The sequence below is a fragment of the Allobosea eneae genome (assembly GCF_042657265.1).
GTDB lineage: Bacteria > Pseudomonadota > Alphaproteobacteria > Rhizobiales > Beijerinckiaceae > Allobosea > Allobosea eneae.
This window is the reverse complement of record NZ_JBHSLW010000018.1, coordinates 1-55,387: the sequence shown is the minus strand read 5'-3', so window position 1 is coordinate 55,387 and position 55,387 is coordinate 1. Positions and strand designations below refer to the sequence as shown.

Annotated in this window: 52 protein-coding genes (1 of these 52 cut by a window edge); 23 read left to right on the top strand and 29 right to left on the bottom strand. The window is 66.9% G+C overall.

From position 1 onward, the window contains the following. Positions 1-321, top strand: the end of a protein-coding gene (locus ACFPOB_RS13235; protein WP_377798935.1) for a hypothetical protein. 324 nt of this gene lie to the left of the window's left edge; only the last 321 of its 645 coding nucleotides appear in the window; the start codon falls outside the window, past its left edge; the stop codon is at positions 319-321. Positions 322-337: 16 nt separating this feature from the next. Here the strand turns inward: ACFPOB_RS13235 and uvrB are convergent, their stop codons facing one another. Next, positions 338-3,007, bottom strand: coding sequence for an excinuclease ABC subunit UvrB (gene uvrB / locus ACFPOB_RS13230; protein ID WP_377798934.1), 2,670 nt, complete (start codon positions 3,005-3,007; stop codon positions 338-340). Between the two features lie 141 nt (positions 3,008-3,148). Here uvrB and ACFPOB_RS13225 point away from each other — a divergent pair, with 141 nt between their 5' ends. Continuing rightward, the gene (locus ACFPOB_RS13225; protein WP_377798933.1) at positions 3,149-6,583 is read left to right on the top strand and encodes a class I SAM-dependent DNA methyltransferase; all 3,435 of its coding nucleotides are present in this window, start codon (positions 3,149-3,151) and stop codon (positions 6,581-6,583) included. Between the two features lie 19 nt (positions 6,584-6,602). Here the strand turns inward: ACFPOB_RS13225 and ACFPOB_RS13220 are convergent, their stop codons facing one another. Continuing rightward, positions 6,603-6,725 (bottom strand): hypothetical protein, encoded by a 123-nt coding sequence (locus ACFPOB_RS13220; protein ID WP_377798932.1) that lies wholly within the window; start codon positions 6,723-6,725, stop codon positions 6,603-6,605. Then, positions 6,722-6,943 carry a hypervirulence associated TUDOR domain-containing protein gene (locus tag ACFPOB_RS13215; protein WP_377798931.1) on the bottom strand — a complete coding sequence of 74 codons (222 nt, stop codon included), beginning with the start codon at positions 6,941-6,943 and terminating at the stop codon, positions 6,722-6,724. The genes ACFPOB_RS13220 and ACFPOB_RS13215 overlap by 4 nt, the downstream gene beginning before the upstream one ends. Before the next feature lie 74 nt (positions 6,944-7,017). Between ACFPOB_RS13215 and ACFPOB_RS13210 the strand changes: the two genes are divergently transcribed. Beyond that, a complete protein-coding gene (locus tag ACFPOB_RS13210) occupies positions 7,018-7,464 on the top strand; it encodes a tetratricopeptide repeat protein (protein WP_377798930.1) in 447 nt (148 codons plus the stop codon). Positions 7,465-7,555: 91 nt separating this feature from the next. After that, on the top strand, positions 7,556-8,926 hold the full coding sequence (locus tag ACFPOB_RS13205; protein WP_377798929.1) for an esterase-like activity of phytase family protein: 1,371 nt from the start codon (positions 7,556-7,558) through the stop codon (positions 8,924-8,926). An 82-nt stretch (positions 8,927-9,008) separates the two neighbouring features. Here the strand turns inward: ACFPOB_RS13205 and ACFPOB_RS13200 are convergent, their stop codons facing one another. From ACFPOB_RS13200 to ACFPOB_RS13190, 3 genes are all read right to left on the bottom strand, one after another. Continuing rightward, entirely contained in the window at positions 9,009-12,533 is a 3,525-nt protein-coding gene (locus ACFPOB_RS13200; RefSeq protein WP_377798928.1) for a molybdopterin cofactor-binding domain-containing protein, read from the bottom strand. Then, a complete protein-coding gene (locus tag ACFPOB_RS13195; RefSeq protein ID WP_377798927.1) occupies positions 12,530-13,021 on the bottom strand; it encodes a (2Fe-2S)-binding protein in 492 nt (163 codons plus the stop codon). Before ACFPOB_RS13195 ends, ACFPOB_RS13200 begins: the two co-directional genes overlap by 4 nt. A 240-nt stretch (positions 13,022-13,261) precedes the next feature. After that, on the bottom strand, positions 13,262-14,458 hold the full coding sequence (locus ACFPOB_RS13190) for an amidohydrolase family protein (protein WP_377798926.1): 1,197 nt from the start codon (positions 14,456-14,458) through the stop codon (positions 13,262-13,264). Positions 14,459-14,609: 151 nt separating this feature from the next. Here ACFPOB_RS13190 and fdxA point away from each other — a divergent pair, with 151 nt between their 5' ends. From fdxA to ACFPOB_RS13175, 3 genes are all read left to right on the top strand, one after another. Beyond that, positions 14,610-14,939 (top strand): ferredoxin FdxA, encoded by a 330-nt coding sequence (gene fdxA / locus ACFPOB_RS13185; protein ID WP_091835349.1) that lies wholly within the window; start codon positions 14,610-14,612, stop codon positions 14,937-14,939. A 60-nt stretch (positions 14,940-14,999) separates the two neighbouring features. After that, the gene (locus tag ACFPOB_RS13180; protein WP_377798925.1) at positions 15,000-15,773 is read left to right on the top strand and encodes a ferredoxin--NADP reductase; all 774 of its coding nucleotides are present in this window, start codon (positions 15,000-15,002) and stop codon (positions 15,771-15,773) included. A gap of 176 nt (positions 15,774-15,949) precedes the next feature. Further along, complete coding sequence (locus ACFPOB_RS13175) at positions 15,950-16,192, top strand: DUF3297 family protein (protein ID WP_091836060.1); 243 nt, start codon at positions 15,950-15,952, stop codon at positions 16,190-16,192. Positions 16,193-16,199: 7 nt separating this feature from the next. Here the strand turns inward: ACFPOB_RS13175 and ACFPOB_RS13170 are convergent, their stop codons facing one another. Continuing rightward, positions 16,200-16,733, bottom strand: a complete 534-nt coding sequence (locus ACFPOB_RS13170) for a GNAT family N-acetyltransferase (protein WP_377798924.1) — start codon at positions 16,731-16,733, stop codon at positions 16,200-16,202. 243 nt (positions 16,734-16,976) lie between these two features. Between ACFPOB_RS13170 and ACFPOB_RS13165 the strand changes: the two genes are divergently transcribed. The 3 genes from ACFPOB_RS13165 (at position 16,977) to ACFPOB_RS13155 (ending at position 20,022) form a co-directional block, all read left to right on the top strand. After that, positions 16,977-17,744, top strand: a complete 768-nt coding sequence (locus ACFPOB_RS13165; protein WP_377798923.1) for a YiiX/YebB-like N1pC/P60 family cysteine hydrolase — start codon at positions 16,977-16,979, stop codon at positions 17,742-17,744. Positions 17,745-17,816: 72 nt separating this feature from the next. Next, positions 17,817-19,622, top strand: a complete 1,806-nt coding sequence (lepA, locus tag ACFPOB_RS13160) for a translation elongation factor 4 (protein ID WP_377798922.1) — start codon at positions 17,817-17,819, stop codon at positions 19,620-19,622. A gap of 94 nt (positions 19,623-19,716) precedes the next feature. After that, complete coding sequence (locus ACFPOB_RS13155; protein WP_377798921.1) at positions 19,717-20,022, top strand: hypothetical protein; 306 nt, start codon at positions 19,717-19,719, stop codon at positions 20,020-20,022. Between the two features lie 59 nt (positions 20,023-20,081). Here the strand turns inward: ACFPOB_RS13155 and ACFPOB_RS13150 are convergent, their stop codons facing one another. Further along, positions 20,082-20,693 carry an HAD family hydrolase gene (locus ACFPOB_RS13150; RefSeq protein WP_377798920.1) on the bottom strand — a complete coding sequence of 204 codons (612 nt, stop codon included), beginning with the start codon at positions 20,691-20,693 and terminating at the stop codon, positions 20,082-20,084. Positions 20,694-20,820: 127 nt separating this feature from the next. On the opposite strand from ACFPOB_RS13150, the gene ACFPOB_RS13145 reads away from it, so the two are divergent. Next, positions 20,821-21,708, top strand: coding sequence for a protein-methionine-sulfoxide reductase heme-binding subunit MsrQ (locus ACFPOB_RS13145; protein WP_377798919.1), 888 nt, complete (start codon positions 20,821-20,823; stop codon positions 21,706-21,708). Positions 21,709-21,759: 51 nt separating this feature from the next. On the opposite strand, the gene ACFPOB_RS13140 is transcribed toward ACFPOB_RS13145, so the two are convergent. The 6 genes from ACFPOB_RS13140 to ACFPOB_RS13115 all read right to left on the bottom strand — a co-directional run bounded on the left by ACFPOB_RS13140 (position 21,760) and on the right by ACFPOB_RS13115 (position 29,284). Further along, positions 21,760-22,398 (bottom strand): redoxin domain-containing protein, encoded by a 639-nt coding sequence (locus ACFPOB_RS13140; protein ID WP_377798918.1) that lies wholly within the window; start codon positions 22,396-22,398, stop codon positions 21,760-21,762. Positions 22,399-22,447: 49 nt separating this feature from the next. Further along, entirely contained in the window at positions 22,448-24,604 is a 2,157-nt protein-coding gene (locus ACFPOB_RS13135) for a protein-disulfide reductase DsbD family protein (protein ID WP_377798917.1), read from the bottom strand. 94 nt (positions 24,605-24,698) lie between these two features. Continuing rightward, positions 24,699-25,820: an anhydro-N-acetylmuramic acid kinase gene (locus tag ACFPOB_RS13130; protein ID WP_377798916.1), complete on the bottom strand. Its 1,122-nt coding sequence runs from the start codon at positions 25,818-25,820 to the stop codon at positions 24,699-24,701. Positions 25,821-25,872: 52 nt separating this feature from the next. Beyond that, positions 25,873-26,079 carry a hypothetical protein gene (locus ACFPOB_RS13125; protein ID WP_377798915.1) on the bottom strand — a complete coding sequence of 69 codons (207 nt, stop codon included), beginning with the start codon at positions 26,077-26,079 and terminating at the stop codon, positions 25,873-25,875. 101 nt (positions 26,080-26,180) lie between these two features. Then, positions 26,181-27,764 (bottom strand): ABC transporter substrate-binding protein, encoded by a 1,584-nt coding sequence (locus ACFPOB_RS13120; RefSeq protein ID WP_377798914.1) that lies wholly within the window; start codon positions 27,762-27,764, stop codon positions 26,181-26,183. Further along, complete coding sequence (locus tag ACFPOB_RS13115) at positions 27,761-29,284, bottom strand: serine hydrolase domain-containing protein (RefSeq protein WP_377798913.1); 1,524 nt, start codon at positions 29,282-29,284, stop codon at positions 27,761-27,763. The genes ACFPOB_RS13120 and ACFPOB_RS13115 overlap by 4 nt, the downstream gene beginning before the upstream one ends. Positions 29,285-29,505: 221 nt before the next feature. On the opposite strand from ACFPOB_RS13115, the gene ACFPOB_RS13110 reads away from it, so the two are divergent. Beyond that, positions 29,506-29,829: a hypothetical protein gene (locus ACFPOB_RS13110; RefSeq protein ID WP_377798912.1), complete on the top strand. Its 324-nt coding sequence runs from the start codon at positions 29,506-29,508 to the stop codon at positions 29,827-29,829. A gap of 12 nt (positions 29,830-29,841) precedes the next feature. Here the strand turns inward: ACFPOB_RS13110 and ACFPOB_RS13105 are convergent, their stop codons facing one another. From ACFPOB_RS13105 to ACFPOB_RS13090, 4 genes are all read right to left on the bottom strand, one after another. Continuing rightward, positions 29,842-31,128: a four-carbon acid sugar kinase family protein gene (locus ACFPOB_RS13105; protein WP_377798911.1), complete on the bottom strand. Its 1,287-nt coding sequence runs from the start codon at positions 31,126-31,128 to the stop codon at positions 29,842-29,844. A 2-nt stretch (positions 31,129-31,130) separates the two neighbouring features. Beyond that, a complete protein-coding gene (locus ACFPOB_RS13100; protein ID WP_377798910.1) occupies positions 31,131-32,408 on the bottom strand; it encodes a ribulose-bisphosphate carboxylase large subunit family protein in 1,278 nt (425 codons plus the stop codon). Positions 32,409-32,562: 154 nt separating this feature from the next. Next, positions 32,563-33,102, bottom strand: a complete 540-nt coding sequence (locus tag ACFPOB_RS13095; RefSeq protein WP_377798909.1) for a VOC family protein — start codon at positions 33,100-33,102, stop codon at positions 32,563-32,565. 31 nt (positions 33,103-33,133) lie between these two features. Then, the gene (locus tag ACFPOB_RS13090) at positions 33,134-34,150 is read right to left on the bottom strand and encodes a TRAP transporter substrate-binding protein (protein ID WP_377798908.1); all 1,017 of its coding nucleotides are present in this window, start codon (positions 34,148-34,150) and stop codon (positions 33,134-33,136) included. Positions 34,151-34,264: 114 nt separating this feature from the next. Here ACFPOB_RS13090 and ACFPOB_RS13085 point away from each other — a divergent pair, with 114 nt between their 5' ends. Then, positions 34,265-35,335 (top strand): LacI family DNA-binding transcriptional regulator, encoded by a 1,071-nt coding sequence (locus ACFPOB_RS13085; RefSeq protein ID WP_377798907.1) that lies wholly within the window; start codon positions 34,265-34,267, stop codon positions 35,333-35,335. Between the two features lie 20 nt (positions 35,336-35,355). Here ACFPOB_RS13085 and ACFPOB_RS13080 read toward each other — a convergent pair whose 3' ends face one another. Beyond that, positions 35,356-37,005 (bottom strand): acyl-CoA dehydrogenase family protein, encoded by a 1,650-nt coding sequence (locus ACFPOB_RS13080; RefSeq protein ID WP_377798906.1) that lies wholly within the window; start codon positions 37,003-37,005, stop codon positions 35,356-35,358. Continuing rightward, positions 37,002-38,534, bottom strand: a complete 1,533-nt coding sequence (locus ACFPOB_RS13075) for a 4-hydroxyphenylacetate 3-hydroxylase family protein (protein WP_377798905.1) — start codon at positions 38,532-38,534, stop codon at positions 37,002-37,004. Before ACFPOB_RS13075 ends, ACFPOB_RS13080 begins: the two co-directional genes overlap by 4 nt. Before the next feature lie 81 nt (positions 38,535-38,615). On the opposite strand from ACFPOB_RS13075, the gene ACFPOB_RS13070 reads away from it, so the two are divergent. From ACFPOB_RS13070 to ACFPOB_RS13050, 5 genes are all read left to right on the top strand, one after another. Beyond that, the gene (locus tag ACFPOB_RS13070; protein ID WP_377798904.1) at positions 38,616-39,248 is read left to right on the top strand and encodes a TetR/AcrR family transcriptional regulator; all 633 of its coding nucleotides are present in this window, start codon (positions 38,616-38,618) and stop codon (positions 39,246-39,248) included. 5 nt (positions 39,249-39,253) lie between these two features. After that, positions 39,254-39,784: an isochorismatase family protein gene (locus tag ACFPOB_RS13065; RefSeq protein WP_377798903.1), complete on the top strand. Its 531-nt coding sequence runs from the start codon at positions 39,254-39,256 to the stop codon at positions 39,782-39,784. 8 nt (positions 39,785-39,792) lie between these two features. After that, a complete protein-coding gene (locus tag ACFPOB_RS13060; RefSeq protein ID WP_377798902.1) occupies positions 39,793-40,428 on the top strand; it encodes a 2-hydroxychromene-2-carboxylate isomerase in 636 nt (211 codons plus the stop codon). A gap of 110 nt (positions 40,429-40,538) precedes the next feature. Then, complete coding sequence (locus tag ACFPOB_RS13055; protein ID WP_377798901.1) at positions 40,539-41,546, top strand: Vgb family protein; 1,008 nt, start codon at positions 40,539-40,541, stop codon at positions 41,544-41,546. Then, positions 41,543-41,914, top strand: a complete 372-nt coding sequence (locus ACFPOB_RS13050) for a c-type cytochrome (protein ID WP_377798900.1) — start codon at positions 41,543-41,545, stop codon at positions 41,912-41,914. Before ACFPOB_RS13055 ends, ACFPOB_RS13050 begins: the two co-directional genes overlap by 4 nt. A gap of 7 nt (positions 41,915-41,921) precedes the next feature. On the opposite strand, the gene ACFPOB_RS13045 is transcribed toward ACFPOB_RS13050, so the two are convergent. From ACFPOB_RS13045 to ACFPOB_RS13020, 6 genes are all read right to left on the bottom strand, one after another. Further along, positions 41,922-42,914, bottom strand: coding sequence for a branched-chain amino acid ABC transporter permease (locus tag ACFPOB_RS13045; RefSeq protein WP_377798899.1), 993 nt, complete (start codon positions 42,912-42,914; stop codon positions 41,922-41,924). 9 nt (positions 42,915-42,923) lie between these two features. After that, positions 42,924-43,811, bottom strand: a complete 888-nt coding sequence (locus tag ACFPOB_RS13040; RefSeq protein ID WP_377798898.1) for a branched-chain amino acid ABC transporter permease — start codon at positions 43,809-43,811, stop codon at positions 42,924-42,926. 78 nt (positions 43,812-43,889) lie between these two features. Next, the gene (locus tag ACFPOB_RS13035; RefSeq protein ID WP_377798897.1) at positions 43,890-45,095 is read right to left on the bottom strand and encodes an ABC transporter substrate-binding protein; all 1,206 of its coding nucleotides are present in this window, start codon (positions 45,093-45,095) and stop codon (positions 43,890-43,892) included. Positions 45,096-45,151: 56 nt separating this feature from the next. Next, the gene (locus tag ACFPOB_RS13030; RefSeq protein WP_377798896.1) at positions 45,152-45,910 is read right to left on the bottom strand and encodes an ABC transporter ATP-binding protein; all 759 of its coding nucleotides are present in this window, start codon (positions 45,908-45,910) and stop codon (positions 45,152-45,154) included. Continuing rightward, positions 45,900-46,664, bottom strand: a complete 765-nt coding sequence (locus tag ACFPOB_RS13025) for an ABC transporter ATP-binding protein (protein WP_377798895.1) — start codon at positions 46,662-46,664, stop codon at positions 45,900-45,902. Before ACFPOB_RS13025 ends, ACFPOB_RS13030 begins: the two co-directional genes overlap by 11 nt. 166 nt (positions 46,665-46,830) lie before the next feature. After that, positions 46,831-47,469 carry a TetR/AcrR family transcriptional regulator gene (locus tag ACFPOB_RS13020; RefSeq protein ID WP_377798894.1) on the bottom strand — a complete coding sequence of 213 codons (639 nt, stop codon included), beginning with the start codon at positions 47,467-47,469 and terminating at the stop codon, positions 46,831-46,833. A gap of 194 nt (positions 47,470-47,663) precedes the next feature. Here ACFPOB_RS13020 and ACFPOB_RS13015 point away from each other — a divergent pair, with 194 nt between their 5' ends. Genes ACFPOB_RS13015 through ACFPOB_RS13005 form a run of 3 tightly spaced genes read left to right on the top strand, consistent with a single transcriptional unit; the run spans position 47,664 to position 50,926 of the window. Beyond that, positions 47,664-48,125, top strand: a complete 462-nt coding sequence (locus tag ACFPOB_RS13015; protein WP_377798893.1) for a (2Fe-2S)-binding protein — start codon at positions 47,664-47,666, stop codon at positions 48,123-48,125. A gap of 3 nt (positions 48,126-48,128) precedes the next feature. Then, positions 48,129-50,306, top strand: a complete 2,178-nt coding sequence (locus ACFPOB_RS13010; RefSeq protein WP_377798892.1) for a xanthine dehydrogenase family protein molybdopterin-binding subunit — start codon at positions 48,129-48,131, stop codon at positions 50,304-50,306. Further along, positions 50,306-50,926, top strand: a complete 621-nt coding sequence (locus ACFPOB_RS13005) for an Isoquinoline 1-oxidoreductase subunit (protein WP_377798891.1) — start codon at positions 50,306-50,308, stop codon at positions 50,924-50,926. The genes ACFPOB_RS13010 and ACFPOB_RS13005 overlap by 1 nt, the downstream gene beginning before the upstream one ends. A 199-nt stretch (positions 50,927-51,125) precedes the next feature. On the opposite strand, the gene ACFPOB_RS13000 is transcribed toward ACFPOB_RS13005, so the two are convergent. Further along, on the bottom strand, positions 51,126-52,580 hold the full coding sequence (locus ACFPOB_RS13000) for an AMP nucleosidase (protein WP_377798890.1): 1,455 nt from the start codon (positions 52,578-52,580) through the stop codon (positions 51,126-51,128). Between the two features lie 111 nt (positions 52,581-52,691). On the opposite strand from ACFPOB_RS13000, the gene ACFPOB_RS12995 reads away from it, so the two are divergent. Then, the gene (locus tag ACFPOB_RS12995) at positions 52,692-53,351 is read left to right on the top strand and encodes a GntR family transcriptional regulator (protein ID WP_377798889.1); all 660 of its coding nucleotides are present in this window, start codon (positions 52,692-52,694) and stop codon (positions 53,349-53,351) included. After that, entirely contained in the window at positions 53,351-53,833 is a 483-nt protein-coding gene (locus ACFPOB_RS12990) for an OsmC family protein (RefSeq protein WP_377798888.1), read from the top strand. The genes ACFPOB_RS12995 and ACFPOB_RS12990 overlap by 1 nt, the downstream gene beginning before the upstream one ends. Before the next feature lie 31 nt (positions 53,834-53,864). On the opposite strand, the gene ACFPOB_RS12985 is transcribed toward ACFPOB_RS12990, so the two are convergent. Further along, a complete protein-coding gene (locus ACFPOB_RS12985; protein WP_377798887.1) occupies positions 53,865-55,082 on the bottom strand; it encodes a glycosyltransferase in 1,218 nt (405 codons plus the stop codon). After that, on the bottom strand, positions 55,031-55,387 hold a 357-nt coding region (locus ACFPOB_RS12980), incomplete at its 5' end, for a hypothetical protein (protein ID WP_377798886.1). The genes ACFPOB_RS12980 and ACFPOB_RS12985, both read right to left, overlap by 52 nt.

The following is a 55,387-nucleotide window of genomic DNA, read 5'->3' as shown; positions in this document are numbered from 1 at the left end:
TGCCTAGCAATCGAAGAGGGAGAAGCTTGGCTTCTCGGGGATCGAGACGCCGTCCTGGCGGCTTACCCACGAGCGAATAGCGCTGTATTAGCTAGTTATGCATATGACAGTATATGTGGAACTTGGGAAAAGCTAGCTGACGCCATTTATCCTGGTGGCTCTCGACAGCTAAAGAAGCTTCACTTTTCTGAAATTGGAAAACAAAAGGCCATATGGGCCGGTCAAATAGGAACGCAAATTGATCTTGGTCGAAATCAATCCGAGAGCTTCCAGTATTTTCTGAGCAAACTGCGACACGAAATTGCTGAGGACGGGCGGTAGTTACGAAGGATAATTCTCACCGCCGCCCCCTCCGTCTCCCACGCTCCCCCGCCCCCTTCGGCCGCGACTCCAGCACCGGGCCCATCTCGTCTAGCGTCGGCTTCCTCGGACGCGCCACGCTCGACTTGGGCTTCCCCTCGCCGCCGCCCCAGTTATGCGGGCCCATGTCGGCGTCGGTCGGCTTGCGGGCGCGGGTCGGGAGATTGGCGCTAGCTCCGTAAGACCGCTCGCCCTGGTATTTGCCGGCGCTGCCCTCGACCTCGCTCTGCCGCGCGAGCGGGTCGTCGGCGATGGCGAGCTCGGTCGCCTGCAGGCGCTTGATCTCGTCGCGCAGGCGGGCGGCGGTCTCGAATTCGAGGTCGGCAGCGGCCTCGCGCATGCGCTTTTCGAGATCGGCGATCGCGGCCTTGAGGTTGTGGCCGGCGACCGGCCCCTCGATCAGGCCCTTATCGACGGTGACATGGTCCCGCTCATAGACCGAGCCGAGGATGTCGCCGATGGCGCGCTTGATCGTCTGTGGCGTGATGCCGTGTTCCTCGTTATAGGCGAGCTGCTTCTCGCGGCGGCGATTGGTCTCGGCCATCGCCCGCTCCATCGAGCCGGTGACGTGGTCGGCATAGAGCACGACCTTGCCGTCGACATTGCGCGCGGCGCGGCCGATGGTCTGGATCAGCGAGGTCTCGGAGCGCAGGAAGCCCTCCTTGTCGGCGTCGAGAATGGCGACGAAGCCGCATTCGGGGATGTCGAGGCCCTCGCGCAGCAGGTTGATGCCGACCAGCACGTCGAAGGTGCCGAGGCGCAGATCGCGCAGGATCTCGATGCGCTCGATCGTGTCGATGTCGGAGTGCATGTAGCGCACGCGCACGCCGTTCTCGTGCAGGTATTCGGTCAGGTCTTCGGCCATGCGCTTGGTCAGCACGGTGACGAGGGTGCGGTAGCCCTTCTCCGTGACCTCCTTGACCTCGTCCAGGAGGTCGGCGACCTGGTGCTTGGCCGGCCGGATCTCGACCGGCGGATCGATCAGCCCGGTCGGGCGGATGACCTGCTCGGTGAAGACGCCGCCGGTCTGCTCCATCTCCCAGCCGCCGGGCGTGGCCGAGACATGGATCGAGGACGGGCGCATCGCGTCCCATTCCTCGAAGCGCAGCGGCCGGTTGTCCATGCAGGAGGGCAGGCGGAAGCCGTATTCGGCCAGCGTCGCCTTGCGGCGGAAGTCGCCTTTGTACATGGCGCCGATCTGCGGCACCGTGACATGGCTCTCATCGGTGAAGACGAGGGCGTTGTCGGGCAGGTACTCGAACAGGGTCGGCGGCGGCTCGCCCGGCTTGCGGCCGGTGAGATAGCGCGAATAGTTCTCGATGCCGTTGCAGGAACCGGTCGCCTCGATCATCTCGATGTCGAAGGTGCAGCGCTGGTCGAGCCGCTGCGCCTCGAGATAGCGGCCCATGCGGTTGAGCTCGTCGAGCCGGGCCTTGAGCTCCTCCTTGATCGACTTGACCGCCTGGTTCAGCGTCGGCCGCGGCGTGGTGTAGTGCGAATTGCCGTAGACCTTGATGAATTCGAGCTCGCCGGTCTTCTGGCCGGTGAGCGGGTCGAACTCGGAGATCGATTCGACCTCGTCGCCGAACAGACCGATGCGCCAGGCCCGGTCCTCATAGTGGGCCGGGAAGAGCTCGACCGTGTCGCCGCGGACGCGGAAGGAGCCGCGCGAAAAATCGTGCTGGGTGCGCTTGTACTGCAGCGCGACGAGGTCGGCGATCAGCTGGCGCTGCTCGATGCGCTCGCCGAGCTTCAGCGAGAAGGTCATCGCCGTATAGGTCTCGACCGAGCCGATACCGTAGATGCAGGAGACCGAGGCGACGATGATGACGTCGTCGCGCTCCAGCAGCGAGCGCGTCGCCGAATGGCGCATGCGGTCGATCTGCTCGTTGATCGAGGATTCCTTCTCGATATAGGTGTCCGAGCGCGGGACGTAGGCCTCCGGCTGGTAATAGTCGTAATAGGAGACGAAGTACTCGACCGCGTTGTCGGGGAAGAAGCTTTTGAATTCCCCGTACAATTGGGCGGCCAATGTCTTGTTCGGGGCGAGGATCAGCGCCGGGCGCTGCGTCTCCTCGATCACCTTGGCCATGGTGAAGGTCTTGCCCGAGCCGGTGACGCCGAGCAGCACCTGGTCGCGCTCCTGCCGGCGGACGCCGTCGACGAGATCGGCGATCGCGGTCGGCTGGTCGCCCGATGGGGAGAAATCGCTCTTCATCTTGAAGCGGATGCCGCCTTCCGACTTCTCGGGGCGCTCCGGCCGGTGCGGTGTCCAGGGCTTGCCGGGCGAGATGAACGGGCTGCCCGTCTCCAGCAGCGCCTGCAGCGACTTCGCCGTCAGCGATGCCGCGCTGTCGCTGTCGGGGTCGAAGGCGGAGTCGGCCTTCTTCGAAAGCTTGCGCGGCTTCGCCTCGCCGGCATCGCCCGGCCGCGGCTCATAGCCGGCCTGCGGCGCATCGCTGAAGCCGGCCGCGCCGCCCGGCACCGCCTTGCCGCGGTTGATCGCCGGGTTGAGCAGGTCGGCGAGATAGCCGTCGAGCGGCTTGAGCTCGGGCTTGCTCGCCTTCGAGTTCGGCGTGCGGGTCGCGGCGGACTTCTTCGCGGCGGATTTGGGCTTCGCCGCGGTCGCATCGGGGGTCTTTGGCATGAGCGCAATATGGGCGCGATTTGCGGCGGATGCGAGGGGGGGCAGCGCGCAAGGCGACGTGTTGGTGACAGGAGTTGACAGGGGGCAGATTATCAACTCTTACTTGCATCTGCTCAAAAAATACAATCAGGAGCGGCGGCCATGCTGGGGGGCGGGGTCGCGCCGGATGCGGAGGAGGTCGACGCCTTCATCGCGCGCTGGCGCATATCTGAGGGGGCCGAGCGGGCCTCGTTTCCAATGTTCATCAGCGAGTTCTGCGAGCTGTTGCGGATCGAGCGCCCGCAGCCGCCGACCAGCGACGCCGAGGCGGTGGCCTATCGCTTCGAGTATCCCGTCCGGCAATTCGGACCGGACGGTTCAGCGACTACCGGCCGGATCGACCTCTACCGGAAGAGCTGCTTCGCCATGGAGGCCAAGCAGCTACGGCTAAAAGGCCAAGCCAAGGAAATCCTGCCGGCAGGCGATACGGACCACGAGCGGACTGGCGTGCCACGCGGACGACGCGGCGCCGATCGCGGCCTCGACGTGATGATGCTGAACGCCAAGCGCCAGGCGGAACAGTATTGCCGCGCTTTGCCCGCCTCGCATGGCTGGCCGCCCTTCATCATCCTGTGCGATGTCGGCCACTGCTTCGAGTTCTATGCGGACTTCTCCGGGCAGGGGAAGAACTACGCCCAGTTCCCGGACAGGCACCGGTTCCGGGTTTATCTCGAGGACCTGCGCGACCCCGCCACCCGGGCCTGGATCGCTCGCATCTGGAGCGATCCGCTCTCGCTCGACCCCTCCCGCCAGGCAGCCTCCGCTACGCGCCAGATCGCCCAGCGCCTCGCACTCGTTTCGAAGGCACTGGAGCGGCGCTACGATCCGGAAGATGTCGCATTGTTTCTGATGCGCTGCGTCTTCACCATGTTCGCAGAGGATGTCCGCCTGATCCCGGCCGACAGCTTCAAGCGGCTGCTGCGCGAGTGCCTGGAGGCGCCGAAAAGCTTCAAGCCGCTGGTCGAGGATCTCTGGCGCACCATGGATCTCGGCGGCTACTCGTCTGCCATCCGGTCCGAGCTGAAGCGCTTCAATGGCCGCATGTTCGCCGAGCCGCAGGTGTTCGCGCTGGGCCGGGACGGCGTCGCCGAACTGCTGGCGGCGGCCGAGCATGACTGGAGCGTGGTCGATCCCGCCATCTTCGGCACCTTGCTCGAACAGGCGCTGGAGCCGGCCGAGCGCGCCAGGCTCGGGGCGCATTATACGCCGCGCGCCTATGTCGAGCGGTTGGTGGTGGAGACGGTCATAGCGCCGCTGCGCGACGACTGGCGCAATGTCCTCGCGGCGGCGCAGCAGGCGCGCGACGGCGGCAGTCTCAAGAACGCGCTGGCGCTGGTCGAAGATTTCCATAGCCGGCTCGGCAAGACGCGCGTGCTCGATCCGGCCTGTGGGACCGGCAACTTCCTGCATGTCGCCCAGGATCTGATGAAGCGGCTGGAGGGCGAGGTGCTGGAGGTCGCCGCCGAGCTCGGGGCAGCCGAGCAACTCGGCGGCTTCGGGGCACGCGGCGTCGGCCCCTGGCTATTCTTCGGCATCGACGCCAATCGCAGGGCTGTCGCGATCGCCGACCTGATGCTCTGGATCGGCTATCTGCAATGGCATCTGCGCACGCGCGCCTTCGCGCCGCGCGAGCCGATTCTGGAAGAGCTGACCCAGATCGTGCCCGGCGACGCCCTGCTCCTCTGGGACGACTGGCCTGTGCCGCTCGTCGAAGGCGGGCGCGAGATCACGCCGCGCAATCCGCGCCGGCCGGACTGGCCAGAGGTCGAGTTCATCGTCGGCAACCCGCCTTTTGTTGGCGGCAAGGACCTGCGTGGCCGACTGGGGGACGGCTATGTCGGGGCGCTGCGCGCCGCCTATCCGCAGATGAACGAGAGCGCGGACCTCGTCATGTACTGGTGGGACCGGGCGGCCGAATTGCTCGTCATGCCCGGGACAAAGCTACGGCGCTTCGGCTTCGTCACCACCAATTCGATCATCCAGCTGTTCCAGCGCCGCGTGGTCGAGCGGCATCTGAATGCGAAGAAGCCGATCTCGATACTGCTCGCCATCGCCGATCATCCCTGGACCAAGGCAGGCAAGGATACGGCCGCGGTCAGGATCGCGATGACGGTCGCGGAGGCCGGTCGTCAGGAGGGCCGGCTGCTCGAGGTGATCGCGGAATCCGGGCTCGACACCGACCAGCCGCGCGTGAAAGTGCGCGAGCGGCAAGGGGTGATCAATTCCGATCTCAGCATCGGCGCCGACGTCACCCGGACCACGCGTCTGCTCGCGAACGAAGGGCTATGCTCGCCGGGCGTGAAGCTGCACGGCGCGGGCTTCATCGTCACACCAGCCGAGGCCGAAGCACTCGGACTCGGGAGGCGGCCAGGGCTCGACGATCATATCCGCCGCTATCGCAATGGTCGCGACCTCACCGCGCATTCACGCGACGTTATGGCGATCGACCTGTTCGGGCTCTCCGCCGCCGAGGTGCGCGAGCGATTTCCGGAGGTCTATCAACATTTGCGCCTGACCGTTGAGAAGGGTCGCCGGACCCAGTTTGAGCGCTCGCCTACGACCGATGCCCGCTCCTATCTCGCCAACTGGTGGCTGTTCGGAAAGCCACGTCAGGAGTTGCGCCCTGCCCTTGCGCGTCTGCAGCGCTATATCGCGACCGTCGAGACCGCCAAGCATCGCGTCTTCCAGTTTCTCGATGCCGGCATCCTGCCGGACAATATGCTGGTCGCCGTCGCGGTGTCGGACGCCTTTCATCTCGGCGTGCTGTCGTCGCGTGTGCACACTGCCTGGAGCCTCCAGCAGGGCGGGACGCTCGAGGATCGGCCCCGCTATTCCAAGTCGCTTTGTTTTGATCCTTTTCCTTTCCCCGAGATCACGGAGGCGCAGAAGCAGGTCATCCGCGAACCGGCCGAAGCGCTCGACGCGCTGCGCAAGAACGTGCTGGAGCGACATCCGGACCTGACGCTGACCAAGCTCTACAATGTCCGCCAGGCGATCCTCGCCGGCAGACCGCTTTCCCCCGCCGAAGTCGACATCCGCGACCGCGGCCTGGTGGTGATCCTGAACGAGCATCACGAGGCGATCGATGCAGCGGTCACGGCCGCCTATGGCCTCGCGGCCAACGCCGACGATGAAGCCATCCTGGCCCTGCTGGTCGCGCTCAACCACGACCGTGCCCGCGAGGAAGAGCGCGGAACGACCAGCTGGCTGCGGCCGGACTATCAGAGGCCGCGCTTCGGGCGCGGGGCTGCCATCAGCGAGCAAATCGCGGCGGCCGAGCTGCTGTCGCTGCCAGCCCCGAGCAGCGGCAAGCCGGTGTTCCCGGCGCAGCCGGTCGAGCGGGTGGCGGCCGTTCTCGCGATCCTGGCGGTCTCGCATGTACCGCTCGACGCCGATGCGATCGCGTTGCGCTTTCGTCAGGGCCTCAGGGTCAGGCCCGGGGTGCGCGCGATACTGGTCTCGCTGGCCCGGGTCGGCGAGGTCTCGACCGGCGATGGCGGGACGAGCTTCGGGCGACCGTTCCGCGCTACGGGCTGATCCTCACACCCGGTTGCGTTCATCCTGACCGGCGATCTCCGCCATCTTCCGCTTCGCCCAGTCGCAGCCTTCGTCGCAGGCCCTTGCCGGCGTTCTCGGCGACGCGATGCGCCGGCGTCAGGTCGACATGGGTGAGGCTCATCCGTCTTCCTCGAGTTCGCTGTGCGATTTCAGCACCCGGTCGCCGTCATCCTGCCGGATCAGATAGGCGGGCTTGTCGGCCGAGGCGCGGCGGCGGATTCGCGTGCCCTTGATCGTCCGGCTCACCGGCTTGGTGAAGACCTCCTCGATGCGGCCCCGGGCCCTGTGGCCGCCCCAGCGCCAGGTCACCTTGGTGTCCGTCCTGAATGTCGTCGTCACGTCGCAGCTCCGTGCTCTGCTGGCGGAAACGCCGGGGCCGTGCTTTGGTTTCGGCCGCAAGCAGGGAGGATGGGATGCGCAGCGGTTTTGCCGGCAGCTTGCTGGCGCTGCTTCTCTCGCTCGGGACCGCGCAGGCGGTCGGCCCCGACTGGACCTATCTCGACGAGGATCCGGATTATCGCCAGGCGCGGCGCTGGATCGAGGAGAAGAACTATCAGCCGGCGATCGACAAGCTGATGATCCTGCTCAAGAGCCAGCCGGATTCGCCAGCGCTGCTCAACTGGATCGCCTTCGCGCACCGCAAGCTGAAGAACTATCCGGTCTCGAAGCAATTCTACGACGCGGCGCTGCTGCGTGATCCGACCTATCTGCCGGCGCTGGAATATCAGGGCGAATGGTTCATCGAAACCGGCGACATGGCCTCGGCGAAGGCCAATCTGGAGAAGCTCGCCAAGCTGTGCGGGCGTTGCCATGAATGGCAGGATCTCGACGAGGCGATCCGCAAGGCGGAAGGCAGATAGCGCCGTCACGCAAGCGTCACGGCGCTGTCGCGCGACTGCAAGATGCGGGCGCGAAGCGGGGCCGTCCCGCCCTTCCGCAACGGAGTGTCCCATGCGTCTGCGCCTTGCCGCCGCCCTGCTTCTGTCGTCCACCATGCTCGCCGGCGCGCAGGATGCGCCGCAAGGAGCCCCGAAAGAGTTCCCGGCCAAGCTGGTCGGCCATGCGCTGCTGCCGGCCAACACCATCATCCCGGCCCCGGCCGATGCGCCGGCCGACCTCAAGATCTCCGGTAAGTTCACCACGCCGGGCAAGCGTATCGAGCAGGCCGGCACGGTGATGGGTCTGTCGGGCGGCCGCCCGACGGGTCTTTCCACCCCCTTCGCCGGCCAGCCGGTGCAGGGCTTCTCCGGCATCCGTTCGCTCGGCAATGGCGAGTTCCTGGTGCTGACCGACAATGGCTTCGGCGCCAAGGCGAACTCGCCGGACGCGATGCTGTTCTTCCACCGCCTCAAGGCCGATTTCGAGGGCGGCAAGATCGAGCGCACCGCGACCACCTTCTTGCACGATCCCGACAAGAAGGTGCCGTTCCGCATCGCCAATGAAGGCACCGAGAAGCGCTACCTGACCGGCGCCGATTTCGACCCGGAATCGATCCAGCCGATCGGCGGCAAGTTCTGGATCGGCGACGAGTTCGGTCCCTATCTGATCCGCGTCGACGCCACCGGCAAGGTCGAGGCCGTGTTCGAGACCATGGTCGACGGCAAGCCGGCGCGCTCGCCCGACCATTACGCCGTGACCACGCCCGGCGCGCCGAACCTGCCCGTCGAGTTCAACGTCCGCCGCTCCAAGGGCTATGAGGGCATGGCGCAGTCGCCGGACGGCCGCTTCCTCTACCCGCTGCTGGAAGGCCCGCTCTGGAACGCCGAGACCAAGGGCAATGAAGAGGTCGACGGCAAGGAAGTGCTGCGCATCCTCGAATTCGACGTGCAGGCCGAGAAGTGGACCGGCCGCTCCTGGTTCTTCCCGCTCGAGCAGAAGGGCCTCGCCATCGGCGACTTCAATATGATCGATGCGACCACCGCGCTGATCATCGAGCGCGACAATGGCGAGGGCACCGCCGACAAGGCCTGCGCCGCTGGCCAGAAGGGCCCGGACTGCTTCCACGACCTCGCCAAGTTCAAGCGCATCGTGAAGATCGAGATGACCGACGCCAATGTCGGCAAGCCCGTGCGCAAGGCCGGCTATATCGACCTGATGAAGATCGCCGATCCCGACAAGAAGGCGAAGCAGGGCGCGATCGACGGCGTGCTGCCCTTCCCGTTCTTCACCATCGAGAACGTCGATGTGGTCGATCTCGCGGGCGGCATCATCGTCGTCGGCAACGACAACAACCTGCCGTTCTCGTCGTCGCGCGACCCGAAGAAGGCGGATGACAACGAGCTGGTGCTGCTCCAGGTCAAGGACCTGCTCGCGGCCAAGTGAGCGGCGAGCGCAGGCAGACCTTCTGGCGACAATTCGAGCCCCTCTCCGCGCAGGAGAGGGGCTTTTCGTTGTGGTCCGGCGCTCAGTGCGCTGCCTTGCGCCCCTTCGCGATCGCATCCTCGATGCCGCTCCAGGCCGGTTTCTCCGGCGCGAAGCGGCCGCGCAGATAGGCTGCGAGATCCGCGAGCTGGCGATCGTCGAGCGCCGTCGCGAAGGACGGCATCGAGCCGATGCCGTGCTGGCCGCCTTCGAGCAGCATGTTGACGAGGTTGGTCGGCGTGGCGGCATGGAGCTTGGACGAGACGCCCAGCATCGGGCCGGCATTGAGCAGCGGCGCGGCGCGGCCGGTCTCATGGCAGGCGGCGCAGGCGCCCTCATAGAGGCGCGCGACCGGGGAGGTCGCAGGGTTGGTCGCCCGCGCGGTTCGCTGCTCGATCCGCGCCGCCAGCGCTTCGGCCTCGGCTGCTGGAAGGGGCTCGCTCAGCGAAGCCAGATAGCTCGCCATCGCCCGGATATCGGCGTCGGGCAACGCCTTCAGCTCGGCGATCACCGGCGCCATCGGCCCGGAAGCTGCGCCGTGATGCTGCGAGGTGCCGGTCTTGAGATAGGCGTAGAGTTCAGCCTCGCTCCAGGGAATCGGGCCGGCCGAGAGTTTCGTCAACGCCGGCGCCGTCCAGCCTTCCACCTCGCCGCCGGCAAGATAGGCGCTGCCGGCCTTCTCGGCGCCGAGCGCGTTGCGCGGCGTGTGGCAGGCGCCGCAATGGCCGAGCCCATCGACGAGATAGCGCCCGCGATTCCACTCGGCGGAGCGGGCGGGATCGGGCTTCAGCTCACCGCCACGGTTGAACAGCAGGTTCCAGCCGGCCAGCAGCGGGCGCAGATTGAACGGGAAGGTGAGCTTGCTCGGCTCGTTCTCCTGCCGTACCGCCGGCTGCGACATCATGAAGGCATAGAGCGCCTGCAGATCGGCTTCGCTCGCCTTGGCGAAGCTCGGATAGGGGAAGGCCGGGTAGAGCTGGTGGCCGTCGCGGTGCAGGCCGGCGCGCATCGCCCGCTCGAAGGCGGCATAGGACCAGCTGCCGATGCCGGTCTCTACGTCCGGCGTGATGTTGGTGGTCATCACCGTGCCGAACGGCGTCGGCAGACCGAGCCCGCCGGCATAGGGCACGCCATCCTTGGCCGTATGGCAGGTCGCGCAGGCGCCGAGCGCTGCGAGCTGGCGGCCGCGCTCGATCGTCGCCGCCGACCAGGTCGACGGGTCCGGCCGGGCGATCGGCGCGATCGCGGGCGCGACGGCGAGCGAGACCGCGGCGAAGGTCGCGGCGCCCGCTACGGCAGCGCCGAGCTTGCTCCACCAGGGCAGGCGTTTGCTCGGCTCGGGCTTCGGCCCCTTCAGCAGCGGTGCGCCGTTGAGGCCGGCGAGCACGCGCTCCGGTGTCAGCGGCAATTCGCGGAAGCGGACCCCGGTCGCGTCGTAGACGGCATTGACGATCGCCGCCGCACTCGGGACGGAGGCCGACTCGCCGGCGCCCATCGGCGGCAGATGCTGCCGGTCCATCAGCATGACGTCGATCGCCGGCAGCTCCGGGAAGGTCAGCACCGGATAGGAGCCCCAGTCGCGGCTGGCGACGGCGGTGGTCTGCGAGAACGTCACCTCCTCGCGCAGCACCCGGCTGGTCGATTGCAGGACATTGCCATGGATCTGGTGCGTCACCCCGGCGGGGTTGACCATCATGCCGGTGTCCTGGCCGACGGTGACGCGGGAGACGGTGACCTCGCCGGTGGTGCGATTGACCGCGACATCGGCGACCCAGGCCGCCCAGGCGGCGCCGACACCCGGCCAGCTGCCATGGACATAGCGCGCCTGGGCGAAGCCACGCCCGCGCATGATGTCGCCGTCCTGCTCCAGGCGCGGGCCGACATGGGGCTGCCAGTTCGCCCGCTCTGCCGTCGCCCGCGTCAGCTCGGCGGCGCGCTCGTCATTGATGTGGCGCAGGCGGAACTCTACCGGGTCGACGCCGGCTTCATGCGCGAGCTCGTCGATATAACTCTCATGGGCGAAGACATTCGGCATCGCCGAGACGCCGCGCAGCCAGGACGCGCGCACGATCGGCGGCATGTCATAGGCCGTCAATCGCATGTTCTCGTAGTTATACGAGGCCAGAGCGGTGCGGTCGCCCATCCTGAGCGTCGCCGGCTGGTTCGGAATGCGCCCGGTCAGCAGCAGCGCCAGGGTCGGGGCGGCATTTGACGGGTACCAGGTGTGGAAGTCATAGGCTTTCAGCGAGCCGCCCGGCCCGAGCCCGCCCTTGATGTCGATCAACTGGGCCGCGCCCTTGGGCTCCCAGAGATGCTCCTGCTCGCGGGTGAGCTGGACACGGACGGGGGCGCGGACTGCCCGCGAGAGCAGCACCGCATCGGCGACGACGTCGTCGGCGCAGTTGCGGCCATAGCAGCCGGCGGCCTCGAAGCGGATGACGTCGATACGCTCCTTCGGCAGGCCGGTGAGCACGGCGAGGTCGTTCTGCAGCGGATAGGGGTTCTGGCTGCCGGTCCAGACGGTGATGCCGTCCGCGCGCACATCGGCGACGGCGCAGGACGGCCCGATCGAGCCATGCATGTGGTAGGGCCAGACATAGGTACGGTCGAGCCGGGTCTCCAAGCTCTCCAGCGCCGTATCGACATCGCCTTCCTCGGCCAGGAGGCGCGGCGTCGAGGGGTGGGTTCGCAGCGCCTGGCCGAGATCGGAGAGATCGGGCGGCGTAAACTCGCGCCACTGCGTCCTGAGCTTGAGCGCGGCTTCCGCCGCCCATTCCTCGCGCTCGGCGACGATGCCGATGAAGTCGCCTTCGATGACGATGGCGCGGATGCCAGGCACGTCGGCGATCGAGTCGCGATCGACCGCGATCAGGCTCCGGCCGACGAAATCGCCGGCATCCATGCCGGCATAGGGCGGGCGCACCACCCGGCCATGCAGCATGCCGGGCACGCGGACATCGTGGACGTAAGTGAAACTGCCGGTAACCTTGGCAGGGATATCGACGCGCGAAACCGAGCGGCCGACAAGCCTGTGCTGGTCGACCTGCTTTAACTGCGCACTCTCGGCCAGGGGCAGCAGGATGCGCTCATTGGCGAGCAGCGTGTCGAGAGTGATCGCGGGCGCAGCCTCGCCCTTGCGCGAGATCACCCCGTCACTGAGCGCGATCTCGCCCTCGCCGCAACTCAAGGCAGCAGCCGCGAGCGTGATCAATCTGGCGCGGATCTGCGTCGCCGCAATCCGCATCGCGACCGAGGTGACCTGGATCGTCTCGCTGGCGATGGTCGCGCCCTGATCGGGCGTCTCGGCGGTGTCGCCGAGCACCATCTCGACCGCCTCGAAGGGGAAATCGAGCTCCTCCGCCACCATCTGGGCGAGCGCGGTGCGGATGCCAGTGCCGAGGTCGACATGGCCGCTGAAGGCGAGGATGCGGCCTTCCGCCGTGAGGCAGACATGCAGATCGAGCCCGTCCTCGGGCGCGGCATCAGCCGGGGTGCCCTTGCGCGGCGCGACCACGCCGATCACGCCGGCACGCCTCAGAAGCGTTTTGCGGGAGAGCGGCTCGCTCATGACGCCGCCATGTCCTGCCGGCCGCGCTCGGCGGCGAGCAGCACCGCCTTGACGATCTCGACATGCGTGCCGCAGCGGCAAAGATTATGGCGCAGCGCCTCCCGCACCTCGGCCTCGCTTGGGTTCGGCTGCACGTCGAGGAAGGCCTTCGCGGTCATCACCATGCCGGCGATGCAGTAGCCGCATTGCGCGGCCTGCGCGTCGATGAAGGCCTGCTGCAGCGGATACGGGGCCTCGACGTTGCCGAGACCTTCGAGCGTGACGATCTCGCGTCCTTCAGCCAGCCTGAGCGGCAAGGCGCAGGCGCGCGCCGCCTGACCATCGACCAGCACGGTGCAGGCGCCGCATTCGCCGAGACCGCAGCCGAATTTCGGGCTGTTGAGGCAGAGATCGTTGCGCAGGAAGAACAGCAGCGGCGTCTGGGTTTCGCCCTCGACCTCATGGCTCGCGCCGTTGACGCGGAGCGCAAAGCGCCGCGTCGCCCTCATGGCTCGCCCGAGCGGGGCGAGGCGCGCCTGATCGTCCTGGTCGTCACGGCCACCGAAATCGTTCGTATACGAATGAGAATAATGACAAATCGGAGCGGTCTGCAAGCGGGATTTCCGAGCGCGCCGTCATGCTCGGGCTTGACCCGAGCATCTCAGGCCGGAGGGCCCCGGCGTGGGTCTTCTCCTGTCATTCCCGGGTCTGCGCTGCGCTCCGCCCGGGAATGACGGCTGGGACAGCGCTCAATGCCCCACAGACGGGATCTTCTCCGCCGGCGGGGTGTTGCGGCTGATGCCGCTGCGGACGATGCCGTCGATCACGATCATGCCGATGCCGGGCAGGTCGCCGAGCTGGATCGAGTCGAGGAAGTTCCTGCCGGCCGAGTGCTGGGCCTTGTCCATGAAGACGAAATCGGCAGTGCGCCCGACCTCGATTAGTCCGCAATCGAGGCTGCGCATCCGGGCGGTGTTGCCGGTGGCGAAGCAGAACGCCACCTCGGCCGGGACATCGCCGAGCGAGGACAGCATCGAGACCATCCTGATGATGCCGAGCGGTTGCACGCCCGAGCCCGCCGGACCGTCGGTGCCGAGGATGACCCGCTGCAATTCGCCCATCTCGCGGGCAACGCGCAGCGTATAGAGCGCAGCGCGCTCATTGCCGTTATGCACGAGTTCGAGGCCGCGCTTGCAGCCCTCGCAGATGCAGCGGATCTCCTTGTCCGGCAGAGCGGTGTGGCCGCCATTGATGTGGCCGACGACATCGGTGTCGGCCTCCAGCACGACGTCGGCGCCGATCAGCCCGGAACCGGGGATCGAGGGTCCGCCGGTGTGGATGGTCGACTGGATGCCGTATTTGCGAGCCCAGGCCACCATTTCCTTCGCCCGCGCGCCATCCTTGACGCCGCCGAGACCGACCTCGCCGAGCAGTTTCACGCCGGCATCGGCCAGATCCTTGAAGTCCTGCTCGACCATGCCGGGCTCAATCACCGGCGCACCGGCATGGACCTTGACGCCGCCCGGGCGGAAGGCAGTGAAGGCGCGCTGCGCATAGATCGCCATCGCCTTCAGGCCGACGATGTCCTTCGGCCGGCCGGGTGTGTGGACCTCGCCGGCCGAGATCATGGTGGTGACGCCGCCATGCATGGTCGAGTCGATCCAGCCGAGCTGGTTCTGGCGCGGCGTCCAGTCGCCGGCGACCGGATGGACATGGCTGTCGATCAGCCCGGGCGAAAGCACGGTGCCGTTGGCGTCGACGACGGTGTCGGCCCCGTCCGTGTCGAGGTCTTTGAAGCGGCCGACCGCGGCGATCCGGCCGCCGATGGCGACGAGCGTGTCGGCCTCCAGGATCGGGCGCTCGATGTCGCCGGAGAGCATCAGGCCGATATTCTTCACCACCAGCTTGTGGGTGCTGCTGACCGTCGTCGCCTGCTGTTCAGCCATCGTATCCGCCCTGTCGTCGTTGTCCGGAATCCGCCGCCATCCTCATCGCCACGAGCCTGATTGACAAGCGCAGGAGGATGCGAGATATTGTTTGTATACGAATGAATTTCTGGCCCGTCCGGACCCGGCTGTCAAGCAGCAAGGATCACGCATGCCTTACGCCGTCACCAGCGCCTGCATCCGTTGTAAGTACATGGATTGCGTCGAGGTCTGTCCGGTCGACTGCTTCTATGAAGGCGAGAACATGCTCGTCATTCACCCGGACGAATGCATCGACTGCGGCGTCTGCGAGCCGGAATGCCCGGCGGAGGCGATCGTGGCCGATAGCGCCGACGGAGCCGAGCAGTGGCTGGCCTTGAATGCCCGGCTGGCGCCGCTCTGGCCGAACATCACACAGAAGAGCGAGCCGCCGGCCGATGCCGACGACTGGAAGGGAATACCGGACAAGATCGACCTGCTTTCCGAACGTCCGGCAATGTGATATTGGGTGGCCTGCATCCGATAATCTGCTAAATCGCTAGACTATCTGAGGATCGACGAGATGAGCAATTTCTACGAGGAGCGCGTCCTCTCCGTCCATCACTGGACCGATACGCTCTTCAGCTTCACGACGACCCGCGACACGACCTTCCGCTTCAAGAACGGCCAGTTCACGATGATCGGGCTCAAGGTCGGCGAGAAGCCGCTGCTGCGCGCCTACAGCGTCGCCAGCACCAATTACGACGAGAACCTCGAGTTCTTCTCGATCAAGGTGCCGGACGGCCCGCTGACCTCGCGCCTGCAGAACCTGCAGGTCGGCGATCCCATCATCATCGGCAAGAAGGCGACGGGCACGCTGGTGCTCGACAACCTCAAGGACGGCAAGCGCCTGTTCCTGCTCGGCACCGGCACGGGCCTGGCTCCCTTTCTGTCGCTGATCCGCGATCCCGAGACATATGAGCGCTACGAGAAGGTCGTGCTCGTGCATGGCTGCCGCCAGGTCTCGGAACTCGCCTATGGCGAGCGCATCCAGAAGGAACTGCCGAACGACGAGTTTTTGGGCGAGATGATCCGCGAGCAGCTGGTGTACTACCCGACCGTGACGCGCGAGCCCTTCCGCAACCGCGGCCGCATCACCGACCTCATCACCTCCGGCCAGCTCTTCAGCGACACCGGCCTGGGCCCGTTCGATCCGGCCGGCGACCGCTTCATGCTCTGCGGCAGCCCGCAGATGCTAGTCGACCTCAAGCAGATCTTCGAGGAGCGCGGCCTCGAGGAAGGCAATCACGGCGAGGCCGGCGACTACGTCATCGAGAAGGCGTTCGCCGAGCGCTGAGGCGCTCTTTCCGTCATTGCAAGGAGCGCAGCGACGAAGCAATCCAGGGAGCGTCGAGCGAGCCCTCATGGATTGCTTCGCTTCGCTCGCAATGACCGTAGACGTTTCGGCATTTTGCCGAATGCGCCATGGCCTGCTACCTGTCCGGCAAATCACTTCCGCAGACGAGCAGCGCCATGACCGACACTCTCCCCGACCGCCTGTCCTCCAACCCCAACAGCCCGTTCTACAACGAGGAGCTGCTGGCGAAGGACATCGGCGTCCGCTTCAAGGGCGTCGAGAAGACCAATGTCGAGGAATACTGCATCAGCGAGGGCTGGGTCCGCCTCACCGCCGGCAATGCCAAGGACCGCCACGGCAATCCGATGACGGTCAAGCTCAAGGGCACGGTCGAGCCCTATTTCCGCAACGCCGAGTGAAGCGCGCTCAGCCGAGCTGTTTGTAAAAGAAGGTCGAGCCGCAATCGCGCCCGTCCGGCATCAGCGCATAGCGCGGGATGGTGCCGAGTTCGGTCCAGCCCAGGCGATTGTAGAGGCGCCGCGCCGCGCCGGCCTCGTCGGTGTCGAGCACCAGGAGGTCGCGCCCGTGCGCCAGCGCGGCGGCCTCCGCGGCGCGCATCAGCGCCTCACCGATGCCGCGGCGGCGCGCCTGGGAATGCACCAGCACCTTGGCGATCTCGGCGCGATGCGGCTGGTTCGGCTTGCCGATCAAGTGAAGCTGGGCCGTGCCGACGATGCCGCTTTCATCGCGTGCAATAAAGAGCAGGATACGCTCAGCGGCGACCTCGGCCGTGATGCCACGCCAGAAGTTCTCGAAGTCGCGTGGCGTGCTCCAGTCCATGAAGCCGACAGAGGCGCCGTTCGCCACGGAATCGCGCAGGATGTCTGCCAGGGCCGGCACGGCTGCCCGCGCCCCATCCTCGTCAAGCTGCTCGATGGTCACGCTGTCCGGCGCCGTCATGATCCGTCTCCTTCGTACCGCCGATCAGCGGCAAAATCCATCATGCAAGAATAATTCCAACATAATGGATCATGCCAAAACAAGATCGCCGCGGGCCGCCGTCAACCCGGATTTTACGACGTTTGGCGAATTTCGGTCTCCCCGGCGCAAATCCGGCAGGTGATTTCCGAAAACGTCACGGGCTTGCGTTTTGCTCGGGGCCGGAAGACGCCTGATGCGGCGCCGGCGCAAGGGGAGGCGTCGATGAACAGGGGACTGGACTTCATCGGCCGGTCGGTGGTCCGCTTCATTACGCGTGGCAAGCCGCAGGCAGGTCCGGTCGACGCGAAGGCGCTGGCGCGGTTGCAGGCCGCGCTTCGCCCCGGTGACGTGCTCCTGGTCGAAGGCCACATGAAGGTCTCGGCGGCGATCAAGTACCTGACCCAGTCGACCTGGTCGCACGCCGCGCTCTATGTCGGCGACACCGGCAGGGTCAGCCCGGAAGGTGAACCGCTGGTGCTGGCCGAGGTCGAGATGGATGTCGGCTGCGTGCTCTCGCCCTTGTCGAAATACGGCGCCTTCGGCACCCGCATCTGCCGGCCGCAGGCACTCGATCGCGAGGGACGCCAGACGGTCGTCGATTACGTGCTGGAGCGACTCGGCACGCAATACGACCTCAAGAACATCCTCGACCTGGCGCGCTGGCTGATTCCAGTGCCGTGGGCGCCGGCAAGCTGGCGCCGGCGCATGATCGCGCTTGGCTCCGGCGATCCGACGCGGGCGATCTGCTCGACCCTGATCGCCCAGGCCTTCGAGGCGGCGCGCTATCCCGTCCTGCCAACGGTCGAATATGCGCAGGCGATGGGCGCGGAGGATTTCGAGGAGATCCTGCACATCCGGCACCATTCGCTCTACATGCCGCGCGACTTCGACATTTCGCCCTATTTCTCGGTGGTGAAGCCGACGCTGGAGGCCGGTTTCGACTATCGGACGCTGAACTGGGCGCGCGAGCAGTTGCTCGCGGCGGAGTGAAGCGGCCTTCGTCCGTCGCAAACCGGCAGCCCGACCCTTGGCGCGACCCGCGCGCACTGCTATGGCGCGCGCATGAGCACCCGCAGCTTCGACAATATCCGCAACTTCTCGATCGTGGCCCATATCGACCACGGCAAGTCGACCCTCGCCGACCGGCTGATCCAGCAGACCGGTACGGTCGCCGCGCGCGACATGAGCGAGCAGATCCTCGACTCGATGGACATCGAGAAGGAACGCGGCATCACCATCAAGGCGCAGACCGTCCGGCTGGACTACCAGGCCAAGGACGGCAAGAGCTACATCCTCAACCTGATGGACACGCCCGGGCACGTCGACTTCGCCTATGAGGTCTCGCGCTCGCTGGCCGCCTGCGAAGGCTCGCTCCTCGTCGTCGACGCCTCGCAGGGCGTCGAGGCGCAGACGCTCGCCAATGTCTACCAGGCGCTCGACGCCGGCCACGAGATCGTCACCGTCCTCAACAAGATCGACCTGCCGGCCGCCGAGCCGGAGCGGATCAAGCAGCAGATCGAGGACGTGATCGGCCTCGACGCCTCCGAGGCCGTGCCGATCTCGGCCAAGACCGGCCTCAACATCGAGGGCGTGCTCGAAGCCATCGTCGAGAAGCTGCCGGCGCCGAAGGGCGATGCCGAAGCCCCGCTGAAATGCCTGCTGGTCGACTCCTGGTACGATGCCTATCTCGGCGTCGTCGTGCTCGTGCGCATCATCGACGGCGTGCTGAAGAAGGGCATGACCATAAGAATGATGCGCGCCAATGCCAGCTACGGCGTCGATCGCGTCGGCGTGTTCAAGCCGAAGATGCTCGAAGTGAAGGAGCTCGGCCCGGGTGAGGTCGGCTTCTTCACCGCCTCGATCAAGGAAGTCGCCGACACCGCGGTCGGCGACACCATCACCGACGACAAGAAGCCGATCGCCGAGCCGCTGCCGGGCTTCAAGCCGGTGCAGCCGGTGGTGTTCTGCGGCATCTTCCCGGTCGACGCCGCCGATTTCGAGGTGCTGCGCGGTGCCATGGCGAAGCTGCGGCTCAACGATGCCAGCTTCTCCTACGAGATGGAGACCTCGGCGGCGCTCGGCTTCGGCTTCCGCTGCGGCTTCCTCGGGCTGCTGCATCTGGAGATCATCCAGGAGCGCCTGGAGCGCGAGTTCAACCTCAACCTGATCTCGACCGCCCCGTCGGTCGTCTACCGTCTCAAGCTACGCGACGGCTCGACGCTGGAGCTGCACAACCCGGCCGACATGCCGGACGTGATGAAGATCGAGTTCATCGAGGAGCCCTGGATTCGCGCCACCATCTTCACCCCCGACGAATATCTCGGCTCGGTGCTGAAGCTCTGCCAGGACCGGCGCGGCCTGCAGATCGACCTCAATTATGTCGGCTCGCGCGCCAAGGTCGTCTACGATCTGCCGCTGAACGAGGTCGTGTTCGACTTCTACGACCGGCTGAAGTCGATCTCGAAGGGCTATGCCTCCTTCGACTACAACATCACTGACTATCGCGAGGGCGACCTCGTGCGCATGTCGATCCTGGTCAATGCCGAGCCGGTCGACGCGCTCTCCATGCTGGTCCACCGCTCGCGCGCCGACGCCCGCGGCCGGGCCATGTGCGAGAAGCTCAAGGAGCTGATCCCGCCGCACATGTTCCAGATTCCGGTGCAGGCTGCCATCGGCGGCAAGATCATCGCCCGCGAGACGATCCGGGCGCTGCGCAAGGACGTGACCGCTAAATGCTATGGCGGCGACGCCTCGCGCAAGCGCAAGCTTCTGGACAAGCAGAAGGAAGGCAAGAAGAAGATGCGGCAGTTCGGCCGCGTCGAGATCCCGCAGGAAGCCTTCATCGCCGCGCTGAAGATGGACGACTGAGCCACGGGCTCCGCTGTCGCGCCCGCCGTTTAGGGAACCATCCCGCCTGACACGATGTTGATCCTGTGCCCTCAACTGAAGGGAGGATGGCACCGTGGACAGACGCTCTTTCCTCGCGAGCCTGATCGGCGGCCTGGCCGCGGCCGGCAGTCTCAGCACTGTGGCGCTCGCAGCGCCGCAACTGGAGCCGGCGGTAGAGCCTCGCCGGCCCGATGATGCGCCTCAGGTCGACCCAGCGGCGCTCCACAAGGCCGACGCCGAATATTCCCAGTACTATTATTATCGCCGCAGGCCGCGCTGGCGTAGGCGCTATTGGCGCCGCCGCTATTACAGGCCGCGCTATTACTACCGCCGCCGCTACTACCGGCCTCGGTACTATTACCGCCGCCGGTACTGGTAGCTTTCTCTGAGTACGCATGCCCGCGCGAGTCTCTAGCTCGCGCGGGAAATGGCCGGATGTCAGAGATTGGCGCCCAGGCTGCGCAGTTCAGCGCGCAGATCGATCGGCTCGAAGAAATGCACCGCCTGCATGCCGACCGAGCGCGCGCCTTGCACGTTCTTCTCGCTGTCGTCGACGAAGATGCAGTCGCCGGCGCTCAGGCCATAGCGCTCCAGCAAGACATTGTAGATCGCCGGGTCGGGCTTGAGCAGCCGCTCATGCGCCGAGACGACGACGCCGTCGAAACTCTGCAGGAACGGGAAGCGAATCAGGCATTCTGCCCATTTCTCGCGCGAGAAATTGGTGATGGCGTAGACCGCTTCGCCCCTCCCCTTCAGCTCGGCCAGCGTCGCGACGCTGTCCTCGATGGTCGATGGCACCGTCTCGTGCCAGCGCTCGTCATACGCCTTGATCTCGGCCTCCCATTCCGGATGCTCGGCCACCAGCAGCGCCACCGCCTCGGACCAGGGCCGGCCGCGATCCTGCTCGAGGTTCCAGGCGGCAGTGCAGACATTCCTGAGGAACCAGTCGCGCCTGGCATCGTCAGGGATCAGCTCGCGATAGAGATGGAACGGGTCCCAGCGCAGCAGGACATTGCCGACATCGAACACGACCTTCCGATTTCCAGGCATGGACAGGCTTCCCAACTCCGTTTGCGGCGACGGCGCCGACGCGACTCACGCCCTTGTGTGCGGGCCGGCGTAACCTTCAGGGCGATTCTGGCGTATTCGCGTTGGACGTCGACAATCAAGGTGACGAATGGCTTTCGCAGCAACAGGCAGCTATTGGCCGTGGAATGACCGGCAAGGGCGCTTTTCCGCCATGCGCGCCGGCTGCTTCGCGCTCGTGCTCGCCCCGGCGCTGATTCTCGCCTTCCAGGCCTGGAGCCATCAACTCGGTTCGAAACCGTGGACGCAGGCCGTGCACGACACCGGCACCTGGGCCCTGCGCATCCTCGTCATCACGCTCGCGGTGACGCCGCTGCGCCGCATCCTCGACTGGAACAAGCTGATCGGCATCCGCCGCATGCTCGGCCTCTCGGCCATGGCCTATGCGCTCGGCCATCTCGCGCTCTATTGCATCGACCTCGCCTTCGACTGGGGGCTGATCCTCTCCGAGATCGTCAAGCGCTTCTATCTCGTCGTCGGCATCACCGCGCTGATCGGCCTCGTCGCGCTCGGCATCACCTCGACCGACGGCATGATCCGCCGCCTTGGCTCGGGCCGCTGGCAGCGCCTGCACAATCTCGTCTACCCGATCGCCTGCCTCGGCCTGTTCCACTTCGCGCTGCAGTCGAAGATCGACGTCACCCAGCCGGTGCTGCTGACCGGGCTGTTCGCGCTGCTGCTGGCCTATCGCGGGCTCAACCGGTTCAAAGTGCCGCTGAGCTTCACGTCGCTCGCGCTGACGGCGCTGGGAGTCGGCCTCGCCACCGCCCTGGCCGAAACGGGCTGGTACGCCTTCGCCACCGGCGCCTCTGCCTGGCTGATCTTCCAGGCCAATGCCGACATCATCGTCTACCAGGACTGGACGGCGCTGCGCCCCGGCCATTGGGTCGCAGCTGTCGGGCTCGCGCTGGCGGTCCTGCATCTCTTCCGCAGGCCAGCGCCGAAGCCGGAACGAATGCGCCGCCATGCCCGGGCCTGACCCGAGCATGTCACGCTTCGCTCCGCCCGCGGAACCTGGCGGCGGCTATGCTCAGCTCACCGGCGCGTATTTCACCACGCAGCCATAGGCCTTGGTCGCCGGCTCCGAGACCGCCTTGCCGGCCTTGAGCTCGGCGACCGCCTGGCGGACATAGCTCTTGGCGCCGTCGAGGCTGGAAGCGCTCGCCGAGGGCTTGTCGTCGATCGCGCCGGCATAGGCGAGCGTACCCTTGGGATCGATGATGTACATATGCGGCGTCGTCTGCGCGCCATAGGCGCGGGCGAGCTGGCTTTTCGGGTCGAGCAGGATCGAGGCCGGGGCGGCGTCGCGCGTCTTCGTGAGTTCCTTGGCCTTGGCCGCGTCCACATGGCCCTGCTCGCCGGCGGGCGAGGAGATCACCGAGAGCCAGACGATGCCCTCCTTGGCCATGTCCTTCTGCAGGGTCTGCATGGTCGCGCTGTTGTAGTGCTTCCGGACATAGGGGCAGTCATGGTTGGTCCATTCGAGGATCACCGTCTTGCCGGCATAGTCGGAGAGCTTCTGCAGCTTGCCATCGACGTCGACGACCGAGAAATCGGGCGCCTTGGCGCCGGGCTTGGCCGCGCTCTGGGCGAAGGCGGCGCCGGAGGCGAGCGCCAGCGCAGAGGCGGCGAGGCCGGCGAGGAAAAGCTGTCTGGTCACGTCTGTCATGTCTGTCTCCATTCTTCGGTGGCAGAGGGTTGGCGTGGGCAGTGCTCTGTTATCGTGCGGTAGCGGTCTTCACCTCTTTGCCGGTGGCGCGTTGGGCGGCGCTCATCACAGTCTCGGGCGTCAGCAATTGCGGCAGCACCTCGGCCTGCGCACCCTTGGTTCCCGGGTAGAACAGATAGAGCGGCACGCCGGCGCGGCCGTACTCGGCCAGCGTCGCGGCGATCTCGGCATTGCGATTGGTCCAGTCGGCCTTGAGATAGGCGACGCCGAGCTTGGCGAAGGCGTCCTTTACCTCCTGCCGCGACAGCGCCACCCGGTCATTGGCGAGGCAGGTGATGCACCAGGCGGCAGTGAAATTGACGAAGACCGGCTTGCCCTGCGCCTGCAATTCCGCCACCCGCGCCGGCGACCAGACGCCGGGCGCGTCTGCGTCGGCCTGGGCGGTCGGCTGAGACGATGGCGTCGCGTTTTCGATCACGAAGGCCGAGGCCGCGCCGACGAGCAGGATAGCCGCTGCGGCCGCAACCGCGCGCAAGCCACGTCCGCTGTCGCGGGTGACGCCGATCAGCCAGAGCGCGAAGCCGGCGATCAGGATCGCGACGAGCGCGGCGAGGGCGCCATCGGCACCGGCCTGCATGGTCGCGACCCAGATCAACCAGATCGCCGTGGCAAACATCGGGAAGGCGAAGGCCTGCTTGAGCACGATCATCCAGCGGCCCGGCTTGGGCAGCAGCCGCAGCAGGCCCGGCGCGAAGGAGAGCGCGACGACAGGCGTGGCGAAACCGAGCGCCAACGCCATGAAGATCGACAGCGCCGCGGCCGGCGGCTGTGTCAGCGCATAGCCCATCGCCGCGCCCATGAACGGGGCGGTGCAGGGCGTCGCCACCACCACAGCGAGCGCGCCGGTCATGACGGCGCCGACCGGGCCGCTGCGGCTGGCGAGCCCGTCGCCGACCCCCTGCAGCCGGCCGCCGATCTCGAAGGCGCCGATCAGGTTGAAGCCGATCAGCGTCATCAGCACCGCGAGCAGGATGACGAGCGGTGGCGACTGCAATTGGAAGCCCCAGCCGGCGCCGAGCGCGATCACGGCAGAGGCCAGTACAAAGAAGGTCGCGAGCACGCCGGCGAGGAAGAGAAGGCCTTGCTGACGGACTTCGCTGCGGCTTGCCTGCGCGACCTGGGCGAAGCCGAGCGCCTTGATGAACAGCACGGGCAAGACACAGGGCATCAGATTCAGGATCAGGCCGCCGGCGAAGGCGAAGGCCAGCGCCAAAAGGAGCGTCAGGTCTTCGGTCGGCGGCGGCAGCGTCACCCTGGCCGGCGCCTGTGCCGGGGCGGCAACTGCCTGCAGCAAAGCGGGCTCGACCTCGGCGCTGAGCGCCAGCGCGCGCTTGCTGCCGCCTTCCTCAAAGGTGAGGACACCTTCTGTCGTCGGCGTTCCGACCTTGAAGGCGGTGGAGCGGGTGAGGGTGAGCACGCCGTTCTCGACCGGCTGCCCGGCCGCATGCTCGATCAGAGTGTCCAGGACCGGGAAGAAATGGACGTTGCTGGCGCCGGCCGGCAGGGAGGGCAAGGTGAGCGCGAGCTTGTCCTCGCCCTTCGCCGTCAGCTTGCCGGTGAACCCCGCCGGCTTCGGCAGGGCGGCGCGAGCTTCGTCGATCCTCGCCTGGGCAGCGGTATCGACTGTGCCGGCAGGTGCAACCGGCAGATCGAGGGTGAATGCGCCTTCCTCGGGGATGCAGATCTTCTCGCAGACCAGCCAGGTCGCCTTGGCCGAGAGCGTCAGCGTCTCGCCCGGCTTGGCATTGGCCGGGATCGAGATCTCGACCGGCAGCACGACGTTGTCCTCGAAGCCGAAATTGACGAGTGGCTCGACTCGGATCGCTTTCGGCGCCGGCCATTGGATCGCCCCGGCGTTGACGCCTTCCGGCAGCGTCCATTCGATCCGCGTCGCCTCGCCCGAATCGCCAGGGTTCTGCCAATAGCTGTGCCAGCCCGGCGCGAGCTTTTGGGTGAGCGCGACCTGGAAGCGCTCGCCCGGCGCAACGGCGTCGCGGCTCGACAGCAAGGTCGCGGTGACGCGCGGCGAGGTCACGGCGACGGATTCGGCCGCGAGCAAAGGCGCGGGCGCAAGCAGGGTCAGCGCCAATGAGGCGCGATGCAACAGCCGGCTTGCGGTCCGGCGCGGAAGGCTCGTCGCGATCATGCCGACCAGATGCCCGCTTCCGCCCTAAAAAGCCAATGACAAGCGGGTGAGGGCGGCGCGAGGTCGCAGGCGGAACGGGCGCAGGCGCCTTTCGTCAGCGTGCCGGCGCGATCCGCCCGCCCGTCATCGGTTCGGCAACGCCAGTGGTCAAAGGGAAGGAGATCGGCAGGCCGGCCTTGCGGCGCATGGCGAGGAAGGCGAAGCACTCCGCCTCGATCGCATCGCCGCGCCAGCCGACCGCCTCGGCCGGAACCGCCTCAGCGCCTGTCCGCGCATTGAGCGCCGCCATGATCGCCGGGTTGCGCCGCCCGCCGCCGCAGACGATCAGTCGTTGCGGCCTGACCGGCAAAAGGTCGAGCCCGCGCCCGACCGCGCCGGCGGTGAAGGCGGTCAGCGTCGCCGCCCCGTCCTCGAAGGACTGCCCCTCGGCCATGGCTGCCGTGAAATCGTAACGATCGAGCGATTTCGGGTAGGGCGCGAAGAGATAGGGGTGTTCGAGCAAGCGCGCGAGCCGGGCTTCGTCGACGATGCCGGCAAGCGAGAAGGCGCCGTCGCGGTCCATCTCGCCCTTGCCGTGCTGCTTGATCCAGTCGTTGAGGGGCGCATTGCCCGGGCCGGTGTCGAAGGCGAGCACGCGTTCGGCGTCGGCGAAGGCGCTGAGATTGCCGACGCCGCCGAGATTGAGCACCGCCGTCTCCTGCCCGGCCTTGATGCTGCGCATCAACGCTGCGTGATAGCTTGCGACGAGCGGTGCCCCCTGGCCGCCGGCGCGGACATCGGCCGTGCGGAAATCATAGACGACATCGATGCCGAGTTGCCCGGCCATCAGGGCGCCGTCGCCGAGCTGGCGGGTATCGCCCTTGCGCTCCTGGGTCGGGGCGCGATGCAGCACGGTCTGGCCGTGGAAGCCGATCGCCGCGACCTCGCGCGCGGCGATGCCCTCGGCAGCGAGGAATTCGGCGACGGCCTCGCCTTGTGCCAGCGTCAGGGCGCGCTCGGCATCAGCGAAGATCGCCGGCTCCGGTCCTTCGAAGCGCCAGCCGAGCGCGGCCTGAACCGCTTCCGCCAGCAGGTCGCGAACCTCCTGACGATAGGGCGCGAGCCGCCAGGGGCCGAATTCGGCGACCGTCATGCCGTCCGCGCGGATGGCGGCGATGTCGATATTGCCGTCGAGGACCGTTCCGGTCATCAGGCCGATCGCCCAGGCTGGCTGCATCGATGCTTCCCGCGAAATGGCGAAAGGGCGAATTGTCAGGCGAAGGTGCGCCTCAGCAGGCCCGCAGCGCCGCGTCGAACGCGTCCTGCAGCATCTGCCGGCATTGCCGCGCCTGCTCGCGGCTGGGCTCGTGCAGGATGTGAGGGGTGATGTCGGCGAGGTCGCGCAAGGCGAAATCGATCGCAGACATCAGATCGAGCGCATCGCCGTCATGCTCGGCGGCCGGCGGCTTCAAACGGAACTGCAAAACCTGACCCATCAGGACCTGACCCATTACGCGTCTCACGAGACTAGGAAGGCGAATCGTTCTCCCGAGTCTCGCGCGCAATCGGTCAGGAACCGGTTAACGTGGCGGCAGCCTCACTTCTTCTCGATGTTCCAGAACAGCATGACCGGCGCCGCCAGCACGCCCGAGACGCTGGCCCGCCTGGCATAGGGCTGGTCGAACTGGCCGAGCACGCGATAGGGCTGCATCTCGGCGAGCCGCTTGTGCAGGGCTTCGACCGCCGCCTTGCGCGCGGCGTCGTCGGGCGCATCGACCACGGCGCCGCGCAGCTTCTCCGCCTCGGCGTCGCAGGGCCAGCCGGCCCAGGCCTTCTCGCAGGCCATGTTGGTGCCGATATTGGTCATCGGCGACTGCATGGTCGCGCCCGAGGCATAGGTGACGAACAGGTTCCAGCCGCCCTGGTCCGGCGGGCTCTTGTTCTGCTGGCGCGTCGTGACAGTACCCCAGTCCGAGAACTGGACGTCGACATTGACGCCAGCCTTCTTCAGCTGGGAGGCGGCGACCTCGGCCATCCGGCCGATCGCGGCGATGTCGTTGCTGGTGGTCAGGACGAGCTTCTCGCCCTTGTAGCCGGCTTCCGCCAGAAGCTGCTTCGCCTTCTCCAGATCGGGCTTGGCATAAGCTTCCGTGCCGGCCTGCGTGCCGTTCGGCCCGCCGCAGATGAAATAGGCGGCGCAGCGCTTCCACCATTCCTCGTCGCCGAAGCCGCCGGCCAAAAACTCGGCCTGATCGGTGGCATAGGCCAAGGCGAGCCGCGCCTTGGGATTGTCGAAGGGCGGATGCAGGCTGTTCGGCCGCAGCATCACCTGGTTGGCGAGGTTGGAATAGCGTTCGACCTTGACGTCCTTGGCCGCTGCGACCACCGGGATCAGGTCCTGGCTCGGCTGCTCCCAGATATCGATCTCGCCGGTCTGCAGGGCTGCAGCCGCCGTCGCCGCGTCGGGCATGATCAGCCACTCGACCCGGTCGATCTTGACGATCCGCCCGCCGGCGAGCCCATCCGCAGGCTCAGCGCGCGGCACATAATCAGGGTTCTTGTCGTAAACGACCTTGGCGCCGCTGCGCCATTCCGCCCGGTTGAACTTGAACGGGCCGGAGCCGATCGCCTCGGTGACCGGCTTCATCGGGTCGGTCGCGGCATCGGCCTCGCGCATGATCACCGGGATCTGGCCGACGGCCGAGCCGAGCGCGAACGGCACCAACGCCATCGGCCTCTTCAGCTTGAGCACGAAGGTCCGCTCGTCCTTCGCCTCCATGCCTTCCGTGTACTCGCCGAGCTTGCCGCCGATGGTGTCGCGCTTCATCCAGCGCGTCAGCGAGGCGATGACGTCGCGCGTCGTCACCGGCTGGCCGTCATGGAATTTGAGGCCTGGGCGGAGCGTGAAGGTCCAGGAGAGCTTGTCGTCCGCGGTCGAGAAGCTCTCGACCATTTGCGGCCTGGGCTGAAGATTGGCGTCCCAGGCGAACAGCGTCTCGTAGATCATCAGCCCGTGCATGCGGGTGATGACGATCGAGGCGGCGACCGGATCGAGCGTCTTGAGATCGGCATGCGGCGCGACGCGCAGCACATTCTTCGGCGCGGGCTGAGCCTGTGCGCCGGCCGCGAGCAGCAGCGCGGTCGTGCCGATGAGTGTCGCGGCAAGACGAGAACGGGTCATGATTGGCCTCCCTCGATGCGGTGGAAATGCATGATGCGCGAACGATGGCCGGCGAGGCGCAAGCTTCCATCCGGTTGCAGCCAGAGGCAAGGCCGGTGCCGCCACGGGCCGTGAGCGAGATCGGCGAGCGCCCGTCCGCCGGGCAGCGGCGTCAGCCGGGTTTCGCGGCCGATCGCGCCGGCCCAGGGCCAGGTTGCCGTACCGTCAGCGCGGATCGTGATCTCGACGCCGAGCCGGGCATCGCGCCAGCGCCCGACGAGGCGTTCATCGAGCGCGGTCTCGGCCGGCACGGGCAGCAGCCGGCGTGATACGCCACCAATCCTGCCTGTCAGCGCGCCGTCGGTTTCTTCTTTCAGCCTGACATCGAGATAAGCCGGCACGCTGCGCATCCCGCCTTCATTGTCCGAGACGAGCTTCTCATAGCCGCCCATGAAGCTGATCGCGCCGCCGGCGAATTCGGCCCAGAACGGCCCGTCGTCTGTCGCGTAGAGCCCGCTCGGCGCGTTCTCCGGCTCACCCGGCAAGGCTTCGCCGGTGAGCGCCGCCAGCACGCGCAGCGCCGGCCAGAGCGCATCCTCCTCGCGATTGGTCAGCACGACGACGCCGACGCCCAGCTCCGGCGCCATCAGCATGTGGTTGCGATAACCGGTGAGCGACCCGCCATGGCCGACGATGCTAATACCGCCGAGCCGGCTCGCGACCAGGCCGAGCCGGTAGCCGCTCTGGCTGCCATCGGCGAACTGGCGCGGCGCGGCGAGCCGGTCGAGCAGCCCGGCATACGGCTCGCGCCCGGCCATCAGCCCCGCCGCCCAGCGCGCCAGCCCGGCCGCGCTGCCGGCCATGCCGCCCGAAGCTGAGAAATTGAAGCCATAGAAGCCGCGCCGCCAGCCCTGCCCGTCATGCCAGTAGCCGGTGGCGAGGCCGGGAACGACCTCGCTCTCGTCCGAGACGAAGCGGATCGGCAGCGCGGCCGGTGCCATCAGCTCTTCGACCAGTTGCGCAGCGATCTTGCCGGTCCGGCGCTCGAGGATCGCCTGAGCCAGGCGCCAGCCGGTGTTGGAATACGCCATCTCGCTGCCGGGCCCGGCATTGAGGCCGGGCAGGCGGCAGGCGGCGGAGAAGATCTCGCCAGCGGAAAGGCTCGCGGTGAACGGCGTGCCCTGCTGCCAGAGCGCCTCCATCATGTCCGGCAGCGCGCCGGTCATGTCGAGCGCCCGGCCAAGCGGCACGGCGCCCAGCGCCTCCGGCAGCTCGGGGATGAAGCTGCCAAGCGTTGCGTCAAGTGGCACGCTTTCGCGCAGCAGCAGCGCGGCGCAGATATGCTTGCTGATCGAGGCCAGTCGATTCTGCGTGTCGGGGGTGAAGGGCAGGCGGTGCTCGATCACGGCAAAGCCGCCGCTGGCGCTCTCGCGCACGCCGTCGCGGTCGAACAGCACGATGGCGCCACCGGGTCCGCCTTGCCGCGTCCATGGCTCGGCGATCGCCTGTGCCTCGCCGCGTCCCTTCGTCCAGTCGACCATGCGCTGTCCTGCTCCGCCGTTCCGTCCCGGTTGGAACTGTCGCGGATGAGAGGGCGATCAGGCAATCCTCTCAGCCATGCGCTGACGTTCAACCCCTATCGTCATGAAAGCGGCACATTCGCTGGACGATCCTGCCACGCGCGCGGCGGCGCGCTGGACCGGAGCCCGGCGCTGTCGGAGACTGCGGATTTGATGAAGCGATATTGAGGAGGCGGATTGGGATGAAACGTGCGTTTATTGTGGCCGGGGCGATTGGTCTTACCGGTATCGTGACAGGTTGCTCGCAGCCGCAGCGCTTTGGCGCCCCGCCTCCCGGCCTGGCGCCCAGCCCCGCGCCCGGCACCACCGTAATGACCAAGCGCATCGTCAGCGACGGCGCTGGTGGCCTGCAACTGCCTGATGGAACGCGCGTCCAGACCGACCAGAGCGGCGGCTTTTCCCTGCCCAACGGCGCCTATGTCCGCCGCGATCGCTCCGGCGCGCTCAACCTGCCCAACGGCGCGCGCTGCGTGCCCGACAACCAGGGCGGCTACGTCTGCCCGTAAGACGCGGCAGGCTCAGTTTGTCTCAGAGACGCGGTTGAAAAAATCGGGCGTGCCCATCTGGCCGCCCTTCAGCACGATGTCGAGGCCATCGAGCCGGGGATCATCGCTATGGCCGCGGCAGAGCGGCGCGCCCGGCGTGCAGGACGAGCGATAGGACAGGCCCCAGAGATCGAGCGAGCGGATCGCGAGCGTCGAGGTGTCGCCGCCGGCGACGACCAGCCGTTTGATCCGCGCGTCGCTCATGATCGCTTGCAGCAGCGCTCCGGTCGCGGCCGCGACCTTGCCGGTCTCGGCCGGTACGCCGGCCGGCTTGTCGGTGATCAGCATGACGTTGCGCTGCGTCAGGCAAGCGATCGTCTCGGCGCGCAGATCATCTAGATAAACGGGCTCGCCGGTCAGTCGCGCCGGATCGATCGCGATCCGCTCATAGCCTTGGGCGAGCTCGACCTGGGCGCGGGTCACGGGCGACAAGCTGCCGACCAGAGCGAGTAGATTGCCACGGGAAGCCGAGCGAGCGAGCTTTGGCATCTCGGCCTTGGGCGTCTGCGGGAAGCCGGCAATCGCCTGTGCCACCGAGCTGGCGCCGATTGCAAGCATCGGCCCCGCACTCATGCGCTCGCGCAGCAGGGCGCCGATCGCGGCGAGATCGGACGGGCGCGAGACGTCGAAGAGCACGGCTTCGGGTTGCGACACCAGCGCGGTATCGAGAGCTGAAGCAGCCTCTTCGCCTTCGTGGCTGCGATAGTCGACAAGCGCGACGCGCTCCAACCCCTGCGCGGCGAGATGCCGGCGCAGATCGGACTCGCCCATCGGCGTCACCGGATGGACGCTCATCGTCGGGTGGCGGTCGATGCGGTGGACGCTGCCGCCCGCTCCCGCCGCGGCGAAGAGATTTCCGAACAGGCAGTAGCGCCCGAGATTGGGCTGGCCGCCGATCACCGGCAGCAACGGATTCGGGAAATGCGGCCGCAAGGCGCGCGCCGCCGCGCCGAGGCTGCCGACCTCGGGCGCGCTGTCGAAGGTCGAGCAGCACTTGTAGTGTAGAAAGCTCACGCCGAGCGCAGCGAAGAAGCGTCCGGCCTGGTCCAATTCCTGCGCCATCGCCTCCGGCGCCATCGCCCGCGTCGCGCCGGCGATGCCGACCGCGTCGAGCGGGCCGGCGCTGGCGAGCTGTGCCGGCGTCGGGATGCGCAGGAAGAGCAGGGCGCGCTGTCCGGCCTCCGCCAATGTCGCGAGCGTGTCGGTGGCGCCGGTGAAGTCGTCGCCATACCAGCCGTAGCGGGGAGCCTCGCCAGCCATGCTCAGCCGGCGCCCTTGCCAAAGAAGGCGAGCGCCTGTGCGAGCTCGCTATGTCCCTTCGCTGCATCGCTAAGCGGCACGCCGGCCGCGACCGCCTCCCAGGCCTGGCGGATGCTGGTCACACCGGCTGCCGGTCCGCCGGGATGGGCGAGGATGCCGCCGCCCGCCATGAACAGCAGGTCGTCATGGCCGATCGCATCCCAGGTCGGCTGCGCCGTGCCCGCCCATTGCCCGGAGGAGAAGGCCGGCAGGACGCGGTCGTCGATGCCGTCCGTCAGCGGCGTCACGCAATCCCTGGCCGCGGTCACCACCTCCTCGTCTTCCTGCGCGAACTTGCCCTGCAATCCGTGGACATGCATGTGGTCGACGCCGGCGAGCCGCCACAGGGTCTGGTAGGCCTGGAAGCCGATGCCGAGCAGCGGATGGCGCGAGAGCGCGCCAAAGCCGTTGCGATGGCCGTGCAGGGCAAGGCTGGTCGAGCGACGCAGCGTCTCGACCGCCGAAAAGCCGCACCAGTTCAGGCTGACCATGACGCAGGTGCCGCCCTCGCGTTCGACCAGCTCGGCATGCCGGCGCATCTGGTCGGTCTCGGCGGTGATGTTGAAGGCTACCATCACCGCCTTCCCGGTGCGGTCCTGATGGCGGCGGACCGCGGCCATCACCGCCGGCACGCGCTGGGCCAGCGGCGCATGCACGGGATCAGCCGAGATCTCATCGTCCTTGATGAAGTCGAGCCCGGCGGCGCAGAGCCGCCCGACGAGCTCGGCGGTCTCGAAGGGACGCAGGCCGACATTGGGCTTGATGATCGAGCCGATCATCGGGCCATCCATGACGCCGGTCGCCCGGCGCGTGCCGGCGATGCCACGCGCCGGCAGCGGGAAGAGGCGGCGATAGGCGGCTGGGAGCGCCATGCTCTCGAGCCGGAGCCCGGTGACCTCGCCGAGATCGAACAGGTTGCCCGCAACGATCGAGGCCAGCGTCGGCAGATTGGCGCCGACATTGTCGACCGGGAAGGAGAGCGTGACGCGGGCGCGCCGCCACGGGCCCTCGACGCCTTTCCGCGCCAGCCAGGCATTGGGCAGGCTCGGTTCGGCAGCGCTATCGAGGTCCTCGACCGAGATGACGACGGCGCGAGTGCGGTCGCGCAGTTCGTCGGTCTCGCCGGCGACGCGGGTGAAGGTGCCGCTCGACTGCTCGCCGGCCATGATTTCCGCGACCTTGCGCGGATCGAGCGGCGTCTCGATCGAATAGGTGGCCGTGAAACGGTCGGCAGCGGACATGTCGCGATACTCGCCATGGCGGTCGTTCCGGGCAAGCCGCCTTTGGCGGCGCCGATCCGGGACCCATGCCTGAGCATCTGTCGGTGAGGCGCAGGCATGGGTCCCGGGTCTCCCTGCAGTCGCCCGGGACGACCGCAGAGCCTAGGCGAGAGCGTCAGAGCTTGCTGAGATCGGGGAACGGCCGCACCGGGTCCTCGCCGTCCCAGTTCTCGGCCGCCTCGCGGATCAGGCGAAACATCTCGCCCTTGGGACCGGCGACCTCGGAGAGCTCGATCACCGTGCCGGGATGATAATGCGTGTCGAAATAGATGAAGCGGCCGCGCTCGCCGACTTCGCCGGACATCACCGGCTTGAAGCCTTCCGCCAGCAGCCGCTCCAGGTCGGCATCGTAGTCCGAGGTCCAGTAGGCGACATGCTGCAGGCCGCTATGGCCGGCATCGGTGAAGTCCTTGTACATCGAGGGCACGGCGTTGCGGCACTGGATCAATTCGATCTGCAACGGGCCGGAATTGGCGAGCGCCACCGAGTTGTGCGGCTCGTAAGATTCGCCCTTGTAGCGGTAGTTCCTGATCGGCACCTTTGGATTGTAGAAGAACGGCCCGACGCCGAGCACCCGGCTCCAATAGTCCATTGCCGCCTCGATATCGGGGACGACATAGCCGGCCTGACGGATCTGGCCAAAATGACGGCTCATGGGCGCTTTCCTGCGGGATCTCTAGTTTAGCTCAGGCGAGCTTGCCGACCGCTCCTTCGAGCAGGCCCCAGGCCTCGGCGCCGAAGCGTTCCTGCCATTCCTTGTAGAAGCCGCCGTCGCGCAGCTTGGCCCGGAAGCTGTCGGGGTTGGTCTTGTTGAAGGCGAGCCCCTTGGATTGCAGATCGGCCTGCACGGTTTCGTTGAGGCTCTTGATGTCGCCGCGCTGGGCGACGCCGGCATCGTTGATCGCGGACGCCACGATCTTCTGGATATCCGGCGGCAGGCCGCGCCAGGCGCGGCCGTTGGCGATGAACCAGAAGCCGTCCCAGATATGGTTCGAGACTGCGCAGCTCTTCTGGACCTCGTAGAGCTTGGCGACCTGGATGATCGGCAGCGGGTTCTCCTGTGCATCGACGACTTTGGTCTGCAGCGCCGAATAGACCTCGGAGAACTGCAGGCTGGCCGGGGCGGCACCAAGCGCCTTGAACATCGAGATCGACAGCGGCGAGACCGGCACGCGGATCTTGAGCGAGGCCATGTCGGCCGCCTGCTCGATCGCCTTGCCCGAGGTGGTCATCTGGCGGAAGCCGTTGTCCCACATCTTCTCGAAGGCGTAGAGATTGGCCTTCTCGATGGCGGCGCGGACATGCGCGCCGACCGGCCCGTCCATCGCCTTCCAGACCTGTTCGTAATCGGCGAAGGCGAAGCCGACCGCATTGATCGCCGCGACCGGCACCAAGGTCGCGATCACCAGCGCCGACGGGGTGAAGAAGGTGATGCCGCCATTGCGCACCTGGCTCAGCATGTCGGTGTCGCCGCCGAGCTGGTTGTTCGGGAAGATCTTGATCTCGACCCGCCCGTTGGTCTCCTTGGCGACGCGCTCGGCCGCCTGCTGGGCGCGGATGTTGAGCGGGTGGGTGAGCGGCAGGTTGTTGCCGTATTTCAGCTCGATCTCGGCGGCGCGCGCGATCATCGGCATGCCGATCAGCGATGCGGCGGGGGCGACGGCGAGGCCCTTGATGAGCGTGCGGCGGCTCGGTCCGGTCATGATGTCCCTCCCTGGCGGACGTGATGCGATTTGATCGCTCTTGAGTGCTTGACGCTCAGCATAGAAATCGCATCTGATGGTCTTCAAGCTCATTTTCTGATGGTTTTTGATTGAATGAATGCTCCGATCCGCAATCCTGACGAGGAGACCGCGCTACCGCGCCGCCGCCAGATGGCACGGGTCGAGGATGTCGCGCGCCTCGCCGGCGTCTCGACCGCGACGGTCGACCGGGTGCTGAACCAGCGCCCCGGCGTCAGGCTGGCCACGGTGCAGCGTGTGCTCAAGGCGGCGGGCGAACTCGGCTATGTCATGGAGGGCGCGCTGCCGGCGAGTGCGCTCAGACCCCTGCGGCTTGGCTTCCTGCTGCCGGCCGGCAACAACCGCTTCCTCGGCATGCTCGGCCGGCTGATCGCCGGGTCGCAGGATCAGCTCGCCTCCTTCAACATGCGCGCCAGGGTCGAGCATATCGAGAGCTTCAAGCCGGAGCTGCTTGCCCATGAGCTCCGGCGGATCGGCCGCGAAGTCGACGGCGTCGCCTTCATGGCATTGGAGCATCCGACCGTGCGCGAGGCGGTCGACGCCCTCGCCGAGCGCGGCGTGCCGAGCGTGACCCTGATCTCCGACATCGCCAACACCGCCCGCGCCGCCTATGTCGGGCTCGACAACCGCGCCGCCGGACGCACCGCCGGACAGCTCATCGCCCGCTTCGTCGGGCCGCGCCGGGCCAAGGTGGCGATGATCGCCGGCAGCCTGAGCTATCGCGCCCATGAGGAGCGCGAGATGGGCTTCCTGCACCTGTTCGAGGAGCTCTACCCGGATATCGAGGTGGTCGGCCTGCGCGAAGGCCATGACGACGAGGCCAAGAACTACCGGCAGACCAAGACCCTGCTCGGCCAGCATCCGGACCTCGCCGGCATCTACAATATCGGCGGCGGCCCGGAGGGCATCGCCCGGGCGCTGAAGGAGGCCGGGCGGCAGGATGTCGTCTTCGTCGGCCATGGTTTGACGCCGGAGACGCGCGGCCTCCTCGTCGACGGCACCATGGACGCGGTGATCAACCAGCAGCCGCTGGCGACGCTGATGAGCTGCGTTGCGATCTTCGCCAATCTGCGTGCCGGACGGCCGGCGACGGAGGGCACAGCCCGGCCCAGTATCGAGATCGTCCTGCGCGAGAACCTGCCCTGAGGGGCGGCGATGGCCGCGCTTCAGCCCTGCGCCACAGTTGCCCTCTTCACGATCCCGGCCAACTCCGGCGCTGGGTCGAGCGTACCGAAAACATAGCCCCAGTCGGCATCGAGCCGCGAGCGGCAGAAGGCCTCGAACACGGCCTCGTCGGCATGCTTCTTCAGCTCCGACGCCTGCAGCGCATAGGCCATCAGATTGGCGAGCCGGCGGCCATGGCCGTCATCGTTGCGTGGCTTCGCGGCCTCGTCTCCGAGCCGGTCGAGCCAGCGGTCGAGGGCGCGGTTGGCGCCGCGCGCCTGATCGACCTCGGTCATGAAGGCTTCCTTGGTGCGCGGCTCGCGGTTGAAGGCGCGCAGCACGTCCATGCACATCATGTTCGAGGTGCCCTCCCAGATCGCATTGAGCGGCGCCTCGCGATAGAGCCGCGCCATCGGGTTCTCCTCGATGAAGCCGTTGCCGCCATGGCATTCCAGGGCCTCGACGACGAAGGCGGCGGCACGCTTGCAGTTCCAGAACTTCGCCAGCGGGGTGGTGACGCGGGCGAGGTGACGATCCTGCTCTGATGTCTCCATCGCATCGGTCGCGGCGGCGACGCGAAAGGCCATCAGCGTCGAGGCTTCGGAGTCGATGGCGAGATCGGCGAGGATATTGGTCATCATCGGCTGCTCGGCGAGCGAGGAACCGAAGCCGCGGCGCGACTGGGTGTGGTTCAATGCCAGCGTCAGCGCCTGCCGCATCAGCCCGGCCGAGCCGACGGCGAAGTCGAGCCGGGTGAGATGGGCGTGGCTGAGGATTTCCTTGATGCCGGCGCCCTCCTCGCCGACGAGCCAGCCCAGGCAGTCGCGGAACTCGACCTCGGAGGAGGCGTTCGAACGGTTGCCGGCCTTGTCCTTGAGGCGCTGGATCTGCAGGCGATTGCGGCTGCCATCGGGCAGGAAGCCCGGGCAGAACAGGCAGGAAACGCCACTCTCCGTCTGCGCCAGGGTGAAGAACCCATCCGATTGCGGCACTGAGAAGAACCATTTGTGCCCGGTGATCAGATAGACGCGGCCCTCCGGCGTATCCTCGAGGAACCGTGCCGTCGTCTGGGTCTGGCGCAGGTCGGACCCGCCCTGCTTCTCGGTCATCGCATAGCCGATGCTGGCTCCCGTCTTCTGCGCCACCGGCAGCGGGCGCTTGTCGTAGCGGCCCGAGGTGATCTTCTCTCGCCAGAGTGCGAACTCCGGCTGGGCGAGGCCGGGGAAAGCGGCATAGGTCATCCCGGTCGGGCAGCCCGTCCCGTGCTCGACCTGGTTCCAGAGATAGGACAGCACGGCGCGGGCGAAATGGCCGTTGGGCTTGCTCGTGGTCCAGGCGAGAGAGGGGACTTCATGGGCGAAGGCGAGGCGCATCAGCTCGTGCCAGGCCGGATGGAATTCGATCCAGTCGATGCGATTGCCGTAGCGGTCGTGGGTCCGCAGTTCCGGCCCGTGCCGGTTGGCGAGACGGGCAAGGTCCTGCACCTCGGCATCGCCGGCCTGAGCGCCGAGCGCCGCCGCCTTCTCCGCGACCCAGGGCGCACCGCGCGTGACGATGCCCTGCAGCACCGCATCGCCGGAGAAGGCGTTCCAGCCGGTCGCCGGACGGGCCTGGTTGAGGACCTGATGGGTGGCGTGACCGTGCATGGTCATTCCGCCGCCTCCTGCGTCGTGATGCGCTCAGGCACCTCGCAGCCGGTGGCGCAGCAGCGGCCGGGCTGCTTCGACACCCGCGAGCCGTCGGCGAGCACGCCGCGGTCGAGCAGGCTCTCGACCAGCGCGACCTTCTGCATCACCGGGTAGTTCCGCCAGATCTCGCGCTTCATCGCTTCCGGCGAGCCGCCGCCATGCAGCGAGATCACCGAATACCAGCCCGCCTCCTTGGACACAGTGAGATCCTCGATGAAGCGGGCGACCTCGGCGCGCTGCTCATAGGGGATGTCCGGCCGCCCGGTGAGCACGGCCGCGAGCGACGCGGCGGTTTCTGGGTTGTGGTCCTCATCCGGGCCGGGCAGCGCCACGATCAAGCCTCCCGAGACGTAGTGAGCGATCTTGTGCATGTCGTAGATCTTGGTAGCGAGCAGCAGCTTGCCGATATTGGCAAAAACTGCGTCGGGCATCGCCACGCCCGAAGCGTCCTTGCTGCAATAGACCGAGGCTGCGACACCGCAGGCGAAGAAACTCTCAGTGATGGTGATCAGCTCGACCAGTTGCTCGCGGACATGGGAATGCCTGTCGGCATCGAGCCCGTTGGCGTGGGTCATCAGCGCACCGGCGCCGATCAGCAGGTCGCCGAAACCGGCCCTTGCGGCGATGCAGCTATGGCGGTGATGGGTGGCGTAGCTGGTGGTGAGGTAGCCGGCCTCCTCGGTCTCGCCGGCCATGAACACGCGGTCCCAGGGCACGAAGACGTCGTCGAACATCACCGCGCCGGTCGACTGGCCGTATTTCGCAGAGAACTTCGCGGCGGGATCACCCGGCCGCCCGGCCGGACGCGCGACGATGGTAATGCCCTCGGCATCGCAGGGCACGGCGCAGCAGAGGGCGAAATCCTCGTCGCCCTTGGCATGTGTGCGGCAGGGCATCACCAGGAATTCGTGGACGTAAGGAGCGCCCGTGACGATCGCCTTGGTGCCGCGGATGACGATGCCGTCCGGCCGGCGCTCCTTGATGTGAACATAGGAATCGCGATTGGCTTGCAGGCCCGGCCGCAGCGAGCGGTCGCCCTTGGCGTCGGTCATGGCGACGCCGCAGGTCAGGTCTTCGTCCTGGATGCGGTGCAGATAGGCGAGGAAGCGCTGGTGATAATCGGTTCCGTAGGTGGCGTCGGCCCGTACCGTCGCCTGCAGGATGCCGTTGAAGGCGTCATGGGTCAGGTAGCGCTGGGCGCAGCCGGAAATCTTGCAGACGAGGCGGACCGCTTCGAGCTTGGCGAGCAGGTCGCTCGAGGAGGCGTCGATATGGAGCATGCGGTTGACGGTCTTGCCGGAGGAGCCCTGCACCGCCGTCATGATCGCCCGATAGGTGTCGTCATGCGCGAGGTCGTAGGTCACGCCGATGCCGTTGATGCCCGGCAGCAACAGCGCCTCGTCGGCGACGCTCTCGACGCGCTGCCCGCCGACGAAGACACGCGGCCGATAGGCGCGTAGCGATTCACGATAGCCGGCGGCGTCCATCAGCATGATAGCCTCCTCCCGAACGGTTGTTGCCACTAAAATTGAACGGCGTTAGATTTTCGTCAAGAGGGTTGGAGGCATTCCAGGGTGAGCGAACAGACCGCGGGCCGGAAGCGCGGCCGTTATGCCGCAACGGATGCAAAGCGTGAGGGCATCGTCGCGGCCGCGCGCGCCGTCTTCGAGCGCGAGGGGCTGGACGGCGCCTCGCTACGGGCGATCGCAGCCGAGGCCGGCTACACGCCGGCGGCGCTCTATTTCCATTTCGACTCGAAGGAGGCGCTCTATGCCGAGGTGCTCGGCCGCTCGATCGCCGCGCTGCGAGCAGCGGTCGATGGGGCAGTCGCCGCAGCGGGCCCGCCGGCGGAGCGCTTGTCAGCAGCTGCTCTCGCCTTCTTCGATTTCTACGCGGCAAACCCGCGCGATCTCGACCTCGGCTTCTATTTGTTCCGCGGCGGCATGCGCCCGCACGGTCTCGGCCGCGAGCGCGACAAGGCGCTGAACGAGGCGCTGGAGGCGACGCTAGCGCCGATCCGCGAGGCGGCGCTCGCGCTCGGCGCCGATGCCGAGCAGGCCGACTTGATCATGACCGACGCCTTCGCCCATGCTTCCGGCGTGCTGCTCCTGGCGCATACGCGGCGCATCCGCATGTTCGGCGCCTCGGCGCGCACGCTGATGGAGCGCCATGTCGAAACCGAGCTCGACCGGCTCCTGCGGAGATGACGCCTATGCCTCTGATGAACGCCAAGCGCTCTCGCCTCGTCATCATCGATTTCCAGGCGCGCCTGATGCCGGCGATCCATGATGGCCCGCGCCTCGTCGCCAATGCCGGCAGGCTCGTCGCGGCGGCGCAGCTCCTTGAGGTGCCGATGGTGGTGACCGAGCAGAATCCGGCCGGTCTCGGCCCGACGGTGCCGGAACTGGCCGAGGCCGCTCCCGCGATCGCAAAGATGAGCTTCGATGCCTGTGCCGCGCCGGCCTTTATCGAGGCCATCGCCGGCGATGACGATCTCGTCCTCTGCGGCTGCGAGGCGCATGTCTGTTTCGGCCAGACCACGCTCTCGCTGCTGGAGCATAAGCGCCGCGTCTTCGTGGTGCAGGACGCCGTCGGCTCGCGCGTGCCGGAGAGCAAGGGCGTAAGCTTACGCCGGCTTGCGCGAAACGGCGCCGAGGTCGTCACCACCGAAATGGTCCTGTTCGAGTGGCTGCGCACCGCCGAGCATCCGCAGTTCCGTGCCGCCCTGAAGCTGGTCAAGTGAGCCCGACTATGCCTGCGCCGGCCCTCTGGTATTTCGACGTCATCTCGCCTTTCGCGCATCTGGCACTGACGCGGCTGGGTGCGATCCGGGAGCAGCGGCCGGTCGTGCTGAAGCCGATCGTCTTCGGCGGGGTGCTCAAGGCCTGGGGTCAGCTCGGGCCGGCAGAGATCGCACCCAAGCGCGTCCACACCTACCGGCTCGCGACGCACAAGGCACAGGCGATGGGCGTGCCCTTCCGCTTCCCGCCGGCACATCCCTTCAACCCGCTTGCCATGCTGCGGCTGCTGACTGCCCTCAATGGCAACGAGGCAGCAGTAACCACCGCCTTCCGGCTGGTCTGGGGCGAAGGGCGCGACGCCAATGATCCCGCCGTGCTGCAGGAGGTTGCCGATACCGCCGGCCTTCCCGATGCGCTGGCGCTGATCGGCGAGCAGGAGGTCAAGGATCGACTGCGCCAAGCGACCGAGGAGGCCGTCGCCGCAGGGGTCTTCGGCGTGCCGAGCCTCGTCATTGACGGCGAGGTCTTCTGGGGCGTCGACGCCATGCCGATGGCGCTGGATTATCTCATTAACCCCGCGACGTTCCGCAGCGGCGAGATGGCACGCGTCTCGACCTTGCCCCAAGGCATCCAGCGGCAGCGCTGAAAGGAGAGAAGGGAACCGTCCGGCCACAGCCACAGTTTCACGATGTTGTCGGTTTACGCCTGCGCTGGACAGGCGGATCATTCGCCGGCCGACAACGAAAGGAGACGCCGATGTTGCGCCGTTCGTTCCTCAAATTCGGCCTTGCTGGCCTCGCCGCGCCGAATCTGATCCTGCGCAGCGCGCAGGCGACCGGTCAGACCCAGCCCGGCAACCCGTTCATCGTCACCTATTTCGAGGTGCCGGACATCAAGGGCTCGCGCGACGTCACCGATGCCGGCGACGGCACGATCTGGGTCTGCGGCCAACGCAACGGCGTACTCGGCCGCTTCGACCCGCGCACCAGCCAGACCAAGGTGATCCCGCTCGGCGACGGCGCCGCCCCGCATGGCGTGGTGCGCGGCCCGGATGGCGCGGCCTGGGTCACCGAAGGCGGCCAGAACGCCATCGCCCGTATCGACGACAAGACCCACAAGGTCGAGCTGTTCAAGCTGCCGGAAGGCCGCGAGCGCGCCAATCTCAACACGCCGGTCTTCGACAAGACCGGCATGCTCTGGTTCACCGGCCAGAACGGTATTATCGGCCGGCTCGACCCGAAATCGGGCAAGATGGAGATTTTCGACGCGCCGCGCGGCGCCGGCCCCTATGGCATGACGCGCACGCCATCAGGCGAGATCTGGTTCGCCTCGCTCGCCGGCAACTACATCGCCAGAATCAACACGCAGAGCGGCGCCTTCACCGTGGTCGACCCGCCGACCGAAGGGCAGGGCGCGCGCCGGGTCTGGTCGGATTCGAAGAACCGGATCTGGGTCAGCGAATGGAATTCAGGGCAGGTCTCGTCCTTCGACACCGAGAGCGGCAGCTGGAAGGGCTGGAAGCTGCCCGGCAATAAGCCGCGGACCTATTCGGTCTATGTCGATGACGCCGACAAGGTCTGGCTCACCGATTTCGCGCTCAATAGCATCGTCCGCTTCGATCCGCTGACAGAGGCGTTCGACAGCTTCCCGAGCGACAAACCCGGTGCCAATGTCCGGCAGATGGACGGGCGGACCGGCGAAGCCTGGGGCGGCGAGAGCGGCACCAACCGGCTGGTGCGCATCCAGACGGTGAAGCCGGCGTGAGGGCAGCCTCGGCTGCGCTCGTCGCGTTTGGGCTGATCGCCGGCGGTGCAGTGCAGGCGCAAGAGCCGGCTGGGGCCGCCGTCTTCAAGACCTGCCAGTCCTGCCACAGTCTCGATACCGCCAAGGCCGGCATGGCGGGGCCGCATCTTTCCGGGCTGAACGGACGGGTGTTCGGCTCGGCCGAAGGGTTCGACTATTCGCCGGCGTTCAAGGCGGCGAAGGCGCAAGGACTCTCGTGGGACCGCGAGCGGCTGCTCGGTTATCTCGCCGATCCCGACGCCGTCGTGCCCGGCGGCTGGATGAGCCCGCCCGCCGGCGTCAGCGCGGCGGACAGGGCGGCCGTGGCGGACTATCTGCTCGGTCAATAGAAGCCGCTCACAGCGGCTTCTTGATCCACTTGGCGATGACGCCGACGATGCCCTCGCGGAAGAGCAGCACGCAGATCACGAAGATGATGCCCTGCACCACCGTGACCCAGGCGCCGAGCGTCGCCAGGAAGTTCTGCATGGAGACGATGACGAGCGCGCCGACGATCGGGCCGAAGACGGTCCCGAGCCCGCCGACCAGCGTCATCAGCACGACCTCGCCTGACATCGACCAGTGCACGTCGGTGAGCGAGGCCAGCTGGAAGACGATCGCCTTGGTCGCGCCGGCGAGGCCGGCGAGCCCGGCCGAGAGCACGAAGACGGCGAGCTTGTACTGGCTGGCGCGGTAGCCAAGCGAGATGGCACGCGGCTCGTTGTCGCGTATCGCCTTGCAGACCTGGCCGAAGGGCGAGTGGATGATCCTGTAGATGAGCAGGAGGCCGCCCATGAAGACCGCGGCGACGAGCCAGTAGAGGGCGCGGTCGTCGGCGAGGCTGACCATACCGAGCAGTCTGCCACGAGGCACCGCCTGGATGCCGTCCTCGCCGCCGGTGAAGCGCGGCGTCTGCAGCGAGAAGAAGAACGCCATCTGCGCCAAGGCCAGGGTGATCATGGCGAAATAGATGCCCTGGCGGCGGATCGCGAGCGAACCGAAGGCGAGGCCGAGCAAGGCGGCGATGCCCGTACCGGCCAAGATCGCGAGTTCCGGCGTCAGACCCCAATGCTTGGCGGTGTAGGCGCTGACATAGCTCGCCATGCCGAAATAGGCGGCGTGGCCGAAGGAGAGCAGGCCGCCATAGCCGAGCAGAAGGTTGAAGGCGAGCGCGAACAGCGCAAAGCACAGCACCTTCATGACGAAGACCGGGTAGGCGACGAAGGGCGCGATCACCAGGACGACGGCGATGCCGATCATCAGGTTGCGGTGCAGCCGGGCCGTGCTGTCATCGGTCTCGCCGATGGTGAGGCCGGCTGCGGGAGCGTCGGTGGAAGCGATGTCTGCCATCTCAATTCCTTACGCGGCGCGGCCGAACAGGCCGGCCGGCTTCACCAGAAGCACGATCGCCATGATGATGAAGATCACGGTCGCCGAGGCTTCCGGGTAGAACACCTTGGTCAGGCCCTCGATCAGGCCGAGCGAGAAGCCGGTGACGATCGCGCCCATGATCGAGCCCATGCCGCCAATGACGACGACGGCGAAGACGACGATGATCAGGTCGGCGCCCATGTTCGGGTTGACCGAATAGATTGGCGCCGCCAGCACACCGGCGAAGGCAGCGAGCGCGACGCCGAAACCGTAGGTCAACGTCACCAGCAGCGGCACGTTGATGCCGAAGGCCTGGGTCAGCGTCGGGTTCTCGGTCGCAGCGCGCAGGTAGGAGCCGAGCTTGGTCTTCTCGATCACGAACCAGGTGGCGAGGCAGACGATCAGCGAGGCGACCACGACCCAGCCGCGATAGGTCGGCAGGAACATGAAGCCGAGATTGGTGCCGCCGCGCAATTCAGCCGGAATCTGATAGGGCAGGCCTGAGGAGCCATAATTGTTGCGGAACAGGCCCTGGATGATCAGCGCCAGGCCGAAGGTCAGCAGCAGCCCGTAGAGATGGTCGACATGGGCGATGCGCTTCAACAGGAAGCGCTCGATCACCACGCCGGTTACGCCGACGGCGATCGGCGCCAGCAGCAGTGCCGCCCAATAGTTGATGCCGAGATAGTTCAGGCACATCCAGGCGACGAAGGCGCCCATCATGTACTGCGCGCCATGCGTGAAGTTGATGATGTTGAGCAGGCCGAAGATCACCGCCAGGCCGAGACTGAGGATCGCGTAGAACGAGCCGTTGATCAAGCCGAGCAGAAGCTGGCCGAACAGGGCTTGTGGAGGGACACCCAAGAGCTCGAACATGCGATCGACCGTTCTATGAAAGCTGGTCCGGGGCCGTCTGCGGCCCCGGAGCGACGCGTTGGAACAGGCTTAAGCCCATCACTTCTTGACGAGCGGGCACTCGCTCTCGGCGAGCGGCTTGAAGGCTTCGTCAGCCTTCAGCACTGCGACCTGCTTGTAGTAGTCCCAAGGGCCCTTCGATTCGGAGGGCTTCTTGACCTCGAACAGATACATGTCGTGCATCTTGCGGCCGTCGACGCGGACCGTGCCCTTGCCGAACAGCGGATCGTCGGTCGGCAATTCCTTCATCTTGGCCATGACGGTGGCCGAATCCTTGCTCTTGGCCGCCTCGACGGCCTTCAGATAGTGCAGCATGCCGGAATAGACGCCGGCCTGAACCATCGAGGGCTTCTTACCGCCATTGAGCTTGGCGAAGCGATCCGACCAGGTCCGGGTGCCGTCGTCCTTGTCCCAGTAGAACGACTCGGTCAGCACCAGTCCCTGCGCCGTCTGCAGGCCGAGCGCGTGCACATCGGTAGCGAAGACGAGCAGACCGGCGAGCTTCTGGCCGCCGGCGACGATGCCGAACTCACCCGCCTGCTTGATCGAGTTGATGGTGTCGCCGCCGGCATTGGCGAGCCCGATGACCTTGGCCTTCGAGGCCTGCGCCTGCAGCAGGAAGGACGAGAAGTCCGTTCCCGGGAACGGGGTGCGGACCGCGCCCAGCACCTTGCCGCCGGCCTTGGTGACGACGGCCGAGGTGTCGCGCTCGAGCGCATGGCCGAAGGCGTAGTCGGCGGTGAGGAAGAACCAGCTGTCGCCGCCGGCCTTGGTCATGGCGCCGCCGGTGCCCTGGGCCAGCGCGTAGGTGTCGTAGGTCCAGTGAACTGTGTTCGGCGAGCATGCCTTGCCGGTGAGGTCCGAGGAGGCCGCGCCGGAATTGATGTGAACCTTGTTTTTCTCGCGGGTGATCTGGTTGACCGCCAGCGCGACCGAGGAGGTCGGCACGTCGAGGATCAGGTCGACGCCGTCCTGATCATACCATTGCCGGGCGATGGTCGAGCCGACGTCCGGCTTGTTCTGGTGGTCGGCCGAGACGATCTCGACCTTGATGCCCTTCTCGGCCGCCTTGAAGTCCTCGACCGCTAGGCGCGCGGCGATCACAGAGCCCTCGCCCGAGAGGTCGGCATAGAGGCCGGAGCGATCGTTGAGTACGCCGGCCTTGATCGAGATCTGCTGCGCCAGCGCCGGCGAGGCCATCAGCGCGGCGAGCGCCGTGGCCGCGAGCAATGTCTTGAGCTGCATGTTCTTACCTCCCTGAGATGTCCGATGTCTGTGTGGTTCTTGTTGGACGCCCTGCGTCACACCCCGAGATAGGTGTGGAGCTTGTCGATATTGGCGTCGAGTTCGGCATTTTGGATCATGTCGACGACCTTGCCCTGCTCGACGACATAGTGACGGTCGGCGACGGTCTGGGCGAAGCGGAAGTTCTGCTCGACCAGGACGATGGTGAAGCCCTTCTGCTTGAGCATGCGGATGGTGGCGCCGATCTGGTCGATGATGACGGGCGCGAGGCCTTCGGTCGGCTCGTCGAGCAGGAGTAGGTTGGCGCCGGTGCGCAGGATGCGTCCGATCGCCAGCATCTGCTGCTCGCCGCCCGAAAGCTTGGTGCCCTGGCTGCGCAGCCGCTCCTTCAGGTTTGGGAAGAGCGTGAAGATCTGCTCGACCGGGAGGCCGCCCGGCTTCACCTGTGGCGGCAGCAGCAGATTCTCCTCGACCGAGAGGGTCGAGTAGATGCCGCGTTCCTCCGGCACATAGCCGATGCCGAGCCGGGCGATGGCGCGCGAGGGCAGCGAGATCGTCTCCTGGCCGGCGAAGGTGACCGAGCCCTTGCGCTTGCCGATCACGCCCATGATCGATTTCAGCGTCGTGGTCTTGCCAGCGCCGTTGCGGCCGAGCAGCGTCACCACCTCGCCTTCGCCGACATCGAGCTCGATGCCGTGAAGGACATGGCTCTCGCCATACCAGGCCTCGAGCCCGCGCACCGCGAGCAAGGGCTTGCCGCCGGCCACGGCCGGGCGCTCCAGCACCGCTTCAGTGGCCAGCGTTTCAGTGGCCATGGCCGACTCCCGATCCGATATAGGCTTCGACCACGCGCGGATCCTTCGAGACGGTGGCGTAGTCGCCCTCGGCGAGGACCTGACCGCGGGCGAGCACGGTGATGCGGTCGCAGAGCGAGGCGACGACCGAGAGATTGTGCTCGACCATCAGGATGGTGCGGTCCTTCGAGACCTTGCGGATCAGGGCCTCGATGCGCTCGATGTCCTCGCGGCCCATGCCGGCCATCGGCTCGTCGAGCAGCAGCATCTCGGGCTCGAGCGCCAGCGTGGTCGCGATCTCCAGCGCGCGCTTGCGGCCATAGGAGAGCTCGCCCGCCGGCAGCTCGGCGAAGGCCGAGAGGCCGACGGCGTCGACCAGACGCAGGGCCTCGGCATCGAGCGAGGACAGCACCTTCTCCGAGCGCCAGAAATCGAACGAGTCGCCACGCTTGCGTTGCAGCGCGACGCGGACATTGGTCTTGACCGAGAGCTGCGGGAACACCGCCGAGATCTGGAAGGAGCGCACGAGCCCAAGCCGGGCGATCTCGGCGGGCTTCTCGCGTGAGATATCGCGGCCGTTATAGACGATCTGCCCGCGCGTCGGCGGCAGGAACTTGGTCAACAGATTGAAACAGGTGGTCTTGCCTGCCCCGTTCGGGCCGATCAGCGCGTGGATCGACCCGCGTCTGACCTTCAGGTCGACGCCGTTGACGGCTGTGAAGCCGGCGAATTCTTTCGTGAGGCCTGAGGTCGATAGAATAATATCCTCAGACATCCGCCCTTAACCTTAGTCATTGCTGGACTGTTCGTTTCCCCGGGCGGCATGCTGCACCGCGCATAACGCCCATGTCAACGGCGCAGGTGTGCGCAAATGCCCATGCCGAGCCGCAAAGCGTCCGCCGCTAGACGAAAGGCTTATGACAGAAGGCGAATTCGCAGCCCTACCGGGCCTGCGGAGGGATGTCCTTCGCGACGGCCGCAGCGAAGACCGCGGCGATCTCGCGCAGCCGGATCAGATAGTCCTCGCAGGAGGGTTGCTCGCCATATTTGGCGCCGGCCGCGGCGCGCATCATCGTGGCGATCAGCGTCTCCAGCGGCAGGCCGCTGCGCGCGATGGCGATCTCGCCCGTCGCTGCGGCTTCCGCGAACAGCTGCCGGGCGAAGCTAACGAAGGTCGCCTCGAAAGCGGCAAGCTGGGCTCCCGCGATGGCGACCATCACCGCTTTCAGTTCGCCGAGATGCTCGCCGGCGCTGAAGGCGGCGAAGGCGGTGCCGTGATGAGCTTCCATCAGCGCAGCCAGCCGCTGCGCGAACGGGCCGGGCGTCGCCAGCGCCTCGCGGCAACGTGTCTCGACACGGCCGTCGAGGCTGGCGAGCATGGCTCGGAAGACGTCGTCCTTGCCTTTGAAATGGAGGTAGAGCGTGGCGCGGGCGACCCCGGCTTCGCGCGCGATGTCGTCCATCGAGGTGCGCTTATAGCCATAGCGGGCGAACAGGCGCAGCGCTGCCGCCGCGATCTGCTCGATGCGGCCCTTGCCGTCCTCGCCGGACGTTACGGAAGTTTCGCTGCGGTCGCTCATTTGCAGTCTTGACAGAATCCAAACTGTGCGCGACCATTCTAATTAGACGCAAAACGTCTAATTCGTCTAGTCGCGCGACCCGAGACGACGGACCACCGCCCGCCTTCTGATAGGTCAGAACGGGCCTTCGAGCGAGCCTCGATCCGGCAGCCCTGGTGTCGCGCTGTGTCATGCCCAGCGCCAGAGAGGCAGCCATGGCCCATACCATCACAGTCAACGGAACGCGCCAGAGCGTCGATGTCGATGACGACACGCCGCTGCTCTGGGTCCTGCGCGACAATCTCGGCTTGACCGGCACGAAGTTCGGCTGCGGCGTCGCACAATGCGGCGCCTGCACCGTCTACATGGACGGCCAACCGCTGCGGTCCTGCTCCATGCCGATCTCCGCTGTCGGCGAGGCGAAGATCACCACGATCGAGGCGCTCACCGGCAAGGAGGCGGACGCCGTTCAAGCGGCCTGGGTCAAGCACGACGTGCCGCAATGCGGCTACTGCCAGTCCGGCCAGGTGATGAGCGCGATCGCGCTGCTCAAGGAGATCCGCAAGCCGACCGATCGCGACATCGACCTCGCGATGAACGGCAATATCTGCCGCTGCGCCACTTACGTCCGCATCCGCGCCGCGATCCATGACGCCGCGCGCACGCTGGAGGGCTGACCCATGACCGCGCACGACATCTCCCTCTCGCGCCGCAACCTCCTCAAGAGCGCCGGCGCCCTCGTCATCGGCATGAGCCTGCCGCAGGCCGGCCGAGCGCAATCGGGCGCGGCGCAGGCCTTCCGGCCAGGCGGAAACGCGACCTTCGCGCCGAACGCCTTCATCAGGATCGCGCAGGACGACACCGTCACGGTGCTCGTCAAGCATATCGAGTTCGGCCAGGGGCCCTTCACCGGGCTGGCCACGCTCGCGGCCGAGGAGCTCGACGCCGACTGGAGCCAGATGCGCGCCGAGCACGCCCCCGCCGACGTCAAGCTCTATGCCAATCTCGCCTTCGGCGTGCAGGGCACCGGCGGCTCGACAGCGATTGCCAATTCCTACGAGCAGATGCGCAAGGCCGGCGCCACCGCGCGCGCCATGCTGGTGCAGGCGGCCGCCGAGTCCTGGAAGGTTCCTGCGGCCGAGATCAGCGTCGAGAAGGGCGTCCTGAAGCATTCGTCCGGCAAGCAGGGCCGCTTCGGTGAGTTCGCCGAGGCCGCCTCCAAGCTGCAGGCCCCGGCCGAGGTCAAGCTCAAGGACCCTGCCCAGTTCAAACTGATCGGCAAGGACGGCGTGACCCCCCGCCTCGACAGCCAGGGCAAGTCGACCGGAAAGACCCAGTTCACCATCGACATCCGCACGCCCGAGATGCTGACGGTCGTCGTCGCCCGGCCGCCGCGCTTCGGCGGCAAGGTGGCCTCCTTCGATGCGACCGAGGCGAAGAAGATCAAGGGGGTGGTGGACGTCCTGCAGATCGGCTCGGGCGTCGCCGTCTACGGCACCGGCATGTGGCCGGCGCTGAAGGGTCGCGAAGCGCTCAAGGTGACCTGGGACGAGAGCGGCGCTGAGCAGCGCGGCAGCCGCGAGCTGATCGCCGAATATCGCAAGCTCGCGCGAACGCAAGGCACGCTCGCCGGCAAGCATGGCGATGCCGACGCTGTGCTCGCCAAGGCCGATAAAGTGATCGAGGCGGAATACGTCTTCCCCTATCTGGCGCATGCGCCGATGGAGCCGCTCGACGGCTATCTCGAATGGAATGCGCAGGGCGCGCTGGCGCGCTTCGGCAGCCAGTTCCAGACCACGGAGCACCAGACCATCGCCACCATCCTTGAGCTGCCACCCGAGAAGGTGCAGCTTGAGACCATGCTGGCTGGCGGCAGTTTCGGCCGGCGTGCGCAGGTGAGCCAGCATCTGGCGGCGGAACTCGCCATGGTCGGCAAGGCGATCGGCCCGAACCGGCCGGTCAAGCTGGTCTGGACCCGCGAGGACGACCTCGCCGGCGGCTATTACCGGCCGCTCTTCCTGCATCGCATGCGTGGCGCGGTGAAGGATGGCAAGATCACGGCCTGGAGCAACAGCATCGTCGGCCAGTCCTTCTTCTTGGGCACGCCGTTCGAGGCGATGACGGTGAAGGACGGCATCGACGCCACCATGGTCGAGGGGGCGAACGAGCTGCCCTATGAGATCGCCGATTTCCGCTGTGAGGTCCATGCGCCGAAGGTCGGCGTGCCGACTTTGTGGTGGCGTTCGGTCGGTCACACCCATACCGGCTACGCGGTCGAGTGCTTCATCGACCAGTTGCTGCAGGCGGCGGGCCAGGACCCGGTCGCCGGGCGGCTCGCCCTGATGGGCAAGGAGCCGCGTCTGGCAAACGTGCTCAAGGCCGTCGCGGACCTCGCCAAATGGACCGGCCCCGGCCCGGTCGACGGCCGCGCCCGCGGCGTCGGTGTGGTCGAGAGCTTCGGATCGTATGTGGCGCAGATCGCCGAGGTCTCGCTCGGCGAGGGCGGCGAGCCGAAGGTGCACAAGGTCTGGTGCGCGATTGACTGCGGCGTCGCGGTCAATCCCGACATCATCCGCGCCCAGATCGAAGGCGGCATCGGCTTCGGCCTTGGCCATGCCCTCTATGGCGAGCTGACGCTCGATGCAGGCAAGCCGGTCCAGACCAATTTTGACAGCTACCGCTCGCTGCGTATCCATGAGATGCCGGCGGTCGAGGTCAGGATCGTGCCGTCGACCGAGAAGCCGACCGGTGTCGGCGAGCCCGGCGTACCCCCGATCGGACCGGCGGTCGCGAATGCGCTGGCGCGGCTCGGCCAGCCGCGGCCGCTATCCCTGCCGATGGTCGGAGGGACGGTCTGATGCGGTCGCTCACTCTCGCTTCGGTCGTTGCGACCGTCACCTTGCTGCTCGGCAGCGCCCTGACGCTGGCGCAGACCGCGCCGGCGCCGGGCGGCGCGACACTACGCCCGGCGGCGAGCTTCGCCGGTATCGCCAATCAGCGCGACCGCTCGGTCGCACTGTTCACCGAAATGGGCAAGGTGCTGCAGCATCCGCGCTGCGTGAACTGCCATCCGGCGACGGAACGGCCGCGCCAGAGCGATGCGAGGCGCCTGCACGAGCCGATGGTGGTGCGCGGCAAGGACGGGCATGGCGCGCCCGGGCTCGCCTGCACCACCTGTCATGGCAAGCAGAACTTCGACCCGGCCGGCATTCCCGGTGACGGTCACTGGGCTCTCGCTCCCGCCTCGATGGCCTGGGAAGGCAAGACGCTCGGCCAGATCTGCGAACAGCTCAAGGACCCGAACCGCAACGGCAGCCGCGACCTTGCGGCGATCGTCAAGCACGTCACCACCGACACGCTGGTGCTCTGGGGCTGGAATCCCGGGAAGGGCCGCCAGCCGGCACCGGGATCGAGCGCCGAGTTCGGCGCGCTCATGCAGGCCTGGGCCGACAGCGGAGCAGCCTGCCCGGCAGGGTAGGCGGGAAGCGCGACGCAGAAACCCTCTCCCGGACGGGAGAGGGGCAGGGGTGGGGTGTTCGGACTGAGAACGTTGGCTTGAACCTGACCGCGCGGTCAGGTCTCACGGAATTCGTCACAGGGCCTACACCTCACTCTGCCCTCTCCTTGCAGGAGAGGGTTCCCTGCGCTTGTCCGGTAGACTGTGAGTTCTACCGCCCTTACCTGAACGGCGGCTCGTCGAAGCTCCTGAGCTTGCGCGAATGGATCGATGAGCCGGCTTCCTTGAGCTTTTCCAGCGCGGCGAGGCCGATCTTGAGGTGCTCGCCCACGGCGCGCTCATAGAAGGCGTTGGCGGCACCCGGCAGCTTGATCTCGCCGTGGAGGGGCTTGTCGGAGACGCAGAGCAGAGTGCCATAGGGTACGCGCAGACGATAACCCTGTGCGGCAATGGTACCCGATTCCATGTCCACCGCGATGGCACGCGAGAGGTTGATGCGCTTGCGCTCCTTGCTCCAGCGCAGCTCCCAATTGCGGTCGTCTTGGGTGACGACGGTGCCGGTGCGCAGGCGCTGCTTCAGCCGGTCACCCTTCTCGCCGGTGACCTCGGCCGCCGCCTCCTGCAAGGCAACCTGGACCTCCGCCAGCGCCGGGACCGGCACGTCCGGCGGCACCAGCTCGTCCAGAATGCCGTCCTGGCGAAGATAGGCGTGGGCGAGGACGTAATCGCCGATGATCTGCGTCTGGCGCAGGCCGCCGCAATGGCCGACCATCAGCCAACAATTGGGCCGGAGCACCGCCAGATGGTCGGTGATGTTCTTGGCATTGGAGGGGCCGACGCCGATATTGACCAGCGTCACGCCTTCGCCCTCGGTGCGGATCAGATGATAGGCCGGCATCTGGAAGCGGTGCCAAGGCGCCGACATCACCCGTTCGGCGGCGCTGACGTCGATGCCGTCCCGGTCGATGCGGATGCCGCCCGGCGCAACCAGCGCCTGCGCCGTGCCCGCCTCGATCTCGGCCAGAGCGAGCCGGACGAACTGGTCGACATAGCGGTGATAATTGGTCAGCAGCACCCAGGGCTGAACGGCGCGCCAATCGGTGCCGGTGTAGTGAACCAGCCGGCGCAGCGAATAGTCGACGCGAACCGCGTCGAACAGCGAGAGCGGACGCGGCTCGCCCTCGACGATCTCGAAGGTGCCGTCGGCGATCTCGTCTCCGACCAACGCCAAGAGCGGCGTCGGGAAATACCGGGCGAGTTCGGCGGCCGTGACAGTGCCGCGGCCGAGCTCGTCGCCGCCGTCGAGCGCGTAAGGGTAGGGAATCTCTTGGCTGCTGATGCCGGTCTCGATCGTCGCGCCGTATTCCTCGACCAGCGGCTGGAGCTGGTCGAGCAGATAGGCGCGGAATTCGGCTGGCTGAGTCACCGTGGTCGAATAGATGCCCGGCATCGAGAACTTGGCATAGCCGCGCCGCGTCGCCGCCGGCAGCTTGGACGGCTCATAGGTGACGCGCAGCATCGGGTAGCGATAGAGCGCCCGCTCCTCCAGCGTCGGCGGCTGCGCGGTCGTGAAGAAGCGCTGCAGGTCGTAGCGCAGCGCCGTCCGCGCCTGCTCGTAGAGCAGCTCCAGCCGGTCGACGGCCTCGTGCGGCGTGGCGGCGATCTCGAATGTCATGCGCGAACGACCTCTCGTTCGGCGTGCTTGTAGCTGGGCCAGTGAGCCCCTGACAACAGCGCCGATATAGGAGGTGCTTGCGGTTGGGAAAATTTTGGATACAATTATCCTATGACCGCGACCCGCCTCGCCGCCGCCACGACGGCCTCCGCCCTCGCCCAACGCCTGCGCGAGGCGATCGATGCCGGGCGCTGGTCTGCGGGCGATTTGCTACGCCAGGAGCAGATCGCCGCCGAATACAGAGTCAGCCGCATCCCGGTGCGCGAGGCGCTGGCGCAGTTGCAGAGCGAGGGCCTGCTCGATATCGCGCATTATCGCGGCGCCCGCGTGAGCCGGCCGCAGGCCGGGGAGATCAACGAACTCTTCGATCTGCGGCTGCTGGTCGAAAGCGACCTGCTGGCGCGAGCGCTCGGACGGCACGACCAGCGCTCGCTGCGTGAACTGGGGCGGCTTCAAGACAGGCTGGAGGACGCCGAGGACCGGCTCGGCTGGATTTCCGGCGACATCGCCTTCCACGAGGCGCTTTATGCGCCGGCCGAACGCCCGCGCAGCCTTGCCCTGTTCCGGCAGCTGCGGGCGCCGATCGACCGTTTCAACGCGCAGGCACTCGGGCCCGGGGCCCGCAAGCAGGGCTGGGCGGATGAGCACCGCCAGCTGATCGCCGCGGTTGCAGCCAGCGATGCGGCCGCAGCCCAGGCGATCCTCGAACAGCATTTGCAGGCAACGCGCACGGTCGTGCTCGCAGCCTGCGCGGGACAGGGAGAAGACTGATGGCGACGCATGGCGCGACGATCACCTGGCAGCGCGGCGAGGACACTTTCCTCGACAACCGCTACAGCCGCGCTCATCTCTGGCGCTTCGATGGCGGGCTGGAGGTGCCGGCCTCGAGCTCGCCGCATGTGGTGCGCGCGCCTTTCTCCAACCCGGCTAATGTCGACCCGGAGGAGGCCTATGTCGCGGCCCTGTCGAGCTGCCATATGCTCTGGTTCCTCAACCTGGCGGCGCTCGGCGGTTTACGGGTCGACAGCTATGCCGACGCCGCCGAAGGCGCGATGGCGAAGTACAGCGATGGCAAGGAGTGGGTCGCGACGGTGATCCTGAAACCGCATGTCGTCTTCAGCGGGCCGAAGTCGCCGGACGAGGCTGCCGTCGAGGCCCTGCACCATAACGCCCACGCGAACTGCTTCCTGGCCAATTCGGTGCGCTCGACGATCGAGACGCATGGCAGCTGGGATTATCGGGGCACAGCCTGAGACCCGCGCCGCGATAGCCGCGTCTGCACGCTCACTGCGCCGCGAGCAGATCGTCTTCGGCGACGAGCCGGCCGATGAAGCCGAGCTGGCGATCGACGCAGGCCTCGCGTTCATAGTGCGCGATCACCGTCTGGCGCGCGGCCGCGCGGAGTGGTGCAACCTCATCCTGCCTGTCGAGCGCGGCAATCACCATCCTTGCTAGCCTCACATCGTCGAAGAAAGGGGCGAGCAGGCCGTTGACGCCATGACGGATCACTTCCTGCACCGGTGGCGTCGCCGAGCCGACGATCAGCGCGCCGCAGGCCATCGCCTCCAGCATCGACCAGGACAGCACGAACGGAACGCTCAGATAGACATGGGCGGCAGAGACCTGGAACAGCCTGACGAGGTCGGCATGGGCGAGCCAGGGAATGTGGACGATGCGATGGCCGAGACCTGTCTCCTCCAGCATCACCTCGCGCCAGAGCCGTCCGTCGGGACGCGGCCGGCCATAGCCTGCCCCATCGCCGCCGACCGCGACGAACAGCACACCGGGCCGCTCCTGCGCGATCCGGGCCGCGGCGCGCATGAATTGCGGATAGCCGCGATAGGGATCGAGATCGCGGGCAGCGAAAGTGACGACGGGATCGCCAGGGCGAAGCACGCGCCCATCGGGCAGCACGAACGTTGCCTGCGCATCCGGCCGGCAGGCATGGATGTCGATGCCGTCATGGCAGACCGCGATGCGCTGCCTCAGAGCGCGCGGATATTGCGCCTGCTGCCAGCGGGTCGGCGCATAGGCGAAGTCGAGCGTCTGCAGCGTCACCAATTGGGCGGCATTGCGCATCCGGATGCGGCGCCGCTCGGCCTCGGGCACGGTGAAGGCCGGATCAAAATCGAGATCGGAGCCGGAGGCGTTGTAGAAATACTCGCAGTATCCAATCAGCGGCACGCCCGGCATCGCATCCTTGGCGAAGAGCATGCCGCCCCAGCCGACATGGCCGAGGATCGCGTCCGGCCGATCGTGCCGATGCAGACGAGACAACTCCTGCGCAACCGCCTCGCCAGTGCGCACATGGTATTCGGTCGCAGCGAGCGTCGCATGCGCCGTCGCAGGTTCGCCCACGGAATAAGCGATCTGCCTGATCCCAGGGCGATCCGGTTCCGGCTTCTCCGTCACCAGCGTGACCTCGCCGCCTTCGGCGACGAGGCGTTGGATCAGGTGAGCGAATTGACCAGATCCTGAACGATGAACGAATAGGACGTGCATGAGGCCAGCAGGATCCCGCCATAGCGCAGCGCGTCGCCCCACCATTGCTCGAGGCGGCGCAGCGTGTCGTGGGTGGTCTGGAGGTCGGCGTCGAGGTCGATGTCGAGGCCCTGGCCGAACTGGCTGGTCTCGTCGAGCAGTTTCAGCCGCTCGACGAGAAGCTGGCCCTTCGGCGATAGCGAGATGCGGGCCAGGCGGCGGTCACGGGGTGAGCGACTGTCTTGGTGGTCAAGCGGTTTGTTCGCGCCATGGTTGTCTGTCCCGGATGACGGCGTTGAGGATTGTGACGAGCTTTCGGGCTGTCG

Coding starts and splice junctions, on each gene's coding strand:
- uvrB (WP_377798934.1), bottom strand. CDS start 3,007: ATGCCAAAGACCCCCGATGCGACCGCGGCGAAGCCCAAATCCGCCGCG.
- ACFPOB_RS13225 (WP_377798933.1), top strand. CDS start 3,149: ATGCTGGGGGGCGGGGTCGCGCCGGATGCGGAGGAGGTCGACGCCTTC.
- ACFPOB_RS13220 (WP_377798932.1), bottom strand. CDS start 6,725: ATGAGCCTCACCCATGTCGACCTGACGCCGGCGCATCGCGTCGCCGAG.
- ACFPOB_RS13210 (WP_377798930.1), top strand. CDS start 7,018: ATGCGCAGCGGTTTTGCCGGCAGCTTGCTGGCGCTGCTTCTCTCGCTC.
- ACFPOB_RS13205 (WP_377798929.1), top strand. CDS start 7,556: ATGCGTCTGCGCCTTGCCGCCGCCCTGCTTCTGTCGTCCACCATGCTC.
- ACFPOB_RS13200 (WP_377798928.1), bottom strand. CDS start 12,533: ATGAGCGAGCCGCTCTCCCGCAAAACGCTTCTGAGGCGTGCCGGCGTG.
- ACFPOB_RS13195 (WP_377798927.1), bottom strand. CDS start 13,021: ATGAGGGCGACGCGGCGCTTTGCGCTCCGCGTCAACGGCGCGAGCCAT.
- ACFPOB_RS13190 (WP_377798926.1), bottom strand. CDS start 14,458: ATGGCTGAACAGCAGGCGACGACGGTCAGCAGCACCCACAAGCTGGTG.
- fdxA (WP_091835349.1), top strand. CDS start 14,610: ATGCCTTACGCCGTCACCAGCGCCTGCATCCGTTGTAAGTACATGGAT.
- ACFPOB_RS13180 (WP_377798925.1), top strand. CDS start 15,000: ATGAGCAATTTCTACGAGGAGCGCGTCCTCTCCGTCCATCACTGGACC.
- ACFPOB_RS13175 (WP_091836060.1), top strand. CDS start 15,950: ATGACCGACACTCTCCCCGACCGCCTGTCCTCCAACCCCAACAGCCCG.
- ACFPOB_RS13170 (WP_377798924.1), bottom strand. CDS start 16,733: ATGACGGCGCCGGACAGCGTGACCATCGAGCAGCTTGACGAGGATGGG.
- ACFPOB_RS13165 (WP_377798923.1), top strand. CDS start 16,977: ATGAACAGGGGACTGGACTTCATCGGCCGGTCGGTGGTCCGCTTCATT.
- lepA (WP_377798922.1), top strand. CDS start 17,817: ATGAGCACCCGCAGCTTCGACAATATCCGCAACTTCTCGATCGTGGCC.
- ACFPOB_RS13150 (WP_377798920.1), bottom strand. CDS start 20,693: ATGCCTGGAAATCGGAAGGTCGTGTTCGATGTCGGCAATGTCCTGCTG.
- ACFPOB_RS13145 (WP_377798919.1), top strand. CDS start 20,821: ATGGCTTTCGCAGCAACAGGCAGCTATTGGCCGTGGAATGACCGGCAA.
- ACFPOB_RS13140 (WP_377798918.1), bottom strand. CDS start 22,398: ATGACAGACGTGACCAGACAGCTTTTCCTCGCCGGCCTCGCCGCCTCT.
- ACFPOB_RS13135 (WP_377798917.1), bottom strand. CDS start 24,604: ATGATCGCGACGAGCCTTCCGCGCCGGACCGCAAGCCGGCTGTTGCAT.
- ACFPOB_RS13130 (WP_377798916.1), bottom strand. CDS start 25,820: ATGCAGCCAGCCTGGGCGATCGGCCTGATGACCGGAACGGTCCTCGAC.
- ACFPOB_RS13125 (WP_377798915.1), bottom strand. CDS start 26,079: ATGGGTCAGGTTTTGCAGTTCCGTTTGAAGCCGCCGGCCGCCGAGCAT.
- ACFPOB_RS13120 (WP_377798914.1), bottom strand. CDS start 27,764: ATGACCCGTTCTCGTCTTGCCGCGACACTCATCGGCACGACCGCGCTG.
- ACFPOB_RS13115 (WP_377798913.1), bottom strand. CDS start 29,284: ATGGTCGACTGGACGAAGGGACGCGGCGAGGCACAGGCGATCGCCGAG.
- ACFPOB_RS13110 (WP_377798912.1), top strand. CDS start 29,506: ATGAAACGTGCGTTTATTGTGGCCGGGGCGATTGGTCTTACCGGTATC.
- ACFPOB_RS13105 (WP_377798911.1), bottom strand. CDS start 31,128: ATGGCTGGCGAGGCTCCCCGCTACGGCTGGTATGGCGACGACTTCACC.
- ACFPOB_RS13100 (WP_377798910.1), bottom strand. CDS start 32,408: ATGTCCGCTGCCGACCGTTTCACGGCCACCTATTCGATCGAGACGCCG.
- ACFPOB_RS13095 (WP_377798909.1), bottom strand. CDS start 33,102: ATGAGCCGTCATTTTGGCCAGATCCGTCAGGCCGGCTATGTCGTCCCC.
- ACFPOB_RS13090 (WP_377798908.1), bottom strand. CDS start 34,150: ATGACCGGACCGAGCCGCCGCACGCTCATCAAGGGCCTCGCCGTCGCC.
- ACFPOB_RS13085 (WP_377798907.1), top strand. CDS start 34,265: ATGAATGCTCCGATCCGCAATCCTGACGAGGAGACCGCGCTACCGCGC.
- ACFPOB_RS13080 (WP_377798906.1), bottom strand. CDS start 37,005: ATGACCATGCACGGTCACGCCACCCATCAGGTCCTCAACCAGGCCCGT.
- ACFPOB_RS13075 (WP_377798905.1), bottom strand. CDS start 38,534: ATGCTGATGGACGCCGCCGGCTATCGTGAATCGCTACGCGCCTATCGG.
- ACFPOB_RS13065 (WP_377798903.1), top strand. CDS start 39,254: ATGCCTCTGATGAACGCCAAGCGCTCTCGCCTCGTCATCATCGATTTC.
- ACFPOB_RS13060 (WP_377798902.1), top strand. CDS start 39,793: ATGCCTGCGCCGGCCCTCTGGTATTTCGACGTCATCTCGCCTTTCGCG.
- ACFPOB_RS13055 (WP_377798901.1), top strand. CDS start 40,539: ATGTTGCGCCGTTCGTTCCTCAAATTCGGCCTTGCTGGCCTCGCCGCG.
- ACFPOB_RS13045 (WP_377798899.1), bottom strand. CDS start 42,914: ATGGCAGACATCGCTTCCACCGACGCTCCCGCAGCCGGCCTCACCATC.
- ACFPOB_RS13040 (WP_377798898.1), bottom strand. CDS start 43,811: ATGTTCGAGCTCTTGGGTGTCCCTCCACAAGCCCTGTTCGGCCAGCTT.
- ACFPOB_RS13035 (WP_377798897.1), bottom strand. CDS start 45,095: ATGCAGCTCAAGACATTGCTCGCGGCCACGGCGCTCGCCGCGCTGATG.
- ACFPOB_RS13030 (WP_377798896.1), bottom strand. CDS start 45,910: ATGGCCACTGAAACGCTGGCCACTGAAGCGGTGCTGGAGCGCCCGGCC.
- ACFPOB_RS13025 (WP_377798895.1), bottom strand. CDS start 46,664: ATGTCTGAGGATATTATTCTATCGACCTCAGGCCTCACGAAAGAATTC.
- ACFPOB_RS13020 (WP_377798894.1), bottom strand. CDS start 47,469: ATGAGCGACCGCAGCGAAACTTCCGTAACGTCCGGCGAGGACGGCAAG.
- ACFPOB_RS13015 (WP_377798893.1), top strand. CDS start 47,664: ATGGCCCATACCATCACAGTCAACGGAACGCGCCAGAGCGTCGATGTC.
- ACFPOB_RS13010 (WP_377798892.1), top strand. CDS start 48,129: ATGACCGCGCACGACATCTCCCTCTCGCGCCGCAACCTCCTCAAGAGC.
- ACFPOB_RS13005 (WP_377798891.1), top strand. CDS start 50,306: ATGCGGTCGCTCACTCTCGCTTCGGTCGTTGCGACCGTCACCTTGCTG.
- ACFPOB_RS13000 (WP_377798890.1), bottom strand. CDS start 52,580: ATGACATTCGAGATCGCCGCCACGCCGCACGAGGCCGTCGACCGGCTG.
- ACFPOB_RS12995 (WP_377798889.1), top strand. CDS start 52,692: ATGACCGCGACCCGCCTCGCCGCCGCCACGACGGCCTCCGCCCTCGCC.
- ACFPOB_RS12990 (WP_377798888.1), top strand. CDS start 53,351: ATGGCGACGCATGGCGCGACGATCACCTGGCAGCGCGGCGAGGACACT.
- ACFPOB_RS12985 (WP_377798887.1), bottom strand. CDS start 55,082: ATGCACGTCCTATTCGTTCATCGTTCAGGATCTGGTCAATTCGCTCAC.